The organism is Kitasatospora sp. NPDC051984, from assembly GCF_044593455.1.
GTDB lineage: Bacteria > Actinomycetota > Actinomycetes > Streptomycetales > Streptomycetaceae > Kitasatospora.
In genome coordinates this window covers 1-49,811 of sequence record NZ_JBIUCB010000034.1, presented here as the reverse complement: position 1 = coordinate 49,811, position 49,811 = coordinate 1, and the positions used below count along the sequence as shown (strand labels likewise).

General features: G+C 71.9%; 38 protein-coding genes. 9 read left to right on the top strand and 29 right to left on the bottom strand.

The annotated features are described in order from the left end of the window. Window positions 1-339 precede the first annotated feature (339 nt). The 9 genes from ACIHEI_RS34635 to eccD all read right to left on the bottom strand — a co-directional run bounded on the left by ACIHEI_RS34635 (window position 340) and on the right by eccD (window position 11,422). Entirely contained in the window at window positions 340-2,025 is a 1,686-nt protein-coding gene (locus tag ACIHEI_RS34635) for a ribonuclease J (protein ID WP_392956103.1), read from the bottom strand. A 172-nt stretch (window positions 2,026-2,197) separates the two neighbouring features. Continuing rightward, window positions 2,198-3,097 carry a 4-hydroxy-tetrahydrodipicolinate synthase gene (dapA, locus tag ACIHEI_RS34630; RefSeq protein ID WP_392956106.1) on the bottom strand — a complete coding sequence of 300 codons (900 nt, stop codon included), beginning with the start codon at window positions 3,095-3,097 and terminating at the stop codon, window positions 2,198-2,200. 318 nt (window positions 3,098-3,415) lie between these two features. Then, a complete protein-coding gene (gene thyX, locus ACIHEI_RS34625) occupies window positions 3,416-4,201 on the bottom strand; it encodes an FAD-dependent thymidylate synthase (protein WP_035866708.1) in 786 nt (261 codons plus the stop codon). Window positions 4,202-4,235: 34 nt separating this feature from the next. Beyond that, a complete protein-coding gene (locus ACIHEI_RS34620) occupies window positions 4,236-4,697 on the bottom strand; it encodes a hypothetical protein (protein ID WP_387868454.1) in 462 nt (153 codons plus the stop codon). Window position 4,698: 1 nt separating this feature from the next. Next, the gene (gene dapB / locus ACIHEI_RS34615) at window positions 4,699-5,445 is read right to left on the bottom strand and encodes a 4-hydroxy-tetrahydrodipicolinate reductase (protein WP_396609534.1); all 747 of its coding nucleotides are present in this window, start codon (window positions 5,443-5,445) and stop codon (window positions 4,699-4,701) included. Window positions 5,446-5,499: 54 nt separating this feature from the next. Continuing rightward, on the bottom strand, window positions 5,500-6,855 hold the full coding sequence (locus ACIHEI_RS34610; protein WP_392956112.1) for a M16 family metallopeptidase: 1,356 nt from the start codon (window positions 6,853-6,855) through the stop codon (window positions 5,500-5,502). A 139-nt stretch (window positions 6,856-6,994) separates the two neighbouring features. Next, window positions 6,995-9,202: a polyribonucleotide nucleotidyltransferase gene (locus ACIHEI_RS34605; RefSeq protein WP_387649651.1), complete on the bottom strand. Its 2,208-nt coding sequence runs from the start codon at window positions 9,200-9,202 to the stop codon at window positions 6,995-6,997. 374 nt (window positions 9,203-9,576) lie between these two features. Then, entirely contained in the window at window positions 9,577-9,867 is a 291-nt protein-coding gene (gene rpsO, locus ACIHEI_RS34600) for a 30S ribosomal protein S15 (protein WP_387649654.1), read from the bottom strand. A gap of 88 nt (window positions 9,868-9,955) precedes the next feature. Next, window positions 9,956-11,422, bottom strand: a complete 1,467-nt coding sequence (eccD, locus tag ACIHEI_RS34595; protein WP_387649657.1) for a type VII secretion integral membrane protein EccD — start codon at window positions 11,420-11,422, stop codon at window positions 9,956-9,958. A 512-nt stretch (window positions 11,423-11,934) separates the two neighbouring features. Between eccD and eccCa the strand changes: the two genes are divergently transcribed. Next, the gene (eccCa, locus tag ACIHEI_RS34590; RefSeq protein ID WP_396609533.1) at window positions 11,935-15,894 is read left to right on the top strand and encodes a type VII secretion protein EccCa; all 3,960 of its coding nucleotides are present in this window, start codon (window positions 11,935-11,937) and stop codon (window positions 15,892-15,894) included. A 470-nt stretch (window positions 15,895-16,364) separates the two neighbouring features. Further along, window positions 16,365-17,774 carry an APC family permease gene (locus ACIHEI_RS34585; protein WP_396609532.1) on the top strand — a complete coding sequence of 470 codons (1,410 nt, stop codon included), beginning with the start codon at window positions 16,365-16,367 and terminating at the stop codon, window positions 17,772-17,774. Window positions 17,775-17,869: 95 nt separating this feature from the next. Here ACIHEI_RS34585 and mycP read toward each other — a convergent pair whose 3' ends face one another. The 4 genes from mycP to ACIHEI_RS34565 all read right to left on the bottom strand — a co-directional run bounded on the left by mycP (window position 17,870) and on the right by ACIHEI_RS34565 (window position 21,726). Then, window positions 17,870-19,180 (bottom strand): type VII secretion-associated serine protease mycosin, encoded by a 1,311-nt coding sequence (gene mycP / locus ACIHEI_RS34580; RefSeq protein ID WP_396609531.1) that lies wholly within the window; start codon window positions 19,178-19,180, stop codon window positions 17,870-17,872. Between the two features lie 131 nt (window positions 19,181-19,311). Continuing rightward, a complete protein-coding gene (locus ACIHEI_RS34575; protein WP_396609530.1) occupies window positions 19,312-19,596 on the bottom strand; it encodes a WXG100 family type VII secretion target in 285 nt (94 codons plus the stop codon). Between the two features lie 71 nt (window positions 19,597-19,667). Then, window positions 19,668-19,967 carry a WXG100 family type VII secretion target gene (locus tag ACIHEI_RS34570; protein WP_396609529.1) on the bottom strand — a complete coding sequence of 100 codons (300 nt, stop codon included), beginning with the start codon at window positions 19,965-19,967 and terminating at the stop codon, window positions 19,668-19,670. 181 nt (window positions 19,968-20,148) lie between these two features. Continuing rightward, the gene (locus ACIHEI_RS34565; RefSeq protein WP_396609528.1) at window positions 20,149-21,726 is read right to left on the bottom strand and encodes a type VII secretion protein EccB; all 1,578 of its coding nucleotides are present in this window, start codon (window positions 21,724-21,726) and stop codon (window positions 20,149-20,151) included. A gap of 253 nt (window positions 21,727-21,979) precedes the next feature. On the opposite strand from ACIHEI_RS34565, the gene eccE reads away from it, so the two are divergent. The 3 genes from eccE (at window position 21,980) to ACIHEI_RS34550 (ending at window position 26,343) form a co-directional block, all read left to right on the top strand. Beyond that, a complete protein-coding gene (gene eccE, locus ACIHEI_RS34560; protein WP_387649676.1) occupies window positions 21,980-23,365 on the top strand; it encodes a type VII secretion protein EccE in 1,386 nt (461 codons plus the stop codon). Then, window positions 23,365-24,123 (top strand): hypothetical protein, encoded by a 759-nt coding sequence (locus ACIHEI_RS34555; protein WP_387649679.1) that lies wholly within the window; start codon window positions 23,365-23,367, stop codon window positions 24,121-24,123. Before eccE ends, ACIHEI_RS34555 begins: the two co-directional genes overlap by 1 nt. A 210-nt stretch (window positions 24,124-24,333) precedes the next feature. Then, window positions 24,334-26,343, top strand: a complete 2,010-nt coding sequence (locus ACIHEI_RS34550) for an AAA family ATPase (RefSeq protein ID WP_396609527.1) — start codon at window positions 24,334-24,336, stop codon at window positions 26,341-26,343. A gap of 55 nt (window positions 26,344-26,398) precedes the next feature. Here the strand turns inward: ACIHEI_RS34550 and ACIHEI_RS34545 are convergent, their stop codons facing one another. Together ACIHEI_RS34545 and ACIHEI_RS34540 are read right to left on the bottom strand one after the other, a co-directional pair. After that, the gene (locus ACIHEI_RS34545; protein ID WP_396609526.1) at window positions 26,399-27,343 is read right to left on the bottom strand and encodes a bifunctional riboflavin kinase/FAD synthetase; all 945 of its coding nucleotides are present in this window, start codon (window positions 27,341-27,343) and stop codon (window positions 26,399-26,401) included. A 63-nt stretch (window positions 27,344-27,406) separates the two neighbouring features. Further along, the gene (locus ACIHEI_RS34540) at window positions 27,407-30,829 is read right to left on the bottom strand and encodes a serine protease (protein WP_396609525.1); all 3,423 of its coding nucleotides are present in this window, start codon (window positions 30,827-30,829) and stop codon (window positions 27,407-27,409) included. Between the two features lie 263 nt (window positions 30,830-31,092). Between ACIHEI_RS34540 and ACIHEI_RS34535 the strand changes: the two genes are divergently transcribed. Next, a complete protein-coding gene (locus ACIHEI_RS34535; protein WP_387649690.1) occupies window positions 31,093-31,602 on the top strand; it encodes a GNAT family N-acetyltransferase in 510 nt (169 codons plus the stop codon). 57 nt (window positions 31,603-31,659) lie between these two features. Here ACIHEI_RS34535 and truB read toward each other — a convergent pair whose 3' ends face one another. From truB to rimP, 8 genes are all read right to left on the bottom strand, one after another. Further along, window positions 31,660-32,565, bottom strand: a complete 906-nt coding sequence (truB, locus tag ACIHEI_RS34530) for a tRNA pseudouridine(55) synthase TruB (protein ID WP_396609524.1) — start codon at window positions 32,563-32,565, stop codon at window positions 31,660-31,662. Between the two features lie 132 nt (window positions 32,566-32,697). After that, window positions 32,698-33,828, bottom strand: a complete 1,131-nt coding sequence (locus ACIHEI_RS34525) for a bifunctional oligoribonuclease/PAP phosphatase NrnA (RefSeq protein ID WP_396609523.1) — start codon at window positions 33,826-33,828, stop codon at window positions 32,698-32,700. Beyond that, a complete protein-coding gene (gene rbfA, locus ACIHEI_RS34520; RefSeq protein WP_387649698.1) occupies window positions 33,825-34,262 on the bottom strand; it encodes a 30S ribosome-binding factor RbfA in 438 nt (145 codons plus the stop codon). Before rbfA ends, ACIHEI_RS34525 begins: the two co-directional genes overlap by 4 nt. A 145-nt stretch (window positions 34,263-34,407) precedes the next feature. After that, window positions 34,408-34,704 carry a DUF503 domain-containing protein gene (locus ACIHEI_RS34515; protein ID WP_073818821.1) on the bottom strand — a complete coding sequence of 99 codons (297 nt, stop codon included), beginning with the start codon at window positions 34,702-34,704 and terminating at the stop codon, window positions 34,408-34,410. 124 nt (window positions 34,705-34,828) lie between these two features. Then, window positions 34,829-37,933, bottom strand: coding sequence for a translation initiation factor IF-2 (gene infB / locus ACIHEI_RS34510; RefSeq protein WP_396609522.1), 3,105 nt, complete (start codon window positions 37,931-37,933; stop codon window positions 34,829-34,831). Window positions 37,934-38,122: 189 nt separating this feature from the next. Next, window positions 38,123-38,425 carry a YlxR family protein gene (locus tag ACIHEI_RS34505; protein WP_387649775.1) on the bottom strand — a complete coding sequence of 101 codons (303 nt, stop codon included), beginning with the start codon at window positions 38,423-38,425 and terminating at the stop codon, window positions 38,123-38,125. Window positions 38,426-38,494: 69 nt separating this feature from the next. Then, window positions 38,495-39,496 carry a transcription termination factor NusA gene (nusA, locus tag ACIHEI_RS34500; RefSeq protein ID WP_387649705.1) on the bottom strand — a complete coding sequence of 334 codons (1,002 nt, stop codon included), beginning with the start codon at window positions 39,494-39,496 and terminating at the stop codon, window positions 38,495-38,497. A gap of 2 nt (window positions 39,497-39,498) precedes the next feature. After that, window positions 39,499-40,041: a ribosome maturation factor RimP gene (gene rimP / locus ACIHEI_RS34495; RefSeq protein ID WP_387649708.1), complete on the bottom strand. Its 543-nt coding sequence runs from the start codon at window positions 40,039-40,041 to the stop codon at window positions 39,499-39,501. Between the two features lie 226 nt (window positions 40,042-40,267). On the opposite strand from rimP, the gene ACIHEI_RS34490 reads away from it, so the two are divergent. From ACIHEI_RS34490 to ACIHEI_RS34480, 3 genes are read left to right on the top strand one after another with little or no spacing between them, the layout of a single operon-like run. Continuing rightward, window positions 40,268-41,212 carry a ferritin-like domain-containing protein gene (locus tag ACIHEI_RS34490; protein WP_396609521.1) on the top strand — a complete coding sequence of 315 codons (945 nt, stop codon included), beginning with the start codon at window positions 40,268-40,270 and terminating at the stop codon, window positions 41,210-41,212. Window positions 41,213-41,244: 32 nt separating this feature from the next. After that, window positions 41,245-42,159, top strand: coding sequence for an aminoglycoside phosphotransferase family protein (locus tag ACIHEI_RS34485; protein ID WP_396609520.1), 915 nt, complete (start codon window positions 41,245-41,247; stop codon window positions 42,157-42,159). Window positions 42,160-42,208: 49 nt separating this feature from the next. Further along, on the top strand, window positions 42,209-42,760 hold the full coding sequence (locus ACIHEI_RS34480) for a GNAT family N-acetyltransferase (protein ID WP_387649715.1): 552 nt from the start codon (window positions 42,209-42,211) through the stop codon (window positions 42,758-42,760). Window positions 42,761-42,767: 7 nt separating this feature from the next. Here the strand turns inward: ACIHEI_RS34480 and ACIHEI_RS34475 are convergent, their stop codons facing one another. The 6 genes from ACIHEI_RS34475 to ACIHEI_RS34450 all read right to left on the bottom strand — a co-directional run bounded on the left by ACIHEI_RS34475 (window position 42,768) and on the right by ACIHEI_RS34450 (window position 49,577). After that, entirely contained in the window at window positions 42,768-43,643 is an 876-nt protein-coding gene (locus ACIHEI_RS34475; protein WP_387649778.1) for a GNAT family N-acetyltransferase, read from the bottom strand. Between the two features lie 82 nt (window positions 43,644-43,725). Further along, complete coding sequence (gene ispG / locus ACIHEI_RS34470; protein WP_387868431.1) at window positions 43,726-44,886, bottom strand: flavodoxin-dependent (E)-4-hydroxy-3-methylbut-2-enyl-diphosphate synthase; 1,161 nt, start codon at window positions 44,884-44,886, stop codon at window positions 43,726-43,728. Window positions 44,887-45,006: 120 nt separating this feature from the next. After that, on the bottom strand, window positions 45,007-46,314 hold the full coding sequence (locus ACIHEI_RS34465; protein WP_396609519.1) for a M50 family metallopeptidase: 1,308 nt from the start codon (window positions 46,312-46,314) through the stop codon (window positions 45,007-45,009). 25 nt (window positions 46,315-46,339) lie between these two features. Next, on the bottom strand, window positions 46,340-47,569 hold the full coding sequence (gene dxr, locus ACIHEI_RS34460; RefSeq protein ID WP_396609518.1) for a 1-deoxy-D-xylulose-5-phosphate reductoisomerase: 1,230 nt from the start codon (window positions 47,567-47,569) through the stop codon (window positions 46,340-46,342). A gap of 31 nt (window positions 47,570-47,600) precedes the next feature. Beyond that, window positions 47,601-48,011, bottom strand: coding sequence for a hypothetical protein (locus ACIHEI_RS34455; RefSeq protein WP_387649726.1), 411 nt, complete (start codon window positions 48,009-48,011; stop codon window positions 47,601-47,603). Window positions 48,012-48,134: 123 nt separating this feature from the next. Continuing rightward, complete coding sequence (locus tag ACIHEI_RS34450; protein ID WP_396609517.1) at window positions 48,135-49,577, bottom strand: aldehyde dehydrogenase family protein; 1,443 nt, start codon at window positions 49,575-49,577, stop codon at window positions 48,135-48,137. Between the last annotated feature and the right edge of the window lie 234 nt (window positions 49,578-49,811).

The following is a 49,811-nucleotide window of genomic DNA, read 5'->3' as shown; positions in this document are numbered from 1 at the left end:
ATGTCAACATATCTGGCGTTGACTTTTGGCACGCTGTTGAGTTCTCAAGGAACGGACACTTCCTTCAGGCGGCCTTCCGACCGACCCTCCGGGCATTCGTTTCAATGTTACTGCGTTCTTTCGTGTTTCCAGCTTATCAGATGTTTTCCGCTCCGTTTTCCGGAGTTTCATTCATTCCGATTCGCTTTGGCCTTTCGGCGCTCCCGAACTCTATCAGAGTTTCTCGGCCTGTTTTCCCCGCCCCATTCGAACGAATTCGAATTCGGAGCGAAGCCGCACGACCGTGGGGCAACCCGGAGAACATTACGCACCGGGCTGCCCCAGGTCAAATCAGGTCGGTCAGACCTCGACGACGACCGGGAGGATCATCGGGCGGCGCCGGTAGTTGTCGGCGACCCACTTGCCGACGGTCCGGCGGACCAGCTGCTGAACCTGGCGGACCTCCAGGACGCCTTCCCCGGCGGAGCGGTTGAGGGCTTCCTCCAGCTTGCCGGCGATGGACGCGAATGCCGCGTCGTCGATGCCGGAGCCGCGGGCCTGGAAGGTCGGGCCGCTGACCATCTTGCCGTTGGTGGAGTCGACCACCACGAAGACGGAGATGAAGCCCTCTTCGCCGAGGATCCGGCGGTCCTTGAGCGAGGCCTCGGTGATGTCGCCGACCGAGGAGCCGTCCACGTAGACGTAGCCGGCCTGGACCTTGCCGGCGATCCGGGCGACGCCCTTCTCCAGGTCGACGCAGACGCCGTCCTCGGCGATGACCACGCGGTTGCGCGGGACGCCGGTGGCGATGCCGAGGTCGGCGGCGGCGCGCAGGTGGCGCCATTCGCCGTGGACCGGCATCAGGTTCTTCGGCTTGCAGATGTTGAAGAAGTACAGGAGCTCGCCGGCCGAGGCGTGGCCGGAGACGTGCACCTTGGCGTTGCCCTTGTGGACGACCTTGGCGCCCCAGCGGGTGAGGCCGTTGATGACCCGGTAGACGGCGTTCTCGTTGCCGGGGATCAGCGAGGAGGCGAGGACGACGGTGTCGCCCTCGACGATGCGGATCTGGTGGTCGCGGTTGGCCATCCGGGACAGCGCGGCCATCGGCTCGCCCTGGGAGCCGGTGCAGATCAGCACCACCTCCTTGTCGGGGAGGTCGTCGAGGGTCTTGACGTCGACGATCAGGTTGCCGGGGACCTTCAGGTAGCCGAGGTCGCGCGCGATGCCCATGTTGCGGACCATCGAGCGGCCGACGAAGGCGACCTTGCGCTTGTACTCGTGCGCGGCGTCCAGGACCTGCTGGATGCGGTGCACGTGGCTGGCGAAGGAGGCGACGATGATGCGCTTCTCCGCGTTGGCGAAGACGTTGCGCAGCGCGGCGGAGATGTCGCGCTCGTGCGGGATGAAGCCGGGGACCTCGGCGTTGGTGGAGTCCACCAGCAGGAGGTCCATGCCCTCTTCGGCCAGCTTGGCGAAGGTCGGCAGGTCGGTGAGGCGGCCGTCCAGCGGGAGCTGGTCCATCTTGAAGTCACCGGTGGCGACGACCATGCCCGCGGGGGTGCGGACGGCGACGGCCAGGGCGTCGGGGATGGAGTGGTTGACCGCGATGAACTGGCAGTCGAAGGGGCCGATCCGCTCGCGGTCGCCCTCGGCGACCTCCAGGACGTAGGGGCGGATGCGGTGCTCGGCGAGCTTGGCCTCGATCAGGGCGAGGGTGAGCTTGGAGCCGATCAGCGGGATGTCCGGGTTCTCCCGGAGGAGGAAGGGGACGGCGCCGATGTGGTCCTCGTGGCCGTGGGTCAGGACGATGCCGTCGATCTTGTCGAGGCGGTCCCGGATGTAGCTGAAGTCGGGGAGGATCAGGTCGACGCCGGGCTGCTCGTCCTCGGGGAAGAGCACGCCGCAGTCGATGATCAGGATGCGGTCGCCGTACTCGAGGACCGTCATGTTGCGGCCGATCTCGCCGAGACCGCCCAGCGGGGTGATGCGGAGGGCGCCCTCCTTGAGTGCGGGGGGAGCGCCGAGTTCGGGGTGCGGGTGGCTCAAAAGACTCTCCTCACGACGCACGCCATATGCCCGGAGGGTTCTTCCCCCGGCGGCATATGGCGTGCGTCCATCGTGGTTACCTGACTGCCGATTTGCCGCGCGCCTTCGGTCCCGGTCCAGCGGCGGACCTGGTGGGGTCCGGCGAGCCGGGGACGCGCACGTCTGTTGTTGGTTACAGGTGTACCCCGCCGGCGGCGAGATCCTCCTTCAACCGGGCGATCTCCGCGTCCGTGGCGGAGACCAGGGGCAGCCGGAGCGGGCCGGCCGGGTGTCCCTGCAGGTTCAACGCCGCCTTGGAGAGAATCACTCCCTGGGTGCGGAAGATACCGGTATAGACCGGCAGCAGCGACTGGTGGACGGCGAGCGCCTTGGCGTGGTCGCCGGCGACGAACGCCTCGATCATGGCGCGCATCTCGGCGGCGACGACGTGGCCGACCACGCTGACCACGCCGACGGCTCCGACCGAGAGCAGCGGCAGGGTCAGGTTGTCGTCGCCGGAGTACCAGGCGAGGCCGGTGTCGGCGATGGCGCGGGCGGCCGCCGCGACGTCGCCCTTGGCGTCCTTGTTGGCGACGATCCGCGGGTGCTCGCCGAGGCGGACCAGGGTGTCGTGTTCGAGCGCGACGGCGGCGCGGCCGGGGATGTCGTACAGCATCACCGGCAGCTCGGTGGCGTCGGCGATCGCGACGGTGTGCCGGTACAGGCCCTCCTGCGGCGGCTTGCTGTAGTACGGGGTGACCGCGAGCAGGCCGTGGGCGCCGGCGGCCTGCGCCTGGCGGGCGAGTTCGACGCTGTGGTGGGTGTTGTTGGTGCCGACGCCGGTGATGACGTGGGCGCGGTCTCCGACCGCCTCGACCACGGCCCGGACCAGCTGGGCCTTCTCCGCGTCGGTGGTGGTGGGCGACTCGCCGGTGGTGCCGTTGAGCACCAGGCCGTCGTTCCCGGAGTCCACCAGGTGGGCGGCGAGGCGCTGGGCGCCGTCGAGGTCGAGCTCGCCGTCGGCGGTGAAGGGGGTGACCATCGCGGTCAGGACCCGGCCGAAGGGCGTCTGCGGTGTGGAGGTCGGAGCCATGGGTCCAAAGCTACTCGTAGGGCGGTGGTCGACAGCCACGCAGGTCCAGGGTTTGGACAGTCCTGGGGGTCGCGGGCCGGGCCCGACATGGGATTCCGGTGCTGCGCGCTCGGGGGTTCACGCAGCACCGGAATCCGTGCCCCGAGCGTATGGAGCGGCCGAGAACGCCGCAATCCGGGCATCTGGGACAAGTCCGTCCATCTGCCCGTCCACGCAGGTCAGCGGCCGGTTCGCGGGCCGCCTGCGGCAGGCCGCACGGGTGAGCACGGCCGGGCCGGGGTCCGACGGTCCGTCAGACCCCGGCCGCGGGGTCGGACGTCAGACCTTGCGCCAGCCGGGGACCCAGGCGCCGTCCTCGACGGTGTAGTCGCCGAACAGCGAGGGCGCCTCCTTGACCATCAGCTCGCCGATCTTGCCGAACAGCAGCCGGATCTCCTCCTCGGCGCCCGGCGCGGTGCGGTTCTCGATGACGTGGCGCAGGGTGCGCACGTTCGCCGTCCAGACCAGGCCGGTGGCCAGGCCCTCGGGGGCGAAGCGGCGCATGAAGGAGGTCTTCTCCTTCTTCTCGTGGAACTTGACGCCCTCCTCGTCCAGCCCGAAGTGGTCGGCCATCCAGTGCTGGAACTCCTCGATCTGCTGCATCAGGCCGGTGGCGCGGCCCATCAGCTCCTCGTCCTGCTGCGCCCACTCGGGGAACCAGAACGGGATGTCGTCGAGGCGGACGAAGCGCAGCGACTCCTGGGAGACCGCGACGCCGGCCCGGTGGCGGACCAGCTCGTGGGTGACCACCCGGCTGACGTTGTGCAGCACGAAGGTGAAGGAGACGTGCTCCAGCACCGAGCCGTGGGCGCTGGCCAGGATGTTCTTCAGGTAGACGTCCTGGTCGGTGCGGACCTTGGTGACGTTCGGGTTGAGGCCCGGCTTCCACGAGCGGTAGCAGATCCGGCCGGCGAACTCGGCGAGGTTCTGGGCGTCGTCCAGGTCGCCGCGGTCGACCCGCTCCAGCCAGCTCTCGCCGCCGACGTCCTGCAGGTAGGCCGCGACCTCGTCGTAGTCGAGCTCGGGGCGGGCGATCAGGTGGACCTGGGGTTCGACTGCGCGCATGGGTGATGTCCTGGCTGTTCGGGGGCGGTACAGGTCAGTTTACGGCGGTGGCCGTGGAGTGCCGGTCGTGCAGCTTGATGGCGTGCTGCATGGCCTTGCGGGCGCGCGGTACGTCACCGGCGTCGGCGTAGGCGACGGCGAGCCGGAAGAAGTTCCGCCAGTCGGTGGGGTCGGCCTCGGCCTCGCGCTTGCGGCGGGCGAACACGGCGTCGGCGGAGACCCGGTCGATCCGGCCGCCGCCGGTGCGCTTGAGCTCGTCCACGGGCAGGCCGCCCTCGGCCTCCAGCTCACGGGCGAGCCGCTCGCTGGCCCGGCCGAAGCGGACGGTCTGGCGGAGGAACCAGACCCCGATCACCGGGATGACGAAGGCGCACACGCCGATGCCGATGCCGAGCGGCTTGCCGGTGGCGACGAGCTGGACGCCCTCCCCCACGCAGACCACGCTGACCAGCAGCAGGACGCCGGAGAGGATGAAGAAGCCGGTACGAGAGGTCATGTCACAGGTCCAGGAAGTGTTCCAGGCCGAAGGTCAGGCCCGGGTGGTCGGCGATCTTCCGCACGCCGAGCAGGATGCCGGGCATGAAGCTGCTGTGGTGCATGGAGTCGTGCCGGATGGTCAGCGTCTCGCCGGTGTCGCCGAACATCACCTGCTGGTGGGCGAGCAGGCCGCGCAGCCGCACCGCGTGCACCGGGACGCCGTCCACGTCGGCGCCGCGGGCGCCGGGCAGGCTGTGCGTGGTCGGGTCCTGCTGCGGGGGCAGGCCGGCCTCGGCGCGGGCGGCGGCGATCAGCTGCGCGGTGCGGGTGGCGGTGCCGGACGGGGCGTCGGCCTTGCGGTCGTGGTGGAGCTCGACCACCTCGACGGACTCGAAGTACTTCGCCGCCAGCTGGGAGAACTTCATGCCGAGGATCGCGCCGATGGAGAAGTTCGGGGCGATCAGCAGGCCGAGCTCCGGGGCGTCGGCGAGCAGGCCGCGGACGGTCTCCAGGCGCTCCTCGGTCCAGCCGGTGGTGCCGGTGACCACGTGGATGCCGTTGCGCAGGCAGTAGTCGAGGTTGCCCATCACCGAGTCGGGGTGGGTGAGTTCGACCGCGACGTCGACCCCGGCGTCGCCGAGTTCGGTGAGCTTCGAGCCACGGCCGAGGGCGGCCACCAGCTCCATGCCGTCGGCGGCCTCCACGGCCTTGACGGCCTCCGAGCCGATCCGGCCCTTGGCGCCGATCACGGCGACGCGCAGCGTCATGTCAGTTGTCCTTCCGGGCGAGCAGGCGAGCGGGCAAGCGGGCAAGCGGGCGAATCAGGCGAGCAGGTCGGCCAGCTTGGCGGCCCGCCGGTCGTTGATCGGGCCGATCAGCGCGAGCGAGGGCCGGTGCGCCCCCAGCACATCACGGGCGACGGCGTGCACGTCGTCCAGGGTGACCTCGGCCATCTTGCGCAGCATCTCGTCCACCGACAGGTGGTGGCCGTAGGAGATTTCGGCCTTGCCGATGCGGTTCATCAGCGAGCCGGTGTCCTCCATGCCGAGCACGGTGGAGCCGGAGAGCTGGCCGATCGCGCGGTGCAGTTCCTCCTCGGTGATGCCGTCCTCGACCACCCGGGCGAGTTCCTCGCGGCAGATCTTCAGCACTTCCTCGACCCGCTTGGGCTGGCAGCCGGCGTAGATGCCGAACAGGCCGGTGTCGGCGTACGAGGACGAGTAGGAGTACACGGAGTACGCCAGGCCGCGCTTCTCCCGGACCTCCTGGAACAGCCGGGAGCTCATGCCGCCGCCGAGGGCGGCGTTGAGCACGCCCAGCGCCCAGCGGCGCTCGTCGTGCCGCGGGATGCCGGGGACGCCGAGCACCAGGTGGGCCTGCTCGGTGGGGCGGTTGAGGACGGCGGCCTTGCCGGAGGTGCGGACCGGCTTGACGCCGCGCCGGACCTCCGCGGGGTGGCCCTTGGACTTGGCCAGCACCTGCGCGAACGCCTTCTCCACCAGCTTGACCACCTTGGCGTGGTCGAGGTTGCCGGCCGCCGCGACCACCAGGTTCTCCGGCTTGTAGCGGCGGTGGTAGAAGCCCGCGATCTGGTCGCGGCTCAGCCCGGACACGGTCTCCTGGGTGCCGAGGATCGGGCGGCCGAGCGGGCCGGTCCCGAAGATCACCTTGGCGAACAGGTCGTGCACCACGTCGCCCGGGTCGTCCTCCGCCATCGCCATCTCTTCCAGGATGACGCCGCGCTCGGACTCCACGTCCTCGGGCCGGATCAGCGAGCCGGTGAGCATGTCGCACACCACGTCGATGGCCAGCGGCAGGTCGGTGTCGAGCACCCGCGCGTAGTAGCAGGTGTTCTCCTTGGCGGTGAACGCGTTCATCTCGCCGCCGACCGCGTCCAGCGCGGCGGAGATCTCCAGCGCGTCGCGCCGGGCGGTGCCCTTGAAGAGTAGGTGCTCCAGGTAGTGCGTGGCGCCGTTCAGCACCGGGGTCTCGTCCCGGGAGCCGACGCCGACCCAGATGCCGAAGGTGGCGCTGCGCACCGTCGGGAGGGTCTCGGTGACGACCCGCAGGCCGCCGGGGAGCACGGTGCGGCGGACAGTGCCCGCGCCGCCTTCGGTGCCCTTGAGCAGGGTCCGGGTGGTGCCGGGGCGCTGCTTCGCCGCCGAGGCCTGGGCCACGGGTGTTCCTTCCAGCTACTGCTTCACGAGGAGAGCTTCACGAACTGCACGAACTGCATGAACTGCAGGTACTTCACGAACAGGGCGCGGCCCGCACGCGCCGGATGGGGCGTGCGGGCCGCAGGGTGTTACCGGGGTGTCACTCGGAGGCGGCCTCGCCGCTCTCCTCGCCCTCGATGACGGGGATCAGCGACAGCTTGCCGCGCGGGTCGATCTCGGCGATCTCGACCTGCACCTTGGCGCCGACGCCGAGCACGTCCTCGACGTTCTCGACGCGCTTGCCACCGGCCAGCTTGCGGATCTGCGAGATGTGCAGCAGACCGTCCTTGCCCGGCATGAGCGAGACGAAGGCGCCGAACGTGGTGGTCTTCACCACGGTGCCCAGGTAGCGCTCGCCGACCTCCGGCATGGTCGGGTTGGCGATCTGGTTGATCGTCGAGCGGGCGGCCTCGGCGGCCGGGCCGTCGGCGGCACCGATGTAGATGGTGCCGTCGTCCTCGATGGTGATCTCGGCGCCGGTGTCCTCCTGGATCTGGTTGATCATCTTGCCCTTGGGGCCGATGACCTCACCGATCTTGTCCACCGGGATCTTGATGGTGATGATCCGCGGCGCGTTCGGGGACATCTCGTCGGGCGAGTCGATGGCCTCGTTCATCACGTCGAGGATGTGCAGGCGGGCGTCCCGGGCCTGCTTCAGCGCGGCGGCCAGCACGGAGGCCGGGATGCCGTCGAGCTTGGTGTCCAGCTGCAGGGCGGTGATGAAGTTGCGGGTACCGGCGACCTTGAAGTCCATGTCGCCGTACGCGTCCTCGGCACCGAGGATGTCGGTGAGCGTCACGTAGTGGGTCTCACCGTCGATCTCCTGCGAGATCAGGCCCATGGCGATACCGGCGACGGCGGCCTTCAGCGGCACACCGGCGTTCAGCAGCGACATGGTGGACGCGCAGACCGAGCCCATCGAGGTGGAGCCGTTGGAGCCCAGCGCCTCGGAGACCTGGCGGATCGCGTAGGGGAACTCCTCGCGGGTCGGCAGGACCGGGAGGATCGCGCGCTCGGCGAGGGCGCCGTGGCCGATCTCGCGGCGCTTCGGCGAACCGACGCGGCCGGTCTCGCCGACCGAGTACGGCGGGAAGTTGTAGTTGTGCATGTAGCGGCGACGGGTCTCCGGGGAGAGCGTGTCGAGCTGCTGCTCCATGCGCAGCATGTTCAGCGTGGTGACGCCCAGGATCTGGGTCTCGCCGCGCTCGAACAGGGCCGAGCCGTGCACCCGCGGGATGGCCTCGACCTCGGCGGCCAGGGTGCGGATGTCGGTGACGCCGCGGCCGTCGATGCGGACCTTGTCCTTGATGACGCGCTCGCGGACGATCTTCTTGGTGAGCGCGTTGTAGGCGCCGCTGATCTCCTTCTCGCGGCCCTCGAACTCCGGGAGCAGCTTGTCGGCGGCGACGGCCTTGATGCGGTCCAGCTCGTTCTGGCGCTCCTGCTTGCCCGCGATGGTCAGCGCCTTGGACAGCTCGTCCTTGACGGCGGCGGTCAGCGCGGCCAGCACGTCGTCCTGGTACTCCAGGAAGCGCGGGAACTCGCCGGTCGGCTTGGCGGCCTGCTTGGCCAGCTGGGCCTGCGCGGCGCACAGCACCTTGATGAACGGCTTCGCGGCCTCCAGGCCGGCGGCGACGATCTCCTCGGTGGGGGCGTCGGCGCCGCCCTCGACCAGCTTGATGGTCTTGTCGGTGGCCTCGGCCTCGACCATCATGATCGCGACGTCGCCGTCCGGCAGGACGCGACCGGCGACGACCATGTCGAAGACGGCCGACTCCAGCTCGGAGTGGGTCGGGAAGGCCACCCACTGGCCGTTGATCAGCGCGACGCGGACGCCGCCGATCGGGCCGGAGAACGGCAGGCCGGCCAGCTGGGTGGAGGCGGAGGCCGCGTTGATGGCCACCACGTCGTACAGGTGGTCGGGGTTCAGCGCCATGACGGTGACGACGACCTGGACCTCGTTGCGCAGGCCCTTGACGAAGGACGGGCGCAGCGGGCGGTCGATCAGGCGGCAGGTGAGGATCGCGTCCTCCGACGGCCGGCCCTCACGGCGGAAGAACGAGCCGGGGATGCGGCCGGCGGCGTACATCCGCTCCTCGACGTCCACCGTCAGCGGGAAGAAGTCGAAGTGCTCCTTGGGCTGCTTCGAGGCGCTGGTGGCCGACAGCACCATGGTGTCGTCGTCCAGGTAGGCCACGGCGGAGCCGGCGGCCTGACGGGCCAGGCGGCCGGTCTCGAAGCGGATGGTGCGGGTACCGAAGCTGCCGTTGTCGATGACGGCCTCGGCGTAGAAAACGTTCTCTTCCACCTGGAAGATCTCCTCTTTTGTACGTCTCCCCAGGAGCGCCGCTGCGCTTGCCTGCCGTGGCCCGGGCAGTTGGGCCGGTCTTCGATCGAAGCCACCGGGTCCGTCCCCGCGTGTCGGGGGTTCCGGCGGCCACTACCGAGGACCGGCGCCTTTCGGCGTGCGGCGGCGTCTGCGTGTGGACGCTCCTGCGGTGCGGGCGGCTTCCGTTTGAAGCCTTGTCGGCCCGCAAGGGCGGGCATGCCCTTTACCTTACAAATTCACACCCTATCGAGCGCGGCTTTAAGGCGAGCTGTTCGCGGGGTGCGGTCGCGAGGTGGCGCGGAAAGCGCCGAAGGGCGGCTCCCCGGTGAGGGGAGCCGCCCCTACGAGCGGTGTCAGCGGGCGCCGCCGGCGGCACCGCGGCGGATGCCGAGGCGGTCCACCAGGGTACGGAAGCGCTCGATGTCCTTCTTGGCCAGGTACTGCAGCAGGCGGCGACGCTGGCCGACCAGGATCAGCAGGCCACGACGCGAGTGGTGGTCGTGCTTGTGGAACTTGAGGTGCCCGGTCAGGTCCGAGATGCGGCGGGAGAGCATGGCCACCTGAACCTCGGGAGAGCCGGTGTCGCCCTCCTTCTGGCCGAACTCGGCGATGATCTGCTTCTTGACGTCAGCGGCGAGGGCCACGGGCATCTCCTTAGGTGTGTGCCGAGTGGCCCTGGTCGAAAGCACAGGGCCTGACAGAACTCGGACGGATCAACGATACCAGCGCGGCTCAGCCGGTCGCGCCGCGCACCACGTTGTAGATGTTGAGCACGGCCAGCGCCAGCGGCACCAGGGCGATCAGCATCAGGCTGTCGACCATGTCCAGGATGCGGCCCCAGAACGGGGACACACCGGAACGCGGGACGATCAGCGCGATCGCGATCATGATCGCGGCGCCGGCCGCGATGGACGCGGACAGCCACACCGTGCGCAGTTCGCCGGTGTCGCTGCCGCCGAGGGCCGCGGCCGCCGCCAGGTGCATCGGGGTGTGCAGGGCCAGGCCGAGGATCAGCAGCGACAGGCCGGCCAGGCCGGCGATGGTGAGCGCGAACACCTGGGCGGTGTAGCGGAACAGCCGGGCGCGCAGCATGGTCGTGACGCCGATGGCCAGGGCCAGCAGTTCGGCCCAGCTGCGGTCGCTGAAGCCGAGCACGGTGCAGGCGCCGACGATGGTGGTGGCGGCGCCGCCGACCAGGCCGACCAGCACCTCGTGGCCGCGGCGGGCCTGGGCGGCGATCCGCTCGTACTGGACGGTCTCGGCGCTGGCGGTCTCCTCGCCGTAGGCGGTGCCGCGGGTGCGGGCCTGGCCGGGGGCGCTGAAGCCGACGGGCAGGCGGGCGAACCGGGCGGACAGCGCGGGCAGGAAGCCGACCGCGGCGACCGCGGCGACGCCGGTGACAGCGGCGATGTCGGTGATCGCGGTGCCGGACATCAGCACCGCGGCGAAGGTGGCCAGGGTGCCGGCGGCGGCGACGAAGGCGGCGGCGACGAACACCGAGTCCTTCTCCGGCAGCAGGCCGACCAGCAGGACGGAGACCACCAGCACGGTGACGCAGCCGACCAGGAACTGGAGCCGGCCGGGGCCGTCGCCGGCGCCCGGGACGTCGATGATGCCGGAGCCGGCCAGCATGGCGTGCGGCAGCGCGCCGAGGCCGAGCGCGAGCGCGGCGATGTGGTCGTCGTAGACCCGGGCGCGGACGGCGGCGTAGGTCACCAGCACGACGGCGGTGACGCCGGCCAGGATGCCCGGCAGGCCGAACATGTTGTGCCGCAGGTCGGAGAACCACAGCGCGAACGCCAGCAGGGTGAGCAGCACCGTGCCGGAGATCAGGCCGAAGGCCCGCATCAGGTCGGGGCTCCAGAACCTGCGGTCGGCCTCGACCGCCGAGGCGATGGCGTCGGCAACGTCGTCGTAGACGGCCGGCGGCAGCGACTCGGAGAACGGGCGAAGGCTCAACAGGTCACCGTCGCGGACCTGTTGGGCCGCCAGCGGAAGTCCGCTGTCGAGCACGGTGCCGTCCCGCCGCACCAAATGGAACCCGGTCGGTGTTCCGTCCACCTGGGTCTGCCCGGAGAGCCGCAGCACTTCCGGGTAGATGTCGGCGAGCGGGACGTCCTCCGGCAGGGCGACGTCGATCCGGCTGTCCGGTGCCACCACGGTGACCCGGCAGAAACCGGTCGTAGCGTTTGTGCTCACCGGCCCTCTCCCCCTCGTTGGCTGTGTCGGCAAGTCTGCTGACCACTCGTCGACCGGCTCCGGAACTGTCACGGCCCGAACGAGAGTTGGCGCGGCGTCACCTTACCCCCTCGGCGCAAGGACGCACTGCGTCGGGGGCGTGGACGGGGCGCGGGCGGCGCGTGCGGGTGGAGGCGGTGCGCAGGCGTGCCGGGGGTTGTGTGTTGACGCCCGGTCGGAACCCTGCCGGTGGCCGACCCCGTGGACGAACGGCTTGCCCAGCGCAGTAGGATCGGCCCCTGCGCACGGCGTACGGGGGCGGCGATCGAAGACGCGACAGCCCCGCACGCCTGCGGTTCGGCGGAGCGGGGGCGGCGTCATCACACGGGGCGCCCTCACCGTACGTATCCAGATGCGTGAGGGCGGATTGTGAGCGAGCGATGGGGGTGCCCCCGACTCTGTGCCCGGGGAGGGCGCACCGTTGACGACGGGGAGTCGCGCGCTGCGGCTGTCGCTGGGGGCGGGGTGATGGCGTGAGTACGGTGACGGTCAAGCGTCCGCCGCGGGCGTTCCCGCCTCCGGTGTCGGAGGAGCCGGTCGAGCTGGTTCCGCCGCCGGAGTTGCCGCGGGGCGGTGGCGAGGACTGGATGATGTCGCTGCTGCCGCTGCTCGGCATGGGCGGTTCGGCGGCGTTCTTCTTCTCTCCGGGCGCACAGGGCCCGATGAAGATGATGGGTGTCCTGATGGTCGCGTCGACCGCCGCGATGGCGGTGGCGCAGATCGTCAAGGCGCGCAAGGGCGGTAGCGCGGCCACCTCGGACGAGCGCCGCGACTACCTGAAGTACCTGCAGCAGAAGCGCCGCGAGGTGCGTCGCACGGCCGAACGGCAGCGCGGGGCGCTGCTGTTCACCCACCCGGAGCCCGACCAGCTGTGGTCGATCGTGGCCGAGGGCCGCCGGCTGTGGGAGCGCCGGCCGACGGATCCGGACTTCGCACAGATCCGGGTGGGCCTGGGCCCGTTGCAGCTGTCGACGCCGCTGGTGGCGCCGCAGACCGCGCCGATGGACGAGTTGGAGCCGCTCGCCGCGGAGGCGATGGGCACCTTCATCAAGACCCACGGCACGCTGCAGGACCTGCCGCTGGCGGTCTCGCTGCGCGCCTTCTACCACATCACGGTGTGCGGCGACCCGGACTCGGTGTACGGCAACGTCCGGGCGATGGTGGCCCAGTTGGCGACCCTGCACTCCCCCGAGGACCTGATGATCGGGGTGGCCGCCGCGCCCGGCGCGGTGGAGGAGTGGGAGTGGGCGAAGTGGCTGCCGCACACCCAGCACCGCAAGGACAGCGACGGCGCCGGTTCGCGGCGTCTGATCGCCTCCGGGCTGGGCGAGCTGGAGGAGCTGCTGGCCAACGAGCTGGCCGGCCGCAAGGGCTTCTCCCGTGACAGCACGCCGAGTTCGGACCAGCCGCACCTGGTGGTCATCATGGACGGCGCCTCGGTGCCGGTCGACTCGGTGATCGCCGGTCCGGAGGGCGTCCAGGGCGTCACCGTGATCGAGGTCGTCCCGGGTGACCTGGACGAGCCGAACGGCCACCTGGTGATCACCGTCGGCAAGCACGAGCTGCTGCTGGAGGCCGCCTCCGGTGCCAGCTACCCGGGCAAGCCGGACACCCTCTCGGGGTGGCAGGCCGAGGCGCTGTCGCGGCAGTTGGCGCCGTTCCGGGCGTCCGCGGGCGGCGACGACAGCGACCCGTCGCTGGTCTCGATGGACTTCACCGAGATGATGCACACCGGCGACCCGGGTTCCTTCGACCCGGCCCGGCACTGGCGTCCCAAGCCGATCCGCGAGAAGCTGCGCGTCCCGCTGGGCGTCGGCAGCAACGGCGAGTACGTCTGGCTGGACATCAAGGAAGCCTCGCTGGAGGGCATGGGCCCGCACGGCATGTGCGTCGGCGCGACCGGTTCCGGCAAGTCCGAGGTGCTCCGCACCATCGTGCTGGCGCTGGCGGTCACCCACTCGTCCGAGGTGCTGAACCTGGTCCTCGCGGACTTCAAGGGTGGTGCGACCTTCGCCGGTATGGCGGAGATGCCGCACACCGCGGCCGTGATCACCAACCTCGAGGGCGAAGCCACCCTGATCGACCGCATGCGCGACGCGATCGAGGGCGAGATGAACCGCCGCCAGGAGCTGCTGCGCGCGGCGGGCAACTACGCGAACATCAACGAGTACGAGCGGGCCCGCACCGCGGGTGCGCCGCTCGACCCGCTGCCCTCGCTGCTGATGATCATCGATGAGTTCTCCGAACTGCTCACCGCGAAGCCGGACTTCATCGACCTGTTCATCCAGATCGGCCGTATCGGCCGTTCGCTCGGTATGCACATGCTGCTGGCCTCGCAGCGACTGGAGGAGGGCAAGCTCCGCGGTCTGGACACCTTCCTGTCCTACCGACTGGGTCTGCGCACCTTCTCGGCCGCCGAGTCGCGGGCCGCGATCGGTGTCCCGGACGCCTACCACCTGCCGCCGATCCCCGGCGTGGGCTACCTCAAGTTCGGCTCCGACGTGATGGAGCGCTTCCGGGCCGCGTACGTGTCCGGCAAGTACCGTCCGCCGGGCCAGCAGCGCGCGGTCGGCGGCCGGGTGGTCACCGCCCAGCCGGTGCTGTTCACCGCCGCCGAGGTCGAGATCATCGAGCCCGAGGTGGAGGAGATCCTTCCCGACCCGTCGGACGAGGAGGAGAAGGACGACGCGCTGCTGGACACCATGCTCGACGTGTTCGTCCAGCGCATGATCGGCCAGGGCCCGCCGGCCCACCAGGTGTGGCTGCCCCCGCTGGAGGCGCCGCCGTCGGTGGACAGCCTGCTGGAGCCGCTGCAGGTCAGCCCGGAACGCGGTCTGACCCCGGCGTCCATCACCCAGGGCAACCTGATCGTCCCGGTCGGCATCGTCGACAAGCCGCGCGACCAGCGCCGCGACGTGATGTACCTGAACTACTCGGGCGCGGCCGGCCACGGCATGATCGTCGGCGGTCCGCAGTCCGGCAAGTCCACCATGGTGCGCACCATCGTGACGGGCTTCTCGGTCACCCACACCCCGGTCGAGACGCAGTTCTACCTGCTCGACTTCGGCGGTGGCGGCTTCGGCTCGCTGGCCGACCTGCCGCACGTCGGCGGCGTGGCGGGCCGACTGGACGTCGAGAAGGTCCGCCGCATGATCAGCGAGGTGCACGGGGTGCTCAACCGCCGTGAGGAGCTGTTCCGCGCCCAGGGCATCGACACCATCGCCACCTACCGCACCCGCCGTGCCAACGGGCAGCTGCCGGACGAGAGCTTCGGCGACGTGTTCCTGTTCATCGACGGCTGGCTGATCTTCAAGCAGGAGTTCGAGGTCCTGGAGCCGGTCATCGGCGACATCGCGCAGCGAGGTCTCGGTTACGGCGTCCACGTGGTGATCACCGCGGCCCGCTACGCCGAGATCCGCCCGGCGCTGAAGGACCAGCTGCAGAACCGCGTCGAGCTGAAGCTCGGTGACTCCATGGAGTCCGAGATCAACCGCAAGGTCGCGGTGAACGTGCCGGCGATCCCGGGTCGTGGTCTGACCCATGAGCAGCTGCACTTCCTGTCCGGTCTGCCGCGCATCGACGGCGCCGGCACCACCGAGGACCTGGTGGACGGCGTCGCCGACATGGTCAGCCAGATCAACGCGGCCTGGACCGGCCCGCGCGCCCCGCAGGTGCGCATGCTGCCGGCCGTGCTCGACGGCAACTCGCTGCCCAAGGGCTTCGAGCACCCCGAGCTGGGTGTCGCGTTCGGTGTCGACGAGGTCGAGCTGGCGCCGGTGTTCGTCAACTTCGAGACCGACCCGATGTTCGTCATCTTCGGCGAGAGCGAGTCCGGCAAGTCGGCGATGCTGCGCATGCTGATCAAGCAGATCACCGAGCGGTACACCCCGGACCAGGCCGGCATCGTGATCGGCGACTTCCGCCGCTCGCTGCTGGGCGTGGTTCCGCCGGAGTACCTGGTGGAGTACGCGGCTGCCGCGCCCGCCATGTCGGCGATCGTGGAGATGCTGCGCGGCGCCTGCTCGCGTCGTCTGCCCGGTCCGGACGTCACCCCGGAGCAGCTGCGCAACCGCAGCTGGTACCAGGGCAAGGACATGTTCGTGATCGTGGACGACTACGAGCTGGTCGCCACCCAGTCGGGCAACCCGATGGCGCCGCTGGCGGAGTTCCTGCCGTTCGCGCGCGACATCGGTCTGCGTCTGATCGTCGCCCGCAACGCGGGTGGCGCCGGCCGCTCGCTGTTCGAGCCGGTGATGCAGCGCATGCGCGAGCTGGGCGGCCAGGGCCTGATCCTCTCCGGTGACAAGGGCGAGGGCGCGCTGCTGGGCACCGTCAAGCCGCAGCCGCAGCCGCAGGGCCGTGGTGTGTTCGTCTCCCGCCGCATGCAGGCGGGTCAGACGGTGCAGACCGGTTGGCTGCCGACCCTGCAGTAGCCCTCGGGCGAGAATCACTCAGTGTGACCAACAGGGCCGGGTTCCGGAAGGGATCCGGCCCTTTGGCATCCCAGGGGCCGGACGGTGCCATAACGTTATGTTCTGATTTTTAGGCTCTTCCTTCGGTTCCCGTACCCGTGTGACCGGTCGGCCTGGGTTTTCGGGCCCCCAGCCGTGTCGGCGCCATGCCTTTGAATCGGAGTTGCGCAGATCACTTCACCTTCGATTCAAGCGCAGTTCACCAGAGTTGCCTGGCGGGAATCAAGCACCCAGTCGGCCACTCGGCTGTGTTCCGTAGGAAAAACCGGCTTATGACAACGGATTCCGCAGCTCATCGCGCGTTGACGATGCCAATTCATCCAGGCAACCTGGCGCATCGGGAGCGATAGAGAACCACACCCGCGAGAACGTGTTTCGGAGGCGATACCGCTCCCTTCCCCTCACCACCGCACAGCCGATCGGATGCCCCCATGACCGACACGCTCCCCCCGCAGGCAGCAGCCCCCGCTCCGGGTGCCGCCGCCGGCGCGGACGCACCGAAGAAGCTCGCCCGATCGCTCGGCGTCGTGGGTGGCACGCTGCTCACGCTCTCCTGCGTGACCCCGGCATCATCACTCTTCGTGCTCGTTCCAGAGCTGTTCCAAGGCCTCGGCACCTACACCATGATGGCCATCGCCATCGGCTCGATCATCTGTATCGCGGTGGCGTTCTGTTACTCCGAGCTCGGCACCCTGGTGCCCTCTGCGGGCGGCGAGTACGCCATGGTCGGCACCCTGGCGGGCAAGTTCGCGGGCTGGTTGGTGTTCATCCAGTCGCTGATCGTGGTGATGATCGTGCCGTCCATCATCGCGATGGGCACCGCCGAGTACCTCAACCCGATCATCCACATCGACCCGAAGATCGCCGGCGCCGTGGTGATGATCGCGGCCACCATCGCCGGTCTGCTCGACCTGCGCGCCAACGCCTGGATCACCGGCATCTTCCTGGTCCTCGAGGTCATCGCCTGCGGCGTGGTGTCCTTCCTCGGCTTCACCCACACCGAGCGCGGCGCGGACACCATGCTGCACGGCACCATGGTCGACGCGGCGGGCGCCACCTCCGGCGTGGGCTTCGCGGGGATCCTGGCCATGATGGGCACCGCGCTCTTCGTCACCCAGGGCTTCTCCACCGCGATCTACCTCTCCGAGGAGCTGGAGAACCCGCGCAAGAACGTCGCCCGCACCGTGATGTGGACGCTGGGCCTGTCGGTCGCCATCATCGTCATCCCGGTCGCCGCCATCACCATGGGTGCGCCGGACATGGCCGCACTGACCAGCGGAAACATCTCGGAGCTGGTGATCGGCTGGAGCAACAGCGCCGTCGGCACCTTCATCAGCCTCTGCATCGCGCTGGCGATCATCAACGCGGGCATCGTGATGGTCATCCAGAACTCCCGGGTGCTGTTCGCCTCCGGCCGCGACAAGGCCTGGCCCGCGCCGGTGAACAACGCCTTCGGCACCCTCAACAAGTTCAGCGCCCCGTGGGTCTCCACCCTGGCGGTCGGCATCCCCGGCGCGGTGCTCTGCTTCGTGGAGCAGTCCCTGCTGATCGAGATCACCGGTGTCGCCGTCGCCGCGCTGTACCTGCTGGTCGCCGTCGGCTCGCTGTTCTCCCGCCGCGGTGAGCACAAGCACGCTCCGGCCTGGCGCCAGCCGCTGTGGCCCGCGCTGCCGATCCTGGTCATCGGCGCCCTCGGCTACACGCTCTACCAGCTCAACGGCCCCGGCCTGTGGTGGACCCTGGGCATCACCGCCGCCGCCAGCCTCTACTGGGCGTTCTACCTGCGTCCCCGTCAGGAGACCCGCTGGGTGATCACCCTCCCCGAGGACGAGCGGGCCTGACCCCCTGCACCCGCTCCCTCTTCGGCCCCGCCGGTTCCCCCCGACCGGCGGGGCCGACCCCTTTCCGGGGCCGGCCCGCACACCGGTCCGAACGGTCAGTGGCGGCGGCGCCGGCCCATGTCACGGGCGACGATCGCCCCGCCCGCCAGGCCCGCCACCAGCAGGCCACCGGCCCCGAGCACGAAGGTGCCGGTCCGCCGGTCCCGGTCCGCCTGCGTCTCCTCCAGGCCCGCCGGCTGCGCGACCAGCGGAACGGTGTCCAGCTTGGTCGGGACGTCCGGGGTCGGGGACGAGCTCGGCGTGTCGGTGTACGAGACCGCCTTGACCGGGTCGACCACGCCCCAGCCGATCCACTTGTTGTGGCCGTGCTCGGTGCGCTGGGCGGTCTGCTCGATCACGGTACGGATCTGCTTGGGGGTCCAGTCCTTGTGCTGTCCCTTGAGGATCGCGGCCAGGCCGGACACGTAGGGCGCGGAGAAGCTGGTGCCGTTGTCGGTGCACTGGCCGCCCCCGGGGACGGTGGAGAGCATGTCGACGCCCGGCGCGACCACCTTGACGAAGTCGCCGTACTGCGAGAACGTGGCCCGCTCGTTGTTGCGGTCGGACGCGCCCACGGCCAGCACGGTGTCGTACTTGGCCGGATAGGTGTCGCCCTCGGCGCCGTCGTTGCCGGAGGACGCGACCACCACGATCCCGTCACTTTCGGCCTGCTTCAGCACCGCCTCCAACTGACCGTCCTCGGCGAACGCCGGTACGCCGGGGGGCTTGGTCGGGTCCACCTCGACCCGAACGTCCTGCGAGATGTTGATGACATCGGCCCCCAGCCGCATCGCCGCCTTGATGGCGTCGATCAGCGTGGACACACTGCCGTGGCCCTCGGCATCGTTCTGCCGGATCGAGATGATCTTCGCGTCCTTCGCCAGGCCGACGAAGCCGACCCCGGTCCTCGGACTGGCTGCGATGATGCCCGCGACCTTGGTGCCGTGCCCGACCTTGTCGGACAGGGCGCTGCCATCCGGCTTCTGCTGACCGGCCCTCACCTGCGCGTCGCCGAGCAGGTCCCCGCCGTCGATCACCTTGCCGGGGGCACCCAACTGCGGGTTGCCGACGTCCACGCCGGTGTCGATCACGGCGACCTTGACGCCGTCCCCGGTGTGATGGGCCTTGCCGTCCTTGTCGACACCCCACAGCTCGTCCAGGAAGACCCGCTGGAGCGACCAGGGCACGGCCTCGACGTCCTTCTGGGCACAGTCACCGGCCGCCGCGATCGCCACCGGCTGTCGGAACCCGGCTCCCTCGGAGGCCGCGGGCGAGGGCTCGGCGTAGGCGGGGCCGGCGGCCGTCGTGCCGACCACCCCGAGCACCAGCAGCACCGCGCCGGCCCGGCGCAACGATCCTGACGACACCTGAAGTCCACCCCTCATTGCTTCCACCCGTGTTCGGCGCGTGCCCCGTGCAACGCGCGAAGGGCGGGCGCCCAGTGGGACGCCCGCCCTTGAGAAGAGCGCTTACCGCGCAGAGTCCCCGAGAGGGAAACTCACTGCCAGAGGCTCTGGTTCGAGTTCTCGGTCTGCTGGTAGCTCTGCGCCGCGTTGTCCAGCGCGCTGGAGATCTGGCCGAGCACCTGCTGCAGGTCGGCGGCCTTGCGGTCCCACTCAGCCTGGCGGGCCTGGTAGCCCTCCTGGGCCGAACCCTCCCAGGAGGTGGCGATGCGCTGAACGCCCGCCTTCAGGTCGTCAAGCTGCGACTGGATGCGCGAAGCGGTCTGACGCACCTCGGAGCTGGCGTTCTGCAGAGTCTGGAAATTGACGAGAATGGACATGGTTGTCTCCTTGTCGATGGATGCACGGCGCGCCCCCGTGAGGGCGCGATGTGGCGGTTACCGGCTCGGCGTCAGCCGATGCCACCGACGGCAGCACGCTGCTCTTCTTCGGTCATCGAGTACGCCTTGGTGGTCGCCTCGATCGCCTGACGGATCTCGTCGAGCACCTTGTTGAGCGCGTTGGCGTCGTCGTTGGTCCGCTGCTGCATCTGCTGGTACGCAGACGCGGCCGTGCCCTTCCAGCCCGAAGAGATCTCGGAGACCAGGTTGTTCAGGCGGCTGATCTCGCCCTGCACCTGCTGGTTGACCTCGCCGATACGGTTCGCGAAGGAGGTCATTTCCTCCGCGGTCATCGTGAACTGACCTGCCATGATCCACCGTCCCCCATGAGACAGATTTCATCCGGGCGCCCCTGTGGCGAACGCCCGCACGGGCACCACGTGGCGTGGTGCTCTGTAGCACTGTAACGGCCAAGTGCGCTCCGCCCAACACCGGGTGGCAGGTAGTTACCAGACCATGACACTGAACTCCCGCACCGGCATTGACGGTTCGTCAGGCGTTCTGCGGCTGAAGTGCAGTGTTGGTGTTGAGCACCGGACCGGCCGGCACCAGCTTCGACCAGAATTCCGGCACGAACTGTGGGTTGACGGACTTGAAGCCCAGCCGCGCCTGCGCCTCGTTGGTGCTCTTCTTCTCGCCGCCCTGCGGGTTCGCGCTGGGGGTGGCCGCGCCGTTGCCACCGTCGTTGTTGACGGGCAGTGTGTAACGCAGGCCGGAGTCGGTGATCAGGTAGCCGGTGCCGGTGCCGCCGTCGGCGGTGGGCTTGCTGTTGCCGTCCAGCGAGCGGTACAGCAGACCGTGACCGGGCGTCACGTGCGCGCTGGCCGCGTCCGAGCTGACGTCCGCCGGGTAGGCGGTGCTGGCCCACACCGAGCGCTTGATCTTGTCGCCGTCGTAGCCGTCGAAGGTCGAGCAGACCACCGTGCGGGGATCGTTGGCGCCGACGTTGACCGCCGGGGACTTGCGAGTGGGGAGGTTCTTGGCGTCGTCGAGCATGGCCCGGGAGATCGTCGCCTGAAGCTTGCTGTAGTCTCCGGCACCGAGCTCCGCGATGGTCGGCGTCGCGTCGCCGTACGCCGCAGCCTGCGTGTTCGGGTCGAGGCGCATCAGGTCCGCCTGGAACTCGCTGATCTGGAACAGGTTGTTCGGGCCGACCGCGTAGTAGTTGCCCTCGAACTTCAGCACCCGGCCGACCTTCTTCTCCGAGTCCTGCGAGAGGGCCACGGTGGAAGGCTGGGACTGCTTGGCAACGACGTTGGTGAAGCGGAAGAACTTCACCGGCTCGCCGTAGTCCAGGGTTGCCAGCCATTCCTTGGTCACGCGCTGGGGCTTCATGCCCGGGCCGAACAGTGCCGTCTCCATGGCGTCCTTGTCGGTTTTGCTGGTGTCCTCCCGGCCGATCGCGTGCTTCAAGCCGTTGCTGTCGACCAGGAACCTCGACCCTGGAGCACCCTGCTCGTCCGGTCCCTGGACGAACAGTGACTGGTTGTCCTTGAGCTTCCGCTCCCCCTGAAGGGTCTTGGCGTCCGCCCCGGCCGCGATGAACATCGACTGGGCCACCTGGGACGACAGGTTCTCCTTGCCCTGCTTGTCGCACACCGACCACAGCTTCGAAATGCCCGCGTCATCGACCTTGGGCAACTTGTCCGGCGCGTACGGGATTCCGATGGCGGGACCGCGCCGCGGGTACTTGTCCAGCACCTCGTCGGCGACCGTCTGCACGGTGGCGTTCTCGGCCAGCACCAGGCGGGCCGAGGACATGTTCAGCACCTGGTGCAGCATCGGCTGGCCGGACTTCTGGTCGGTCAGGATCACGTACCGGGTGGTGGAGGTCTTGCCCTGCAGGATGTACTTGCCGTTGTCCCAGTTCGGCGGCGCGCTGGGCTTGATGACGCCCCACATGCCGAAGCCGGCGACGATCACGGCCCCGATCACGAAGCTCGGCAGCACCGCGCGGATCGGACGCGGTGCGTCCTCGTCGTTGCCGCCGCCCCCCGGCTGCAGGAAGGCCCCGACCATCCGCTTGCGGGCGAAGGTATAGGCGTTCAGCTCGTCCCGGCGTGATGCCATGCTCGTCCCCGTCTCCCCTGTGTGACCCGACCTGCGGGTGTCAACGCGCTTGTGCTGTGCGTGAGTCTGCCACCCGGCGGGCGTCCGGAACGGTCAACCCTCTACGATGCGACAGCAGACGGTGAGTACGGTAACGGGTAGGCTCCGACGGTCCGCCATCCGGGCTGTCGACCCGGCCCGCGACCCGGCCCTGAGGGCCGCAGCCGCACGGGGATCTGACGGCACATCTGAAGCAGAGAGGGCAATTCGGGGGATGCCAAGCCAGTCCGCTCCAGCACGACGACGCTCCAGCACGAACGGCCGGAGGCCGGACGCCCAGGGCGGCCGGCGGGCGCGTACCGCTCCGGCCGCGGCGCCCACCGGCCCGGTCGGCCTGCGGCTGCTGCCCAGGCCCGGGCTGCTCGCCCGCCGCCTGGAGCTCAAGCAAATCGTCCAACTCGAGGTCGCCGTCGCGCTGGTGGCGGTCGGCTGGTCGATCAACAAGCTGATGGCCGCGGTTCTCGCGGTGCCCGCGGTGATTCTCGTCGTGGTGGCGCTGCTGCGCCTCGGCGGCCGCACCATGGGCGAGGCGGTGGGGGTCCGCTCGGCGTTCAACTCCCGGCGCAAGGAAGCGAAGTACAACGTTCCGCCGCCCGGCACCGACCCGGCGCTGGCGCCGATGATGGAGCTGGACCCGGCGCTGCGCACCTGCACCCACGCGATCGAGACCGACCTCGGTGACGGGCGGCCGCTGCGCCGCGAGACCGGCATGATCGGCGACGGCACGTTCTTCACCTCGGTGCTGCTGGTGCAGTCGAAGGACCAGCCGCTGCGTCCGGGCCGGACCCCCGAGTCCTCGCTGCCGCTGGACCTGATCTGTTCGGTCCTGCAGGTCGACGACATTCCGCTGGAGTCGGTGCAGCTGATCCAGCACACCCAGCCGGCGCCCGCGCCGCATCTGCCGGAGCACTCGCTGGCCGCGCGCGCCTACCAGCAGGCGCCCGGAGGAGTGAACACTCCTGCACTGCGGTTGACGTGGATCGCCATCAAGCTCGACCCGGAGCACGCCTCCACCGCCGTGCTGGCCCGCGGCGGCGGCGAGGAGGGCGCCCGCAAGGCGCTCCAGCGGGTCACCGACCAGCTCGCCGGGCGGCTGAACAGCGCCGGCTTCACCGCGACCGTCCTGGACGAGCGCGAGCTGATCGCGGCGCTGGCCATCTCGGTGTGCGCCAACCCGGTCGCGGTGGCGGGCCGTCAGGGCTCCGGCGGCGGCGGGGTCGGCGTGCGCCGGGCCCAGGAGTCCGCCAAGTTCTGCCGGATCGACGACCGCTGGCACGCCACCTACTGGATCTCCAAGTGGCCGGAGCTGTCCCGTCCGGGCGCCGGCGGCGGCCGGGTCGCCGCCCCCGACCTGGTCAACCAGCTGACCAGCACCCCGGCGTTCGCCTCCACCTTCTCGATCACCGCGACCCGCGCGATGGGCGGCTCGGTGGCACTCAGCGGGCACGTCCGGCTGACCGGGCGCAGCGAGAGCGAGGTCGCCCAGGTGGGCCGCCTGGTGGAGTCCCGCGCCCAGCACGCCGGCACCGCGCTGACCCGTCTCGACCAGGAGCACGGCCCGGGCCTGCTCGCCACGCTGCCCCTGGGGGGAACTTCCTGATGGCCTATCAGACGTACGGCGGCCAGGCCCCGCAGCCCGCCGAGCAGAGCCGGGTGCGGGTCCGTCCCGGCTACGGCCTGCGCGGCCCCCGCCGGGAGAAGCACGTGCTGACCCTCGAGGACCTGTCGGCGCTGGCCTTCCCGGTCGGCGACGACGGCGTGGTGATCGGCCTGGACCAGCAGCAACGGCCCGCCGTGATCGGCCTGTTCCGGCCGACGCAGTACGACGTGGTGCTGGTCGGTGGCATGTGGACGGCGCAGCTGATCGCGCTGCGCGCCGCCGCCACCGGTGCCCGCGTCGCGGTGGAGACCGGCCGTCCGCAGGCGTGGGCGCCGATGGCGCAGGCCGCGGGTGGCGGTCAGCCGTGCGTGACGATCCACCAGGTGGGTCGCCTGGGCGCGCAGGGCGCGTCGGTGGCGTCACCCGTCCTGGTGGTCCGTGACCTGGGTGCGCGGCCCTCGCGCAGCCGGCTGTCGGCGTCGCCGTGGCAGACCACGCTGACGGTGCTGCCGTACCTGGGCCCGAACGCGAGCCGGGTGCTGAACGCCGCCGACCTGGTCGGTCTGCAGCGGATCTCGCCGCAGGAATCGGAGCTGGTGGGTCGTCTGTTGTCGCTGTCGCCGGGCGATGTGAACACCTTGCCGACGATGCCCGACCACATCACCCTGTGGGCGACCCGGATGCGCCGTCAGTACGTGATGACCAATCCGGGCGAGGCCGAGACCCAGGTGCTGGGCGGCCCGCGCCGCATGGACTGAAGCGGTGCGGCCGGGAGGGCCGTGTCGCACGGGCCGGCCGGCCGGTGCGCCTGACGGGGGTGGTGTTTCCCGAGGGACGGACCGGTCGGCCGACCCGCTCCGATCTGCCGTCAGGTCGGCCTCCGCCTTCAGCGGACCGGTCCGCACGGCCTAGTCTTGTTGCCCGAAGGCAACCGCCGAAGCGATGTCGGCGAGAACGAGGGAGCCCCAGTGAGCAGCGATCGGGACGGCGTCTATGTCGGCGACAACGCGGCCGAGGACGACGATGAGTGGCCCGATACCCCGGACTACACCGCTCCGTCCTGGTACACCCAGAGCGCCGCTCCCGGCCCGGCCCAGCCGCCTGTCCAGCAGCAGCCGGTGCAGCAACAACCGCCGGTCCATCAGCAGCCGGTCCAGCAGCCGGTGCAGCCGGAGGTCCAGCAGCAGCCCGCGCCGCAGCCTCCGGTAGCGCCCGAGCAGCCGCAGCCCGTCCAGCCGCAGCCCGTGCAGGCGCAGGTGCCGCCGGCCGAGCCGGTGGCCGTTCAGCAGCCGCCGGTCCAGCACCAGCAGCCGCCCGCGCCGGGCCCCGAGCAGCACTCCGGGCCGGCCACCGACGGGCAGGGTGTGCCCGTCGCGCCGCCGGTGGAGCTCGCGGCCGCCGCGGCGCCGGTGCAGGAGGCCGCGCAGCAGCCCGTCCAGCAGCAGCCGCCGTACCCGCAGCAGGGTCAGCAGCAGTGGGCCGGGCAGCCGCCGGTGCAGCAGCAGCCGCCGCCGCAGCAGTGGCCCAACCAGCCGCCGCAGCAGCAGCCCTACCCGCAGCAGGCCCAGCAGCAGCCCGTCCAGCAGCAGCCGCCGTACCCGCAGCAGGGTCAGCAGCAGTGGGCCGGGCAGCCGCCGGTGGATCCGCGGGCGGGCGGCTGGCCGCAGGCCGGACAGCAGCAGCAGGCCGGGCCGGGCCCGGCGTACCAGCAGCACTCGGGTCCGAACGCCCCGCAGGCGCCGGCGCAGTTCCAGCAGCCCGGTCCGCAGCAGGCGGCGCACGGTGCGGCGCTGGGGTACACGGCGGCGGTGGAGCTCTCCTCGGACCGGCTGCTGCGCGGTCAGCCGAAGGTGCAGAAGCAGTCGCGGTTCCAGTTCGGCGGCAAGTCGGCGCAGGCCGGCAAGCAGCAGAAGCTGGAGCTGATCCGGCACCCGGTGATGACCTGCTACCGGATCGCGGTGATCAGCCTCAAGGGCGGTGTCGGCAAGACCACGACCACCACCTCGCTGGGCGCGACGCTGGCCAGTGAGCGGCAGGACAAGGTCATCGCGATCGACGCGAACCCGGACGCGGGCACCCTGGGCCGCCGCATCAAGCGGCAGACCGGGGCGACCATCCGTGACCTGGTGACGGCGATCCCGCACGTGCGCAGCTACATGGACATCCGTCAGTTCACCTCGCAGGACCCGAACTCGGGCCTGGAGATCGTCGCCAACGACGTGGACCCGGCGGTCTCCACCACCTTCGACGACTCGGACTACCGCCAGGTCATCCAGGTGCTCGGGCAGCACTACCCGATCATCCTGACCGACTCGGGCACCGGTCTGCTGTACTCGGCGATGCGCGGTGTGCTGGACCTGGCGGACCAGCTGATCGTGGTGGCCACGCCCAGCGTGGACGGTGCGTCCAGCGCCTCCACCACGCTGGACTGGCTGTCCGCGCACGGCTACGCGGACCTGGTGCAGCGGTCGATCACGGTGGTCTCCGGGGTGCGCGAGACCAGCAAGATGATCAAGATCGAGGACATCGTGGCGCACTTCCAGACCCGCTGCCGCGGTGTCGTGGTGGTGCCGTTCGACGAGAGCCTCGCGGCCGGCGCCGAAGTCAACCTGGCGATGATGCGGCCCAAGGTCCGGGACGCCTACTTCGAGCTGGCCGCGCTGGTCGGCGAGGACATCGCCCGGGCGCAGCAGCAGGGCGGCTGGCAGCAGCAGCAACAGCAGCAGGGCGGCTGGCAGGGCCAGCAGCAGGGCGTCCCGCCGCAGCAGCAGCCGTACCCGCAGCAGTACCAGCAGGCGCCGCAGCAGGGCGGCTACCCGGCGCCCGGGCAGCCGTGGCAGCAGCAGCCGCCGCAGCAGCCGTACCCGCAGCAGCAGCCCGGCGGTTACCCGCCGCAGGGCCCGCCGGTGCCCGGTTACGGCTACCCGCCGCAGGAGGGCCCGCCGCCCGGCTACGGGTACCCGCCGCAGCACGGCTGAGCGCACGTCAAAAAAGCCCCCCGCGAATCGCGGGGGGCTTTCGTGTGGCGGCCGGTCAGGGGCGCTCGGTGAGTTCCCGGGCGCGCTTGACGTCCTCGGCCATCCGCTCGAGCAGGGCGTCGATGGAGTCGAACTTCTCCATGCCGCGCAGCCAGGCGAGGAAGTCGACGGCGACGTGCTTGCCGTACAGGTCGAGGCCGACCCGGTCGATGGCGTACGCCTCGACGGTGCGGGTGGTGCCGTCGAAGGTCGGGTTGGTGCCGACCGAGATGGCGGCGGGCATGCACTCGCCGTCGGCGGTGAGCCAGCCCGCGTACACGCCGTCGGTGGGGATCGCCGAGTAGGGGACGGTGTCCACGTTAGCGGTGGGGTAGCCGAGTTCGCGGCCGCGCTGGGCGCCCCGGACGACCACGCCCTCGACCCGGTGCGGGCGGCCGAGGACCTCGGCGACGCCCGCCATGTCGCCGGCCGCGACCAGGCGGCGGCACAGGCTGGACGAGAACGGTTCGCCGTCGCCGGCGGCGCCGCGCACCTGCAGGTCGAGCACCTCGACCGCGAAGTCGTCGGCCCGGCCGAGCTCGGCGAGCAGTTCCACGTTGCCCGCCGCGCGGTGGCCGAAGCGGAAGTTGGGGCCCTCGACCACGGCCTTCGCGCGCAGCGCGTCGACCAGCACCGAGCGCACGAAGTACTCCGGCGACTCCTTGGAGAACTCGGCGGTGAACGGCAGCACCAGGACGGCGTCCACGCCGAGTTGCTCGATCAGCTCGGCCTGCCGGGGCTGCGGGGCGAGCAGCGGCGGGTGGCTGCCCGGGCGGACCACTTCGCTGGGGTGCGGGTCGAAGGTGACGACGACCGACCTCGCCCCCAGCTCCCCGGCCAGCTCGACCACTCGCTTGATGATCAACTGGTGTCCGCGGTGGACCCCGTCGAACGATCCGATGGTGACGACGCTGCGCCCCCAGTCCCCGGGGATCTCCTCCAGGCCGTGCCAGCGCTGCACCTGACCGCTCCTTGTTCCTACGGTGTGCACACCCGGTGCACTCGAAAGACCGAAACCGAACCCCTATAGCGTGCCATGCGACCGACCCTGCCCAGGTACCGGAAGGCCCCCGGTGTGACCGGTCAGACGGCCGCCGGGGCGGTCCACCTGCCGTTCCGCCTCCGCGGCGGCGTGCTGCGGGTCCCGGCCGGCGGCGGTGAGAGTCCGCATCCTGGTCAGCCGGGGCCCCGCGGGCGGTGGCGCGGCGTCCGCGGGCCAGTCGGCCAGCAGCCGGGCGAAACCGGCCCAGCGGCCCGCGCAGTGCACCAGGACGGCGTCCGCCCCGGGCCAGCGGTCGGCGATCCGGTGCAGCAACTCGCGCACCCGCGACGGCGGGTGGGCGGCGTGCCGGGCCGCCAGCGCCTCCAGGACGGCGCCCAGGACGGCAGGGTGCCGCTCGGCGGCCAGCAGGGCGTCCAGCAGGCCCGCACGGCCCTTCCCGGGGGCGGCCAGCACCGGCGCGAAGCGGGCCCGCTCCGGGGGGCCGGCGGCGAGCAGGGCCGGCAGCAGCGGGCGGGCGTCCCGTCCGGCGTCCAGCAGCCGGTCCAGGTGGTCGGCGATCTGCCCGGCCCGCTCGGGCTGTTCGCGGAGCAGTTCGGCGGCGAGCAGCACCCCGGCGCGCACCACCGCCGGGTCCGCCGCCCGCTCGAGCGCCCGCAGCCCGTCGCCGGCCCGCGCCCCGGGCAGCCGCAGCCGCTCGCGGACGGCGGACAGCACCTGGGCCGGGTACTCCTCGACGAGTTCGCCCAGCACCTCCTCGGTCAGGAACGGGTCGCCCGCCCGGTACGCGGCCAGCGCCGCCGGCAGGTGTTCGGCGCGGGCCTGCGGGTCGCGCACCAGCAGCGCCAGGGCCGCGCCGTGCAGCGCCGGTTCCTCCTCCCGGGCCAGCAGTGCGCGGGCGGCCAGCCGCAGCAGCTGGGCGCCCGAGCCGCCCGCGTGCGGGGCGGTGCGCAGCGCGTGCACGGCGGCCGCGACGTGCCGTTCGGGGCGCGGGTCGTGGCTCCACCGGTCGACCGCCCGGCACAGCGCGGACGGCTCCCGTTCGGCGAGCCGCCCGAGCAGCGCGTCGGCGCGCGGGTGTGCGGCGGCGACCAGTGCCTCCGTCAACTCGTCGAGGGCCAGCGCCCGGTGCTCGAACAGCAGCGCGTCGGCGAGGTCGGCGGCGCCGGGCCCGGCGTGCTCGTACCAGCCGCAGAGCAGCGGCAGCACGGTGTGCGGCTCGGCTGCGAGCAGCTCCGCGACGCTCTCCCGCACCGCCTGCGCCTCGCCGTCCGGGTCGGCGGCCAGTCGCCCGAGCAGCGCGACCCGGTCGGCGGCGGGCAGCGGCAGGCCGGCCCAGAACGCCGGGCCGAAGCGCTCGTCCCATCCGGCCCGCTCGACCAGCAGTTCCAGCAGCTCCCGGTGCGCGCCCGGCTCGGGGCTGGCGGCGATGCCGTCGGTCAGCAGCCGGCCCGCCCACCAGTCCGGGTCGCCGCCGGGCTCGGCGCGCTCCAGCGTCAGCCGGATCCGGTGCAGCCACCCGTCCAGTGCCCCCGCGCCGCGCGCCGCGCCCACCCGGCGCAGCGCCCCCACCACCACCCCGACCCGGGCCCGGCCGACGGCGCCCTGACGGCCCGTCACGCCGACGGTCGCTGCGGGCGGCAGGATCTTCCGGTCAGTCACCTCATCTGCGCTGAAGGAGACTTCACCCGCCGAGCCCTCCGCCAGCAGCAGCCGCAGCGCCGCGTCCAGATCCAGATGCAGGCTCTGCAGCCACTCCCCCCACTCCTCGTGGCCGGCCCGGCGCCCGGCGCCCGCCGGGACCAGCAGGCGCTCCTCGTGAACGGCCCGCGCCCAGCCGCCCGCGGCCGGGAACAGCCGCTCGAACTCCTCGGCGGGCAGTGCCCCGTCGCCCGCGCCGAGCATCAGCCGGGCGGCCTCGTGCAGTCGGCCGGCGGCGACGGCGGCCAGCCGCCGCACCTGGCGGGCGTCCTCTCCGGGCGGGACGGGGCCGCCGCGCCGGTGGCGGCGCTGCCCGCCGGGGGTGAGCGCGACCCGGCGGGCGACGGTCAGGCAGGCCAGGTCGAGCCAGCCGTCGAAGAGTTCGGTGCGGGTGGCGACCGGCCCGAGCGCGCCCGCGCCGCGCAGGTCGCCGGCCAGCCGCAGTGCCAGCGGGTGGCCGCGGTCGGCGGGGCCGAGGAAGGTCTCGGGCAGGCCGTAGCGCCGCCCGGCCCGGGCTGCCGCGTCGTCGGTGAGCGGGCCCAGCCAGAGTGCCCGGGCGGCGGCCCGCCAGGGGCCGAGCTGCTCCCAGGCGTCGGGGCGGCAGGCGACCAGGGCCCGGGCGTGGTGGGTGCGCAGCCACTCCAGACCGGCGGCCAGCCAGGGCACGGTGAGCGCCCGCGGCGCCTCCTCGGGCCCGTCCAGCACCACCAGCAGCGGGCGGCCGCCGCCGGCGCACCGTTCGGCGAGTTCCGCCGGGCCGACCTCGGGGACGCCCAACTGCCTTGCGGCCGCGGCGAGTCGGCGGTGCAGGGTGTCGCCGAGGGTGCGGTCGCCGGGGGCCAGGTCGGCGCCGCGCAGCCACAGCGTGGGCAGGGGTTCGGCAGCGCCGGCCCGGCGGACGGCGAGCGCGGCGAGTTCGGTGGTGCGGCCGCTTCCGGCGCCGCCGAGCAGCACGGTCAGGGTGTCCTGCGGTTCCTCGCCGCTCAGGCCGTCGGGCCGGTCGACCCGGTCGGCGGCGAGTTCGGTGATCCGGCCGGGCCCGGCGGTGGCGGCGTCCAGCTGGGCGGCCGTCAGGCGCAGTCCGCCGGCCAGGTTGAGGGCGCGGCCGAACGCGGGCACGCCGGAGGCGTTGCGGGCCAGCAGCAGCCCGAGCGGGCCGCCGCCGGGCGGGCCCTCGACGGACAGCGGGACGGCGGCCACCCCGGCCCCGGCGGCGGTGCGCACCCGGGGCGCGACGACGCCCAGCACGGCGCCGGTGCCGGGGTCGAGCACGGGCGCGCCGGCCACCGGTGCCACCGCGAGGTCGAGCAGCAGCACGCCCGGTACCGTCCGGGTCCGCGCGCCGTCCCCGCAGCGGCCGTTCTCCCGGCCGAGCAGGGTGCCGCGGGCCAGCGCGGGCACGCCGTCCTCCCGGCGCTGGTGCGGCACCACGACGGGGCCGCCGACGTCTCCCCGCCCGATCGGCAGGGCGCGGCCGGGCACTCCGCCGACGGCCGTGGTCCGCAGCAGGGCCAGTCCGTGCTCCGGCAGCAGGTCGACGCTGTCCGGCCCGAGCACCCGGGACTGCCCGCCCGGGGTGTGCAGCACCAGCCGGGGCAGGCCTGCCACCGCCTCGTGCGCGGTCACCACCGTGCCCTGCCGGTCGGCGACGAACCCGAGGCCGCACAGCCGGCCCTGCACGTCCCGGATCCGCAGCAGCCCGTGCGCCGGGTCGCCCACGAAACCGGCGCTCGCGCCCTCGCCCATCCCGCCAGTCCTCCTGCCGCCGTGCCAGCACATCGGCCGCTCCGGCGGCCGCCGGTCAGCTTGCCCCCCACCAGCCCCACAGCACCCCGCGCGCCCCGCTCACCACACCCGTTCACCTCGCGCGCCCCCGGCGACACGCCGCACAACGCCCCGGCCGCCCCGCTCCCGCCGGACGAAACGCCCGTTCCTGCCCGCCGAAACGCCCGTTCCCGCCCGCCGAAAACCCGTGGGCCGGGCCGCTCCGCGTCTGTCACCATCCCGGCATGGATGTCCGCCTCGCCCCCTGGACCGACTCCCATTTCGCCCTGCTGGAGCGCATCAACACCCCGGAGATGCGCCGGCACGTGGGCGGCCCGGAGACCGGCGCACAGCTGCTGCACCGCCACCGCCGCTACCTCGAACTCCCCACCCTGGGCGGCGTCATGTTCGCGGTCCTGGCCGACGGCGAACCCGCCGGTTCGATCGCCTACCACCGGCGCGGCTGGCAGGGCGCGGAGATCTACGAGACCGGCTGGAACGTCCTGCCCGGGTTCCAGGGCCGCGGCATCGCCCTCGCCGCCGGCCGCCTGATGCTGGCCGCGCTGCGCGAGGTGACGGCGGCGGACCTCACCACCCCCGGCACCCTGCACGCCTTCCCCGCCACCGACAACGCCCCCTCGAACGCCCTGTGCGCCCGCCTCGGCTTCACCGACGCCGGCCCGTGCGCCTTCGAGTACCCCCAGCGCTCGGGGCGCTTCCTGCACAGCAACGACTGGCACCTGGCGCTGCGCTGAGACGCCGAACGGCCCCGGCGGAGTGCTCTCCACCGGGGCCGCCCAAGGCAGTTGGCGTCAGCCGACGAACACCGCGACCGGCTTGGCCTTGCCGGCGTGCTCCTCGACCAGCGCCAGGAAGCGGCCGTCCGGGTCGAAGACCGCGATCGGGCCGTCCACACCGAGACCGGGCGCGGGCAGCCGCATGCCGTTGGAGAGCAGCTTGGCCTGCTCGGCGTCGATGTCCCAGCGCGGGAACGCGGCGGCGGCCGCGTCGGCGATCGGCAGGACCTCGAGCTTCTCCTCCAACTGCTCCAGCGTGTGCGCGGATTCGACCGAGTACGGGCCGACCTTGGTGCGGCGCAGCATGGTCAGGTGCCCGCCGACGCCGAGCGCGGCGCCCAGGTCGCGGGCCAGCGCGCGGATGTAGGTGCCGGAGGAGCACTCGACCGCCACGTCGAGGTCGAGCACCGGCGTGCCGTCCTCGGCGACCGCGGGGCGCACCTCGTGCACCGTGAAGGAGTGCACGGTGGTCGGCCGGGCGGCGAGCTCGAAGTCCTCGCCCTCGCGGACCCGCGCGTACGAGCGCTTGCCGTCGATCTTGATGGCGCTGACCTTGGACGGCACCTGCATGATCTCGCCGGTGAGCTTGGCGATCTCGGCGTCGATCGCCTCCCGCGCCACCTGGTCCGCCGGGGCGGAGCCGGTGACCTCGCCCTCCCGGTCGTCGGTGACGGTGGTCTGCCCGAGCCGGATCGTGGCGTCGTAGGTCTTGGCGGTGAGCATCAGGTGCCCGAGCAGCCGGGTGGCCCGCTCGACGCCGATCACCAGGACGCCGGTGGCCATCGGGTCGAGGGTGCCGGCGTGCCCGACCTTGCGGGTGCCGGCCAGCCAGCGGAGCTTGGCGACCACGCCGTGCGAGGTGATGCCCTCCGGCTTGTCGACGATGACCAGCCCGTCGGGGCCCGTCCCTTTACGCTTCATCGCTTCATCATCGTTTCAAAATCTGGCGCGCATTCCTGCGCAACCGCCTTCGCGGCCGCCGTCGCGGCCGGTCGAAAGCCCGTCCACCGAACCGGACGAGCCTAGCGCCTGTCCGGCCGATCTTGCCGGGCGCTAGCGCCCGCTCTCTTCCGCCAACGCCACCCGGAACCGCTCCACGGTCTCCGGCACCCCCGCCCGGGCGGAGAACCCGGCCGCGAAGACGTGCCCGCCGCCGTCCAGCCGGGCGCACGCCGCGGCCACGTCGACCGCGCCCCGGGAGCGGCAGGAGCCGCGCAGCGTGCCGTCCGGGTCCTGCTTGAGCACCAGCGCGACGTCCGCCTCGGCGGGCTTGCGCAGTACGTCGATCAGGCCCTCGATCTCCTCCACGGTGACGCCGAACAGCGCCAGGTCCTGGTACGGCACCCAGGTCCACACCAGTCCGTGCCCGCCGGCCTGTTCGGGCTCGAACACGGCGCGCTCGAGCGCCCCGGCGAGCACCTTCAGGAAGCCGAAGGAGGTGGTGTCCCAGAGTTGACGGGAGATCAGGTCGTGCCGGATCCCGGTGGCGAGCATCCGCCCGGCCATCTCGTGGGTGGCGGGCGTGGTGGCCCGGTACTTGAACGAGCCGGTGTCGGTGGCGATGCCGGTGTACAGGCAGGTCGCGATCGGCTGGTCCAGCGGGACGCGCAGCCGGCGCAGCAGTTCGTCCGCCAGCACGGCGGTGGCGGGCGCGGACGGGTCGATCAGCTGGACGTCGCCGAAGCCCGGGTTGGAGGCGTGGTGGTCGAAGACCACCAGGTCGGCGGCGGCGAACGCCTTGTCGCGCAGCAGGCCGAGCCGGTCCTCGGAGGCGGCGTCGAAGGCCAGCACCAGCGCGGGCGCGTCGGGGATCGCGGCGGCCGGGACGATCAGTTCCTGCCCGGGCAGGAAGGACAGCGACTCGGGGATGATCTGCGGGTCGTCGCCGAACGACACCCGTACCCGCTTGCCGAGGCCGCGCAGGGCCAGTGCGGCGGCCAGCGCGGAGCCCAGCGCGTCGCCGTCGGGGCAGATGTGGCAGATCAGGTCGATCTCGTCGGCGTCCGCGATCAGTTCGAGGGCCCGCGCCCACTCGTGTGCGAACGGCCCGTCCGACGGCCCGGCACCGGGTTCGGGCGACGACCCGTTGCGAGGGCCCGGAAGCACCGCGAGGGCGGTCTCCACCTCAACGGTGGAGACCGCCCCCGCGGCGCCGGACTCGGCCGGGTTCCCGGCCGTGGTCACTCGTCCTCGTCGTCGTCGCGGGCCGCCTTGTACGGGTCGGCCTCGCCGGCGAAGGTGGCCCCGGCGGCGGCGCTGCGGACGGCGGCGTCGGAGAGCCGGGCCTTGTCCAGCAGGTCGTCGATGTTCCGGGCGTTGTCCGGCAGGGCGTCGGCGACGAAGGTCAGGGTCGGCGTGAACCGCACCCCGGTCTGCTTGCCGACCTCGGAGCGCAGGATGCCCTTGGCGCTCTCCAGCGCGGCCGCGCTGGACTCCCGCTCGGTCTCGTCACCGTAGACGGTGTAGAAGACGGTGGCCTCGCGGAGGTCTCCCGTCACCCGGGCGTCCGTGATGGTGACGTACCCGAGTCGCGGGTCCTTGATCCGGCGTTGCAGGGTCTCCGCCACGACCACCTGAATGCGGTCGGCGAGCTTGCGCGCCCTTGCGGTGTCGGTCACGTTGCCTTGCCTCCTCGTGCAATAGGCGCGGTACCCGGGTCATGACCTAGACCCGGTGGGGCCCTCTCCCCAACGTACCCGCCCGCGCCCAGCCTTGTGGGCGCTCCGGTTCCGATGCGGGTGTGACGGTGGTGACGCCCGCAGGTCATTCGTCGTCGTCGTGGTGGTGCCGCCTCCTCGCGGAGAGCAGCATCACCTCGGGGCGGCCGGCGACGAGCCGCTCACAGCTGTCCAGGATCTCGTTGACGTACCCGGCGTCGCCGGACACCACCGCAACGCCGATCTCGGCCCTGCGGTGCAGATCCTGGTTCCCGACCTCTGCGGCGCACACGCTGTACTTGCGCTGCAGTTCGGCCACGATGGGCCGCACGATCGACCGTTTCTCCTTCAGCGAGTGCACGTCGCCGAGGAGCAGGTCGAAGGTGAGAGTACCTACATACATGTAGTGACAGGCCTGGCCGGCCTGGGGGCCTCGAAGGATTCCCGACAGCCAGGACCCTAACAGCGCGGCCGGGGCCGGTCGACGGGATAACTGCACCCCGTCGACCGACCCCGGTCAGCAGCCGTTACGCGCGCGGCTTCTCGCGCATCTCGTAGGTCTCGATGACATCGTCGATCTTGATGTCGTTGAACGAGCCCAGCGTGACACCGGCCTCGAAGCCCTCGCGGACCTCGGTCGCGTCGTCCTTGAAGCGGCGCAGACCCTCGATGTTGAGGTTCTCCGCCACGACCTTGCCGTCGCGCAGCAGGCGAGCCTTGGTGTTGCGGCGGATGATGCCCTCGCGAACGATGACACCGGCGATGTTGCCGAACTTGGAGGAACGGAACACCTCGCGGATCTCCGCGGAGCCGAGGCGCACCTCCTCGTACTCGGGCTTGAGCAGGCCCTTGAGCGCGGCCTCGATCTCCTCGATCGCCTGGTAGATGACCGAGTAGTACCGGATGTCGACGCCTTCGCGCTCGGCCGCGGTACGGGCACGCCCCTCGGCGCGCACGTTGAAGCCGATGATGATGGCGTCCGAGCCCATCGCCAGGTCCACGTCGGACTCGGTGATGGCACCCACACCGCGGTGCAGGACCCGCAGCTCGACCTCTTCGCCCACGTCCAGCTTGACGAGGGCGTCTTCCAGGGCCTCGACCGAACCGGAGACGTCACCCTTGATGATGAGGTTGAGCTTCTCGATGTTGCCGGCGGCCAGCGCGGCCTCGAAGCCCTCCAGCGACACGCGGACGCGGCGCTGGGCCATCGAGGCGTTGCGGTCGCGGGCGGCGCGCTTCTCGGCGATCTGACGGGCGGTGCGGTCCTCGTCGACGACGATGAAGCTGTCGCCGGCGCGGGGCACCGAGGTCAGACCGAGCAGCAGCACCGGACGGGACGGGCCGGCCTCGGAGAGGCTGTTGCCGTTCTCGTCCAGCATCGCGCGGACGCGGCCGTAGGAGTCGCCGACGACGATCGAGTCGCCGACCCGCAGGGTGCCGCGCTGGACGAGCAGCGTCGCCATGGCGCCGCGGCCCTTGTCCAGGTGGGCTTCGATCGCGATGCCCTGGGCGTCCTGCTCGGGGTTGGCGCGCAGGTCGAGCGAGGCGTCCGCGGTCAGGACCACGGCCTCCAGCAGTTCCTCGATGTTGAGGCCCTGGCGGGCGGAGATGTCGACGAACATGGTGTCGCCGCCGTACTCCTCGGCCACCAGACCGAACTCGGTCAGCTGACCGCGGACCTTGGTCGGGTCGGCACCCTCGACGTCGATCTTGTTGACCGCGACCACGATCGGCACACCGGCGGCCTTGGCGTGGTTGAGCGCCTCGACCGTCTGCGGCATGACACCGTCGTTGGCCGCGACCACCAGGATCGCGATGTCGGTGGACTTGGCACCACGGGCACGCATGGCGGAGAACGCCTCGTGACCCGGGGTGTCGAGGAAGGTGATCGGGCGCTGCTCGCCGTTCACCTCGGTGACCACCTGGTACGCACCGATGTGCTGGGTGATGCCACCGGCCTCGCCCGCGACCACGTTGGTCTTGCGGATCGCGTCCAGCAGGCGGGTCTTACCGTGGTCGACGTGACCCATGACGGTCACGACCGGCGGACGCGGAGCCAGCTGCTCCTCGTCGCCCTCGTCGACACCGAAGTCGATGTCGAACGACTCCAGCAGCTCACGGTCCTCGTCGTCCCGGCTGACGATCTCCAGCACGAAGCCCATCTCGTCCGCCAGCAGCTGCAGCGTGGCGTCGGAGACCGACTGGGTGGCGGTGACCATCTCACCGAGGTTGAACATGACGGAGACGAGCGCGGCCGGGTTGGCGTTGATCTTCTCCGCGAAGTCCGTCAGCGACGCACCGCGCGACAGGCGAACGGTCGAACCGTTGCCACGCGGCAGCATCACACCGCCGACGGACGGGGCCTGCATGGCCTCGTATTCCTGACGCTTCGCGCGCTTCGACTTCCGGCCACGCGCCGGACGGCCACCGGGGCCGCGACCGAACGCACCCTGCGTGCCACCACGGGCACCCGGGCCACCGGGACGACCGCCGAAGCCACCGGGACGGGCACCGCCGCCACCGAAGCCGCCGCCGCCACCGGCACCGCCGGGACGGGGACCGCCGAAGCCGCCACCGGCCGGACGCGAGCCCGGACCGGCCGGACGGCCCTGGAAGCCCGGACGGGCGCCACCCGGGGCACCCGGACGCGCACCGGGACCACCCGGACGCGCACCGGCACCCGGACCCGGACGCGGGCCCGGACGCTGCGGCATCATGCCGGGGTTCGGACGGGGCATGCCGGACGGGCTCGGCGCACCGGGGCGCGGACCGGCCGGACGCGGCATGCCGTCGGGACGCGGAGCGCCGGCACCCGGAGCACCGGGACGCGGAGCGCCACCGGGACGGGGACCACGCTCGCCGGCCGGGGCACCGCCCGGACGCGGAGCACCCGCACCCGGACCGCCGGGACGGGGACCACGCTCGCCACCGGGACGGGGACCGCGCTCGCCGGCGGGGGCACCGCCCGGACGCGGAGCACCGGCACCCGGAGCACCCGGACGCTGGCCGCGCTCGCCGGCCGGACCGCCCGGACGGGGAGCGGACGGACGGGCCATGCCCGACGCGCCACCGGAGGTGAAGGGGTTGTTGCCCGGACGCGGGCCGGCCGGACGCGGGCCCGGACGGGCCGCGGGGTTGGCCGGGGCCGGCCGCGGGGCGGCCGGACGCGCCGGAGCCTCACCGGCCGGAGCCGGGGAGGAGAACTCGGCCGCCGGGGCGGGCGCGGCGGGCGCGGCCGGCGAAGCCGGACGGGCAGCCGGGCGCGGACCCGGGGTCGGCGCCCCGGCGGGCTTCGGCGCAGCCGAGCCCGCGGCGGGCGCGGGGGTAGGACGGGGGCCCGGCGTCACGGTCGGACGCGGGCCGGGGGTGGGGGCACCCGGCTTGGGTGCAGCCGCACCGGCACCGCCGGACGGCTGGGGCGCCGCGGGCTTCCGCGGGCCAGGCTTCGCGGAGGACGCGCCGCCGGACGGCGGGGTCGCTCCCAAAGCGTCAGTCAGCTTACGCACGACCGGCGCCTCGATCGTCGAGGACGCCGAACGCACGAACTCACCCAGCTCGGTCAGCTTGGCCATGACGGCCTTGCTCTCCAAACCAAGCTCCTTGGCGAGCTCGTATACCCGGACCTTAGCCACTTCGCTCCTGTCTATACGTCCGGGGTATTCGTCCGCCGGACTGTCGCTACTTCATGGGCGTACTCATCGCGTACTCATCGAGTGCTCATCGCAATCTCGACCTACTTCCATCTCGCGAGGTACCTGACTGGGCGCACGGCGATGTACCCACTGCCGTGCGCTGGTGCGTGTTGCCGGGCGCGAGGCCCGTCAGCGGGCCGACTGACCGTCGGCCGGACTTGCTCCTGCCCCGACGTACTCCCGCAGGGCGCCGGGTTCGAGCGTGCCCTGGACCCTGAGGGCCCTCGGGAACGCCCGGCGGCGGACCGCGAGGTCGAGGCAGTTCGGTTCGGGGTGCAGATACGCGCCCCGGCCCGGCAGTGTGCCGCGGGGGTCGGGGACGCATTCGCCCTCGCCCGCCACGACACGCAGCAGCTCGTGCTTGGCCGCCCGCTTGCGGCAGCCCACGCAGGTGCGTTCAGGGCATGCGCGGACATGCGTCCGGCCAGACACGTTCAAGTCTACCCCTCCGAAGGGACTCGCCGCCGCCGAGTAGATCTCCGGAGGCTTCGAACAACGTTGTTACCGGTCCGAAGATTCCCCGGCGGGGACCTCGGTGTCCGGACGGATGTCGATCCGCCAGCCGGTGAGGCGGGCGGCCAGGCGGGCGTTCTGCCCCTCCTTGCCGATCGCCAGCGACAGCTGGTAGTCGGGCACGATCACCCGGGCGGAACGCTGGGCCAGGTCGACGATCTCCACCTTGGTCACCCGGGCGGGCGACAGGGCGGCGGCGACCATCTCGGCCGGGTCCTCCGACCAGTCGACGATGTCGATCTTCTCGCCGTGCAGCTCGGCCATCACGCCGCGCACCCGCATGCCGTTCGGGCCGATGCAGGCACCCTTGGCGTTCAGGCCCTGACGGCGCGACCACACCGCGATCTTGGTGCGGTGACCGGCCTCGCGGGCGATCGCCGCGATCTCCACCGAGCCGTCCGCGATCTCCGGGACCTCCAGCGCGAACAGCCGCTTCACCAGGTTCGGGTGGGTCCGCGACAGCGTGACCGACGGGCCGCGCACACCGCGCCGCACGCCCACCACGTAGCACTTCAGCCGGGTGCCGTGCCGGTAGTCCTCGCCCGGGACCTGCTCCTGCGGCGGCAGGATGGCCTCGAGCTTGCCGATGTCGACCAGGATGTTCTTCGGGTCGTTGCCCTGCTGGACGACACCGGTGACGATGTCGCCCTCCTTGCCGGCGTACTCACCGAAGGTCTTGTCGTCCGCGGCGTCCCGCAGCCGCTGCAGGATGACCTGCTTGGCGGTGGACGCGGCGATCCGGCCGAACCCGCTCGGGGTGTCGTCGAACTCCTTGGGCTCCACGCCCTCGTCCAGCTCGGCGGCGTCCTCCAGGGCCCACACCGTCACGTGGCCGGTCTTGCGGTTCAGCTCCACCCGCGCCCGGCGGCGGGAGCCCTCGGTGCGGTGGTACGCAATGAGGAGGGCCGACTCGATCGACTCGACCAGCAGGTCGAACGGCACGCCCTTCTCGGTGACCAGCCCGCGCAGGGCACTCATGTCGATGTCCACGATTACGCCTCCTCTTCCTCTTCGTCCGTGTCCGCGATGTCAGCGGCGGCGTCGAGCAGTTCCTCGTCCTTGCGGTTGAACTCGACCTGCACCCGGGCCCGCGCGATCTCCGCGAACTCCAGTCGGCGCTCCTTGGGGCGGCCGCGCCCCTTCACCGGCTGCACCTCGACCAGTGCGCCGTCCTCGTCGCTCTCCAGCACCCGCGCGGTCAGCTCCGCGCCGTCCACCAGCTTGATCGCCGCCAGCCGGCCGGTCGCCCGGCGCCAGTGCCGCGGCTCGTTCAGCGGGCGCTCCGCGCCCGGCGAGCCGACCTCCAGCAGGTACGGGGCGTCACCCATCAGGTCCGACTCGTCCAGCGCCTGGCCGACCAGGCGGGAGAACTCGGCGATCGCGTCCAGGTCGACGCCGCCGTCGGCGTCCACGTCGATCTGCACCTGGCGGCGGCTGCCGGCCTGGGTCACCTTGACCTCTTCGAGGTCCAGCCCGGACTCGGCGGCCAGCGGCTCCAGCAATGTGCGCAGCCGGTCAGTGGGGGTGGTGCTCATCCGGGTGACTCCTCGGCCGCGTCTGCTGTTGTCGGAGGTGCTAACTCACCGCGAAGCCTATCCGGTCAACCCCCGAACCGCCGATTCCGACCCGGGCCGTGGCCGCCCCCCTGCGAGCAACGTCACAGCCACCCCTTACGGTCGAAGCCCTCGCCGGAAGTGCCAGGCTCGGGGATGATCCCTCCCGACGGGTCGTCAAGGCCCCACGACCCACGCTGGAGTGCCGATGCCCGCGCCCACACGGCGGTCCTTCCTCGCGCTCGGGGCGCTCGGCGGGCTCCACCTCCTCTGCGGCTGCACCGATGAGCACGACCACACCCCGGGCAAGGCCGCCGAGGACGCCGACCGGCCGGTGCGGCTGCGCCAGGTCGCCGCCACCGACGCCCTGCTCGCCGACTACACCGCTGTGCTCGCGGCGAGCCCCGCCGACGCCGACCGGCTCGGCGACCTGCGCGACGACGTGCTCCAGCACCGAGAAGCCCTCGCCCGGTCACTGCCCGCCTCCTCCCCCACCGCGGGTGCCGGCACGGCCCGCAGCGTCGCCGACCTGGCCGCGGCCGAACGCCGCACCGCGGGCCTGCGGCTGGCCGACCTGACCGCCGCCTCCCCCGCGCTGGCCAAGGCCCTCGCCTCGGTGGCCGCCTCCGGCGCCGCGCACGCCGCCGCCCTCGGCGACACCAGCCCGCTCACCGACGACGGCGCGTCCCCGTCCCCGTCGCCCGCACCGGTCCCCCTCCCCACGGCGGACGCGGACGCCCTCCAGTCCGCGCTCGCCGCCGAACACGCCGCCGTGTACGGGTACGGCGTGGTGGGCGCCTTCCTGCCGGTCGGCCCGCAGCGCGAGGACGGCCGCGCCGCCTACGCCGCCCACCAGGCCCGCCGGGACGCCTGGCAGCGGCTGCTCGGCACCGGCGGCGTCTCGCCCACCGCCGCCGCACCCGGCTACCGGCTCCCGTTCCAGGTCAAGGACGCGGCCACCGCCGCCCAACTCGCGGCCCACCTGGAGACCCAGCTCACCGCCGCCTACGCCGACCTGTGCGCCACCACCGCCCTCCGCCCCCAGGCCGCCGCCGCCCTGCGCGAGTCCGCCCTGCGAGCCGCCCACTGGGGCGCCGACCTCCCCGCCCTCCCGGGCCTCGCCCCCACCGACCCCGCTCCCGCCGCGAGTTAGCAGCCCCCGGCTGCTGCGCGATGATGGACGGTATGTCCGCACAACCTGCGCAGTTCACCGTCCCCGAGCGTCTGGCCGAGTCGGTCCGGGCCGGGGGTGATCCGGGCGAGGCGCGGTGGCTGGCCGCACTGCCGTCCCGGTTCGCGGGGCGGCTGGCCGACTGGGGGCTGGTGCTGGAACGCATGGCCGAGCCCGGCGGGCGGAGCAGCGTGGTCGGGTACGCGTACCGCGCCGAGGACCGGACGCCGGTGGCGGTGAAGGCACTGCGGCCGGGCGCCGACGCGGCGGCCGAGGCGGCGGCGCTGCGGGTCTGGGCCGGGCGCGGGGCGGTACTGCTGCTGGCCGAGGCGGAGCGGACGCTGCTGCTGGAGCGGCTGCACGGCGAGATCCCGCTGCGCTCGCTCGCGGAGACGAAGGCCACCCTGGAGGCCACCAGCCTGCTGCGCCGCCTGTGGGTGGAGCCGCCCGCCGGGCACTCCTTCACCACCCTCGCCTCGCACGCCGGCCTTGTGGAGCGACGGATCGCCGAGCGGCGGACCCTGCCGGGTGCGGCGGACGCGGCTCCGCTGGTGGACGAGGCGCTGGAGGCGGTGGCGCTGGCCGCGGACGGCGGCGGGTGGCTGCTGCACGGGGACTTCCACCACGGGCGGGTGCTGGCCGCCGACCGGTCGCCGTGGCTGGCCGTCGGACCACGGCCGCTGGTGGGCGACCGGGCGTACGACCTGGCCCGGCTGGTGCTGGACCGGCTGGAGACCCTGGCGGCCGCGCCGGGCCCGCGCGGTGCGGCCCGGCGGCGCCTGGCACAGCTGTCGGAGGCGGTGGAGCTGCCCGCCGACCGGGTGCGGGCCTGGGCGCTGCTGCGGGCCGTGGACACCGCGCTGGCGGCGCTGGCCCGGGGCGACGTGGCAGGTGCGGAGCTCCATCTGGAGTTCGCGGCCTGGCTGTGAGGACGGGGCGGTCCGCCGCCCGCGACGGCAGGTAGTAACGTCCCGCTTCATGGAGCAGCTCACCGGGGTGACGATCGAGGCCATCGACCTGGCGGCGTGGGCGCCTGCCGTGCTGGAGGTCCAGGCGGTCGCGTTCGGGCTGGGGCCGCAGGAGGTGGCGGTGCGGCTGCCGATCGTCGGCCGGCACGCACTGCAGCCGGGGGTGATCGCGCTGGGGGCGATGGCGCAGGGCCGGCTGGTCGGTTTCGGCTACGGGATGCCCAACCAGCGCACCCACTGGTGGTCGACGGTGATCGAGCCGTACTTGGCGGCGCGCGGCCTCGCGGACTGGCTGGACGGGGTGTTCGCGGTGACCGAGCTGCATGTGCTGCCGGAGTGCCAGGGCCTGGGCGTGGGCACCCGGCTGATCCGCACGCTGTGCGAGCGCTCCGGCCTGGACCGTTCGATCCTGTCGGCGATCGACGCGGAGACTCCGGCGCGCCGGCTCTACCGTTCGCTCGGCTACCGGGACTTGGCGCCGGCGGTGCGCTTCCCGAACACGGCCAGGCCGTACGCGGTGATGGGCGCGCACCTGCCGCTGCGCGACCCCTCGCGCCCGTGACGCACCGTCAGAACAGCACGCTCATGAACGCGCCGACCTCGCGGAACCCGACCCGGCGGTAGGCGGCGCGGGCGCGCAGGTTGAAGTCGTTGACGTACAGCGACACCACGGGGGCGACCTCGGCGAGGGCGGTGTTGACGACCGCGGCCATGCCGGTCTCGGACAGCCCCTTGCCGCGGTGCTCGGGGGCCACCCAGACGCCCTGGATCTGGCAGGCACCGGCCGTGACGGCGCCGATCTCGGCCTTGAAGACGACCTGGCCGTCCTCGCCGAAGCGGGCGAACGACCGTCCGGAGGAGACCAGTTCGGCGACCCGGGCCTGGTAGAGCAGGCCGCCGTCGCCGGCCAGCGGGGAGATCCCCACCTCCTCGGTGAACATCGCGACGCAGGCGGGGATCAGTGCCTCGATCTCGCCGCGGTGCACCCGGCGCACCAGCGGGTCGGGTTCGACCTCGGTGACGGGCGTGGAGGTGGCCATCAGCGGCTGGTGGCCGCGCACGTCGCGGGCCGGGCCCCAGGAGCGTTCCAGCAGGGCCCACAGGGCGGCGACGGCGTCCCCCGGGCCGACGATCGAGGAGCAGCGGCGGCCCTGCCGGCGGGCCCGCTCGGCGAACGCGCGGACGGCCTCCGGGCCTGCGTTGACCGGGACCAGGTTGGCGCCGGCGTAGCAGAGCGCGTCGAGCCGTCCGTCGGCGTCGTGCCAGCCCCACATCTCGCCGCCGAGCCGCCACGGGTCGAGGCCGACGGCCTCCACCCGGGTGGCGACGAAGGCGTTGGCGACCGGGTCGCGGTGCAGGATCTCCAGCGCCGCGTCGAGGTCGGGCGTCTCCAGTACGCGGGTTGCGGCCAGCGCCCGGGCGACCTGGAACGGGCCGGGCAGCATCACACCTCGGTCGAGCACGGGAGGCACCTCTCGCAGCGGGCGGGACCGCCAAGTCGGCGGCCCCGCCGGGGACTTCAGGCCGTCACTCGCCGGCCACGACGACGGGAGCGCCGGATTCGACACCCTCCGCCTGCATCTGCTCGGCCAGCTTCATGGCCTCTTCGATCAGGGTCTCGACGATCTTCGACTCGGGCACGGTCTTGATCACCTCGCCCTTGACGAAGATCTGGCCCTTGCCGTTGCCGGAGGCGACGCCCAGGTCGGCCTCACGGGCCTCGCCGGGGCCGTTGACGACGCAGCCCATGACGGCCACCCGCAGCGGCACCTCCATGCCCTCCAGGCCGGCGGTGACCTCCTCGGCGAGCTTGTAGACGTCCACCTGGGCGCGGCCGCAGGACGGGCAGGAGACGATCTCCAGGCCGCGCTCGCGCAGGCCCAGCGACTCCAGGATCTGGTTGCCGACCTTGATCTCCTCGGCCGGCGGGGCGGACAGCGAGACCCGGATGGTGTCGCCGATGCCCTCGGCGAGCAGCGCGCCGAACGCCACCGCGGACTTGATGGTGCCCTGGAAGGCCGGGCCGGCCTCGGTGACGCCCAGGTGCAGCGGGTAGTCGCAGGCCGCGGCGAGCTGCCGGTAGGCGTTGATCATCACGACCGGGTCGTTGTGCTTGACCGAGATCTTGATGTCGCGGAAGTCGTGCTCCTCGAACAGCGAGCACTCCCACAGCGCGGACTCCACCAGCGCCTCGGGAGTCGCCCGGCCGTACTTCTCCAGCAGGCGCTTGTCCAGCGAACCGGCGTTGACGCCGATCCGGATCGGCACGCCGGCGTCCTTGGCGGCCTTGGCGATCTCGCCGACCTTGTCGTCGAACGCCTTGATGTTGCCCGGGTTGACGCGCACCGCGGCGCAGCCGGCGTCGATCGCGGCGAACACGTACTTGGGCTGGAAGTGGATGTCGGCGATCACCGGGATCTGCGACTTCTTGGCGATGATCGGCAGCGCGTCGGCGTCGTCCTGCGAGGGGACCGCGACCCGGACGATCTGGCAGCCCGAGGCGGTCAGCTGGGCGATCTGCTGGAGCGTCGCGTTGACGTCGGAGGTCAGCGTGGTGGTCATCGACTGCACCGAGACCGGCGCGTCGCCGCCCACCGGAACGTTGCCGACCATGATCTGCCGCGAGTACCGGCGCTTGGCCAGCGGCTTGAGCGGCAGGGAGGGGATACCGAGCGAGATCGCGGTCATGTGCGCAGTGTTTCCTCTGCAGAAATTCGATGAGCCGACGCGCACTGCAACCGGCGCGCCCGGCGTCCAACGGTACGGCACGGCCGGGTGGCGAAGCACACTCGGCCGTGGTGGCGCGTGCTAGTTCAGGCGCACCGGGTTGATGATGTCGGCGGCCATCACCAGGGCCGTGAAGCAGATGAACACCCCGGCGACCACGTAGGCCAGCGGCATCAGCCGGGCCACGTCGAACGGTCCGGGGTCGGGGCGGCGCAGCACCCGGGCGAGGCCGCGGCGCAGCGACTCCCACAGGGCGCCGGCGATGTGGCCGCCGTCCAGCGGGAGCAGCGGCAGCATGTTGAACAGGAACAGCATCAGGTTGATGCCGGCCAGCAGCTGGACGAAGAACGCCAGCTGCTGGGTGGCGGGCAGGTCCATCGCGAACACGTCGCCACCGAGCCGGGCGGCGCCGACCATGCCGATCGGCGAGTCGGTGTCGCGCGGGGTGCCGTCGACCACGGCGTGCCACAGGCCGGGGATCTTGCCGGGCAGCTGGGCCAGCGACTCGACACTGTGCCGGGCCATCGAGTCCATCTGGTCGACGCTCTCGCCGAGCGACATGTGGTGCACGCCGACGGCGGGGGTGATGCCGAGGAAGCCGGCGGTGACGGTCTGCCCCTTGATCGGGTTGTTGTCCTTGTCCAGCGCCTGCAGCGTGTTGGTGGTGATGTCGGCGTTCAGCGTGCCGGGGCTGCCGTCCCGGTGCCGGACCTCGATGGCGACCTGCTTGCCCGCCGAGTCCCGGATCAGGCCGGACAGCTGCGGGTAGTCGTGGATCGGCACCCCGCCGAAGGTCAGCACGGTGTCACCGGCCCGCAGACCCGCCTGGTTGGCCGGGGACTTCGGGTCCTCCGGCTTGCAGGTGTCGGTCTTCGCGCTCACCGGCACCACGCACTCGCTGACCGACTTCACGGTCGGCACCGACTGCTGGACGCCGATCCCCATGAAGAGCGTCAGGAACAGGCCGATCGACAGGATCAGGTTCATGCCCGGGCCGGCGAACATCACGATGACGCGCTTCCACGGCTTGCGGGTGTAGAACAGCCGGGTCTCGTCGCCGTCCTGGATCTCCTCGTACGAGGCGGACCGGGCGTCCTCGATCATCGACCGCCAGGGCGAGCTGGAACGCTTCGTTATCCGGCCGTCCGCGCCGGGCGGGAACATGCCGATCATCCGGATGTAGCCGCCGAACGGGATCGCCTTCAGGCCGTACTCGGTCTCGCCCCGCTTGGTCGACCAGATGGTCTTGCCGAAGCCGACCATGTACTGCGGCACCCGGATGCCGAACAGCTTCGCGGTGGAGAGGTGGCCGAGCTCGTGCCAGGCGATCGAGAACAACAACCCGACCACGAAGATCAGGACGCCCAGCACCCACATCAGCTTGTCCACCGCGTCGCCTCCGTCGTCCTACCGCTTAGCCGGCCGCCAGTTCGCGGGCCCGGGCACGGGCCCAGCTCTCCGCGTGGAGTACGTCCTCCACCGTGAGCGAAGTTCCCGACTGGGGGGTGCCGTGTTCGGCGACCACCTTCGCCACAGTGTCCACGATTCCGGTGAAGGGCAGCGCGCCCTTCAGGAAAGCATCCACACATTCCTCATTGGCGGCGTTGAAGACCGCCGGGGCGGTCCCGCCGAGCGTACCCACCTCGCGGGCCAGCTCGACGGCCGGGAAGGCCTGGTTGTCCAGCGGGAAGAACTCCCAGGTCGCGGCCTTGGTCCAGTCGCAGCCGGGGGCGGCGTCCGGCACCCGCTCGGGCCAGCCGAGGCCCAGCGCGATCGGCATCCGCATGTCCGGCGGGCTGGCCTGGGCCAGCGTCGAGCCGTCGGTGAATTCCACCATCGAATGAACGACCGACTGCGGGTGGACCACCACCTCGATCCGGTCGAACGGAATGTCGTACAGCAGGTGCGCCTCGATCACCTCGAGGCCCTTGTTCACCAGGGTCGCCGAGTTGATCGTCACCACCGGGCCCATCGCCCAGGTCGGGTGCGCCAGCGCGTCGGACGGCGTCACGCCGGCCAGCTGCTCACGGGTGCGGTTGCGGAACGGGCCGCCGCTGGCCGTCACCACCAGCTTGCGGACCTCCGCGCGGGTGCCGCCGGCCAGCGCCTGGAACAGCGCGGCGTGCTCGGAGTCCACCGGCACGATCTGGCCGGGCTGCGCCACCGCCTTCACCAGCGGGCCGCCGACGATCAGCGACTCCTTGTTCGCCAGCACCAGCACCCGGCCGGCCCGCAGCGCGGCCAGCGTCGGCGCCAGGCCGATCGAGCCGGTGATGCCGTTCAGCACCGAGTGGCACTCCATCGCGGCCAGCTCGGTCGCCGCGTCCGGGCCCGCCAGCACCCGCGGCAGCGGGGCGCCCTGCGCCTTGGCCGCCAGGGCCTCGCGCAGCGGCCGCTCGGCGGCCGGGTCGGCCACCGCGACGGTGTGCACGCCCAGCGCGACGGCCTGCTCGGCGAGCAGCTCCACCCGGCCGCCGGCCGCGGACAGCGCGACCACCTTGAACCGGCCGGGGTTGCGGAGCACCACGTCGATGGCCTGCGTGCCGATCGAGCCGGTCGAGCCGAGAATGACCAACTCCCGCGGCCCGTCCGGGTCGGCGACGGTCGGGGTGAAGCGCAGCTGCGGATGGGCGAGCGAATTCATGCCCCCCATTGTGGCCTGTGCTACGCGGTGGTCACCGCCATGCCCAGAACTTCCCGACCGCCTCGCCGTCCGCCGTGTTCTCCCACTCGAACACGCCTACGGCGCCGCGCAGCGCGGCGGCGAACTCCGGCGAATCGGTCTCGTAGACGATCGAGCCGCGGAAGCTGTTGCCGCCGCTCTCGGTGAACGTGCCCACGCCCTGGCCGTGCCAGCTCGCGTGCGCGCCGCCCGGGCCCATCAGCACGCCCTGGCCGCCGCCCACCAGGGTGCCGTCGGCGCGCATCCGCGCCGTGTAGGTGCCCATGTCCTGGACCGGGACGCCCAGCAGGGTGCCGCTCGCCACGAACGAGGACTCCACCGTCGGCGGCAGCCCGTGCTCCCCCGGCAGCACCCGTCGAACGGTGATCCGGCCCTGTTCCTCACCAATGAGGTCGCCCAGCATGGCGGGACCTCCTTCCTTCCTGCCTCCCTCTCGGACTACGCCCGGCCCGTGGGGGTGTCAAGGCAGGCCGACGCCCCGCCGCCGCAGCTGCGGTGACGGGGCGCCAGGTCGGGTCGGGCTCGATCAGAGGTCGAGGCCGGTCAGCACCATGACCTTCTCGAAGGTGTAGTCGTCCATCGCGTAGCGGACGCCCTCGCGGCCCACGCCGGAGTCCTTCACGCCGCCGTACGGCATCTGGTCGGCACGGTAGGACGGCGCGTCGCCGATGACCACGCCGCCGACCTCCAGCTCGCGGTGGGCGCGGAAGGCGGTCTGCACGTCGTGCGTGAAGATGCCGGCCTGCAGGCCGTAGTTGGAGTCGTTGACCATCGCGAAGGCCTCCTCGGTGGAGGAAGCCTTCTGCACCGACAGCACCGGGCCGAACACCTCGGCCTTCGCCAGGATGGCGTCCGCCGGCATCTCGGCGAGCACGGTCGGCTCGACGGCCGCGCCGTCCCGCTTGCCGCCGGTGAGCAGCTTGGCGCCCTTGGTGACGGCGTCCCCGACCCAGGACTCGACGCGCTTGGCGGCGTTCTCGTCGACCAGCGGGCCGACGTCGGTGGCATCGTCGTGCGGGTCACCGGTGACCTGGGCCTGCACCTTGGCGACGATCTTCTCGACCAGGCGGTCGTAGACGGTCGCGTCGGCGATAACCCGCTGCACCGAGATGCAGGACTGGCCGCCCTGGTAGTTCGCGAACAGCGCGATCCGGCTCGCGGCCCAGTCCAGGTCCGCCTCGGAGTTCCAGTCCGCCAGCACCACGGCCGCGGCGTTGCCGCCGAGCTCGAGGGTGACGTGCTTGCGCGGCACCGAGTCCATGATCTGGTAGCCGACCTTTTCCGAACCGGTGAACGAGATCACCGGCAGGCGCTTGTCCTGCACCAGCTCGGGCATCTTGGCGTTCTCGACCGGCAGGATGCTCCAGGAGCCCACCGGCAGGTCCGTCTCGGCCAGGATCTCGCCCAGCACCATGGCGGACAGCGGGGTCGCCGGGGCCGGCTTCAGGATGATCGGCGCGCCGACCGCGATCGCCGGGGCCAGCTTGTGGGCCACCAGGTTCAGCGGGAAGTTGAACGGCGCGATGCCCAGCACCACACCGCGCGGGAAGCGGCGCACCAGCGCGTAGCGGCCGGTGCCGCCCGGGTCGGTGTCCAAACGCATGGTCTCGCCGTTGGTGCGACGGGCCTCCTCGGCGGCCCAGCGGAACACCGACACGGCACGGCCCATCTCGCCGCGCGCCCACTTGATCGGCTTGCCGTTCTCGGCGGTGATCAGCTGGGCGATCTCCTCGGTGCGCTCCGTCAGCCGCTTGGCGACGTGGTCCAGCGCGGCCGCGCGGACGTGCGCGGGGGTCGCGGCGAACACCGGAACGGCGGCGGCGGCGGCCGCGACGGCCTCCTCCACCTGCGCGTCGGTCGGCACACTGACCTTCGCCACCAGGCTGTTGTCGTGCGGGTGACGGACCTCCAAGTCCGTCTCGCCGCTCGCGCGCTGCCCGGCCAACCAGAACTCGTACGTGGTGGTCACGGTCGCACCGGCCCCTTCCCTCGAATACTTCGCTTTCCCATTCACGGTAGGCGGGGGGAGACGGCTTTCCGATTGGACGGACGGGAGGAAAGCACCCGTTCGATTTCGACGGACAGGACAGGCCCGTCCGGGGCGGGACTCAGCCCGAATCCACCGGTTGACCGTCGGTGCTGGAGCGGAGCGGAACGAAGAGATGCCCTGCGACCTGCGATGATGTGAGTTCTCTACGCTCCA

Coding starts and splice junctions, on each gene's coding strand:
- dapA (WP_392956106.1), bottom strand. CDS start 3,097: ATGGCTCCGACCTCCACACCGCAGACGCCCTTCGGCCGGGTCCTGACC.
- thyX (WP_035866708.1), bottom strand. CDS start 4,201: ATGCGCGCAGTCGAACCCCAGGTCCACCTGATCGCCCGCCCCGAGCTC.
- ACIHEI_RS34620 (WP_387868454.1), bottom strand. CDS start 4,697: ATGACCTCTCGTACCGGCTTCTTCATCCTCTCCGGCGTCCTGCTGCTG.
- dapB (WP_396609534.1), bottom strand. CDS start 5,445: ATGACGCTGCGCGTCGCCGTGATCGGCGCCAAGGGCCGGATCGGCTCG.
- ACIHEI_RS34585 (WP_396609532.1), top strand. CDS start 16,365: ATGACCGACACGCTCCCCCCGCAGGCAGCAGCCCCCGCTCCGGGTGCC.
- ACIHEI_RS34575 (WP_396609530.1), bottom strand. CDS start 19,596: ATGTCCATTCTCGTCAATTTCCAGACTCTGCAGAACGCCAGCTCCGAG.
- ACIHEI_RS34570 (WP_396609529.1), bottom strand. CDS start 19,967: ATGGCAGGTCAGTTCACGATGACCGCGGAGGAAATGACCTCCTTCGCG.
- ACIHEI_RS34565 (WP_396609528.1), bottom strand. CDS start 21,726: ATGGCATCACGCCGGGACGAGCTGAACGCCTATACCTTCGCCCGCAAG.
- eccE (WP_387649676.1), top strand. CDS start 21,980: ATGCCAAGCCAGTCCGCTCCAGCACGACGACGCTCCAGCACGAACGGC.
- ACIHEI_RS34555 (WP_387649679.1), top strand. CDS start 23,365: ATGGCCTATCAGACGTACGGCGGCCAGGCCCCGCAGCCCGCCGAGCAG.
- ACIHEI_RS34540 (WP_396609525.1), bottom strand. CDS start 30,829: ATGGGCGAGGGCGCGAGCGCCGGTTTCGTGGGCGACCCGGCGCACGGG.
- ACIHEI_RS34535 (WP_387649690.1), top strand. CDS start 31,093: ATGGATGTCCGCCTCGCCCCCTGGACCGACTCCCATTTCGCCCTGCTG.
- truB (WP_396609524.1), bottom strand. CDS start 32,565: ATGAAGCGTAAAGGGACGGGCCCCGACGGGCTGGTCATCGTCGACAAG.
- ACIHEI_RS34515 (WP_073818821.1), bottom strand. CDS start 34,704: ATGTATGTAGGTACTCTCACCTTCGACCTGCTCCTCGGCGACGTGCAC.
- rimP (WP_387649708.1), bottom strand. CDS start 40,041: ATGAGCACCACCCCCACTGACCGGCTGCGCACATTGCTGGAGCCGCTG.
- ACIHEI_RS34490 (WP_396609521.1), top strand. CDS start 40,268: ATGCCCGCGCCCACACGGCGGTCCTTCCTCGCGCTCGGGGCGCTCGGC.
- ACIHEI_RS34485 (WP_396609520.1), top strand. CDS start 41,245: ATGTCCGCACAACCTGCGCAGTTCACCGTCCCCGAGCGTCTGGCCGAG.
- ACIHEI_RS34480 (WP_387649715.1), top strand. CDS start 42,209: ATGGAGCAGCTCACCGGGGTGACGATCGAGGCCATCGACCTGGCGGCG.
- ACIHEI_RS34475 (WP_387649778.1), bottom strand. CDS start 43,643: ATGCTGCCCGGCCCGTTCCAGGTCGCCCGGGCGCTGGCCGCAACCCGC.
- ispG (WP_387868431.1), bottom strand. CDS start 44,886: ATGACCGCGATCTCGCTCGGTATCCCCTCCCTGCCGCTCAAGCCGCTG.
- dxr (WP_396609518.1), bottom strand. CDS start 47,569: ATGAATTCGCTCGCCCATCCGCAGCTGCGCTTCACCCCGACCGTCGCC.
- ACIHEI_RS34455 (WP_387649726.1), bottom strand. CDS start 48,011: ATGCTGGGCGACCTCATTGGTGAGGAACAGGGCCGGATCACCGTTCGA.